At 71.8% G+C, this 57671-nt stretch carries 53 protein-coding genes, 3 tRNA genes and 2 pseudogenes (2 of these 58 only partly in view); 22 read left to right on the plus strand and 36 right to left on the minus strand.

The genetic code is table 11. The features are described from left to right. The 15 genes and pseudogenes from ACN265_RS25260 to ACN265_RS25330 all read right to left on the minus strand — a co-directional run. Positions 1-610: the 5' portion of a hypothetical protein gene (locus tag ACN265_RS25260; protein ID WP_421409992.1), read on the minus strand. It extends 23 nt beyond the left edge of the window; 610 of the gene's 633 nt are visible here — the first part of the coding sequence; the start codon lies at positions 608-610; the stop codon falls past the left edge of the window. An 83-nt stretch (positions 611-693) separates the two neighbouring features. Then, positions 694-1968, minus strand: coding sequence for a hypothetical protein (locus tag ACN265_RS25265; RefSeq protein ID WP_421409994.1), 1275 nt, complete (start codon positions 1966-1968; stop codon positions 694-696). Between the two features lie 408 nt (positions 1969-2376). After that, entirely contained in the window at positions 2377-3048 is a 672-nt protein-coding gene (locus tag ACN265_RS25270) for a M23 family metallopeptidase (protein ID WP_421409995.1), read from the minus strand. A gap of 2 nt (positions 3049-3050) precedes the next feature. Then, positions 3051-3860 (minus strand): replication-relaxation family protein, encoded by an 810-nt coding sequence (locus ACN265_RS25275; RefSeq protein ID WP_421409998.1) that lies wholly within the window; start codon positions 3858-3860, stop codon positions 3051-3053. Positions 3861-3922: 62 nt separating this feature from the next. Continuing rightward, positions 3923-5506 carry a type IV secretory system conjugative DNA transfer family protein gene (locus ACN265_RS25280; RefSeq protein ID WP_421410001.1) on the minus strand — a complete coding sequence of 528 codons (1584 nt, stop codon included), beginning with the start codon at positions 5504-5506 and terminating at the stop codon, positions 3923-3925. Next, complete coding sequence (locus ACN265_RS25285; protein WP_421410003.1) at positions 5503-6756, minus strand: hypothetical protein; 1254 nt, start codon at positions 6754-6756, stop codon at positions 5503-5505. The genes ACN265_RS25280 and ACN265_RS25285 overlap by 4 nt, the downstream gene beginning before the upstream one ends. Before the next feature lie 77 nt (positions 6757-6833). Then, a complete protein-coding gene (locus ACN265_RS25290) occupies positions 6834-8633 on the minus strand; it encodes a VirB4 family type IV secretion system protein (protein WP_421410004.1) in 1800 nt (599 codons plus the stop codon). Next, a complete protein-coding gene (locus ACN265_RS25295; RefSeq protein ID WP_421410006.1) occupies positions 8630-9556 on the minus strand; it encodes a PrgI family protein in 927 nt (308 codons plus the stop codon). The genes ACN265_RS25290 and ACN265_RS25295 overlap by 4 nt, the downstream gene beginning before the upstream one ends. Then, positions 9556-11250, minus strand: a complete 1695-nt coding sequence (locus ACN265_RS25300) for a hypothetical protein (protein ID WP_421411616.1) — start codon at positions 11248-11250, stop codon at positions 9556-9558. The genes ACN265_RS25295 and ACN265_RS25300 overlap by 1 nt, the downstream gene beginning before the upstream one ends. A gap of 308 nt (positions 11251-11558) precedes the next feature. After that, positions 11559-11993 carry a pilin gene (locus ACN265_RS25305; RefSeq protein WP_421410008.1) on the minus strand — a complete coding sequence of 145 codons (435 nt, stop codon included), beginning with the start codon at positions 11991-11993 and terminating at the stop codon, positions 11559-11561. Between the two features lie 285 nt (positions 11994-12278). Beyond that, positions 12279-13100, minus strand: a complete 822-nt coding sequence (locus tag ACN265_RS25310) for a hypothetical protein (protein WP_421410011.1) — start codon at positions 13098-13100, stop codon at positions 12279-12281. 382 nt (positions 13101-13482) lie between these two features. Continuing rightward, positions 13483-14145, minus strand: a pseudogene (locus ACN265_RS25315) (transposase family protein); the annotation flags it as partial. A gap of 129 nt (positions 14146-14274) precedes the next feature. Further along, positions 14275-16413 carry an FtsX-like permease family protein gene (locus ACN265_RS25320; RefSeq protein ID WP_421410014.1) on the minus strand — a complete coding sequence of 713 codons (2139 nt, stop codon included), beginning with the start codon at positions 16411-16413 and terminating at the stop codon, positions 14275-14277. An 83-nt stretch (positions 16414-16496) separates the two neighbouring features. Beyond that, a complete protein-coding gene (locus tag ACN265_RS25325) occupies positions 16497-17177 on the minus strand; it encodes an ABC transporter ATP-binding protein (RefSeq protein ID WP_421410016.1) in 681 nt (226 codons plus the stop codon). Positions 17178-17268: 91 nt separating this feature from the next. After that, on the minus strand, positions 17269-17601 hold the full coding sequence (locus tag ACN265_RS25330) for a hypothetical protein (protein WP_421410018.1): 333 nt from the start codon (positions 17599-17601) through the stop codon (positions 17269-17271). Between the two features lie 274 nt (positions 17602-17875). On the opposite strand from ACN265_RS25330, the pseudogene ACN265_RS25335 reads away from it, so the two are divergent. The 5 genes and pseudogenes from ACN265_RS25335 to ACN265_RS25355 all read left to right on the plus strand — a co-directional run. Continuing rightward, positions 17876-18994 (plus strand): annotated as a pseudogene (locus ACN265_RS25335) (IS701 family transposase); the annotation flags it as partial. A gap of 338 nt (positions 18995-19332) precedes the next feature. Then, positions 19333-20043 carry a hypothetical protein gene (locus tag ACN265_RS25340; RefSeq protein WP_421410019.1) on the plus strand — a complete coding sequence of 237 codons (711 nt, stop codon included), beginning with the start codon at positions 19333-19335 and terminating at the stop codon, positions 20041-20043. Then, on the plus strand, positions 20036-21280 hold the full coding sequence (locus ACN265_RS25345; RefSeq protein ID WP_421410021.1) for a TRM11 family SAM-dependent methyltransferase: 1245 nt from the start codon (positions 20036-20038) through the stop codon (positions 21278-21280). Before ACN265_RS25340 ends, ACN265_RS25345 begins: the two co-directional genes overlap by 8 nt. Next, entirely contained in the window at positions 21277-21483 is a 207-nt protein-coding gene (locus ACN265_RS25350; protein WP_377683146.1) for a helix-turn-helix transcriptional regulator, read from the plus strand. Before ACN265_RS25345 ends, ACN265_RS25350 begins: the two co-directional genes overlap by 4 nt. A 3-nt stretch (positions 21484-21486) precedes the next feature. Next, positions 21487-22704 carry a tyrosine-type recombinase/integrase gene (locus tag ACN265_RS25355; RefSeq protein WP_421410024.1) on the plus strand — a complete coding sequence of 406 codons (1218 nt, stop codon included), beginning with the start codon at positions 21487-21489 and terminating at the stop codon, positions 22702-22704. Between the two features lie 143 nt (positions 22705-22847). Here ACN265_RS25355 and ACN265_RS25360 read toward each other — a convergent pair. Beyond that, positions 22848-22923: transfer RNA gene (locus ACN265_RS25360), tRNA-Lys, on the minus strand. Positions 22924-23110: 187 nt separating this feature from the next. On the opposite strand from ACN265_RS25360, the gene ACN265_RS25365 reads away from it, so the two are divergent. Together ACN265_RS25365 and ACN265_RS25370 are read left to right on the plus strand one after the other, a co-directional pair. Beyond that, positions 23111-24385: an Ig-like domain-containing protein gene (locus tag ACN265_RS25365; RefSeq protein WP_421410026.1), complete on the plus strand. Its 1275-nt coding sequence runs from the start codon at positions 23111-23113 to the stop codon at positions 24383-24385. 172 nt (positions 24386-24557) lie between these two features. Then, a complete protein-coding gene (locus ACN265_RS25370) occupies positions 24558-25838 on the plus strand; it encodes an Ig-like domain-containing protein (protein ID WP_421410028.1) in 1281 nt (426 codons plus the stop codon). Positions 25839-26005: 167 nt separating this feature from the next. Here ACN265_RS25370 and ACN265_RS25375 read toward each other — a convergent pair. Further along, positions 26006-26078: transfer RNA gene (locus tag ACN265_RS25375), tRNA-His, on the minus strand. A 99-nt stretch (positions 26079-26177) separates the two neighbouring features. Then, a complete protein-coding gene (orn, locus tag ACN265_RS25380) occupies positions 26178-26768 on the minus strand; it encodes an oligoribonuclease (protein WP_204927189.1) in 591 nt (196 codons plus the stop codon). A 73-nt stretch (positions 26769-26841) separates the two neighbouring features. On the opposite strand from orn, the gene ACN265_RS25385 reads away from it, so the two are divergent. Next, positions 26842-28122 (plus strand): glycosyltransferase family 87 protein, encoded by a 1281-nt coding sequence (locus ACN265_RS25385; protein WP_421410030.1) that lies wholly within the window; start codon positions 26842-26844, stop codon positions 28120-28122. Between the two features lie 206 nt (positions 28123-28328). Here ACN265_RS25385 and ACN265_RS25390 read toward each other — a convergent pair whose 3' ends face one another. Next, positions 28329-29060, minus strand: a complete 732-nt coding sequence (locus ACN265_RS25390) for a YcnI family protein (protein ID WP_420118659.1) — start codon at positions 29058-29060, stop codon at positions 28329-28331. 17 nt (positions 29061-29077) lie between these two features. After that, positions 29078-30733: a copper resistance CopC/CopD family protein gene (locus ACN265_RS25395; RefSeq protein ID WP_204927192.1), complete on the minus strand. Its 1656-nt coding sequence runs from the start codon at positions 30731-30733 to the stop codon at positions 29078-29080. A gap of 352 nt (positions 30734-31085) precedes the next feature. Between ACN265_RS25395 and ACN265_RS25400 the strand changes: the two genes are divergently transcribed. The 3 genes from ACN265_RS25400 to ACN265_RS25410 are packed head-to-tail and all read left to right on the plus strand — an operon-like array spanning position 31086 to position 33410. Continuing rightward, complete coding sequence (locus tag ACN265_RS25400) at positions 31086-31610, plus strand: MauE/DoxX family redox-associated membrane protein (protein ID WP_420118657.1); 525 nt, start codon at positions 31086-31088, stop codon at positions 31608-31610. After that, positions 31603-32319, plus strand: coding sequence for a thioredoxin domain-containing protein (locus tag ACN265_RS25405; RefSeq protein WP_420118656.1), 717 nt, complete (start codon positions 31603-31605; stop codon positions 32317-32319). The genes ACN265_RS25400 and ACN265_RS25405 overlap by 8 nt, the downstream gene beginning before the upstream one ends. After that, the gene (locus ACN265_RS25410; RefSeq protein ID WP_421410033.1) at positions 32316-33410 is read left to right on the plus strand and encodes a hypothetical protein; all 1095 of its coding nucleotides are present in this window, start codon (positions 32316-32318) and stop codon (positions 33408-33410) included. The genes ACN265_RS25405 and ACN265_RS25410 overlap by 4 nt, the downstream gene beginning before the upstream one ends. Positions 33411-33449: 39 nt before the next feature. Here ACN265_RS25410 and ACN265_RS25415 read toward each other — a convergent pair whose 3' ends face one another. From ACN265_RS25415 to ACN265_RS25430, 4 genes are read right to left on the minus strand one after another with little or no spacing between them, the layout of a single operon-like run. After that, entirely contained in the window at positions 33450-34214 is a 765-nt protein-coding gene (locus tag ACN265_RS25415) for an energy-coupling factor ABC transporter ATP-binding protein (RefSeq protein WP_204927196.1), read from the minus strand. Beyond that, on the minus strand, positions 34211-34981 hold the full coding sequence (gene cbiQ, locus ACN265_RS25420; protein ID WP_420118653.1) for a cobalt ECF transporter T component CbiQ: 771 nt from the start codon (positions 34979-34981) through the stop codon (positions 34211-34213). The genes ACN265_RS25415 and cbiQ overlap by 4 nt, the downstream gene beginning before the upstream one ends. 14 nt (positions 34982-34995) lie before the next feature. Beyond that, the gene (locus tag ACN265_RS25425; RefSeq protein ID WP_421410037.1) at positions 34996-35412 is read right to left on the minus strand and encodes a PDGLE domain-containing protein; all 417 of its coding nucleotides are present in this window, start codon (positions 35410-35412) and stop codon (positions 34996-34998) included. Then, on the minus strand, positions 35409-36128 hold the full coding sequence (locus ACN265_RS25430) for an energy-coupling factor ABC transporter permease (protein WP_145918134.1): 720 nt from the start codon (positions 36126-36128) through the stop codon (positions 35409-35411). Before ACN265_RS25430 ends, ACN265_RS25425 begins: the two co-directional genes overlap by 4 nt. Before the next feature lie 251 nt (positions 36129-36379). Between ACN265_RS25430 and bcp the strand changes: the two genes are divergently transcribed. The 3 genes from bcp (at position 36380) to ACN265_RS25445 (ending at position 37758) form a co-directional block, all read left to right on the plus strand. Continuing rightward, on the plus strand, positions 36380-36856 hold the full coding sequence (gene bcp / locus ACN265_RS25435) for a thioredoxin-dependent thiol peroxidase (RefSeq protein ID WP_421410039.1): 477 nt from the start codon (positions 36380-36382) through the stop codon (positions 36854-36856). Between the two features lie 223 nt (positions 36857-37079). Beyond that, positions 37080-37165, plus strand: a tRNA-Leu gene (locus ACN265_RS25440). Positions 37166-37230: 65 nt separating this feature from the next. Beyond that, positions 37231-37758, plus strand: coding sequence for a GNAT family N-acetyltransferase (locus ACN265_RS25445; protein ID WP_421410041.1), 528 nt, complete (start codon positions 37231-37233; stop codon positions 37756-37758). 152 nt (positions 37759-37910) lie between these two features. Here the strand turns inward: ACN265_RS25445 and ACN265_RS25450 are convergent, their stop codons facing one another. The 3 genes from ACN265_RS25450 to ACN265_RS25460 form a co-directional block, all read right to left on the minus strand. Next, the gene (locus tag ACN265_RS25450) at positions 37911-38990 is read right to left on the minus strand and encodes an expansin EXLX1 family cellulose-binding protein (RefSeq protein ID WP_421410043.1); all 1080 of its coding nucleotides are present in this window, start codon (positions 38988-38990) and stop codon (positions 37911-37913) included. A gap of 63 nt (positions 38991-39053) precedes the next feature. Beyond that, positions 39054-39371: a hypothetical protein gene (locus ACN265_RS25455; RefSeq protein ID WP_421410045.1), complete on the minus strand. Its 318-nt coding sequence runs from the start codon at positions 39369-39371 to the stop codon at positions 39054-39056. Between the two features lie 164 nt (positions 39372-39535). Continuing rightward, positions 39536-40369, minus strand: coding sequence for an O-methyltransferase (locus tag ACN265_RS25460; RefSeq protein WP_420119541.1), 834 nt, complete (start codon positions 40367-40369; stop codon positions 39536-39538). A gap of 126 nt (positions 40370-40495) precedes the next feature. Between ACN265_RS25460 and ACN265_RS25465 the strand changes: the two genes are divergently transcribed. From ACN265_RS25465 to hutH, 7 genes are all read left to right on the plus strand, one after another. Continuing rightward, positions 40496-41536, plus strand: coding sequence for an LCP family protein (locus ACN265_RS25465; RefSeq protein ID WP_421410047.1), 1041 nt, complete (start codon positions 40496-40498; stop codon positions 41534-41536). A 91-nt stretch (positions 41537-41627) separates the two neighbouring features. Continuing rightward, on the plus strand, positions 41628-42476 hold the full coding sequence (locus ACN265_RS25470; protein ID WP_420119539.1) for a MurR/RpiR family transcriptional regulator: 849 nt from the start codon (positions 41628-41630) through the stop codon (positions 42474-42476). 12 nt (positions 42477-42488) lie between these two features. Then, positions 42489-44144 (plus strand): urocanate hydratase, encoded by a 1656-nt coding sequence (gene hutU / locus ACN265_RS25475; protein ID WP_421410050.1) that lies wholly within the window; start codon positions 42489-42491, stop codon positions 44142-44144. After that, entirely contained in the window at positions 44141-45376 is a 1236-nt protein-coding gene (locus tag ACN265_RS25480; protein WP_421410051.1) for an allantoate amidohydrolase, read from the plus strand. Before hutU ends, ACN265_RS25480 begins: the two co-directional genes overlap by 4 nt. After that, entirely contained in the window at positions 45373-46728 is a 1356-nt protein-coding gene (locus tag ACN265_RS25485) for a formimidoylglutamate deiminase (RefSeq protein WP_421411618.1), read from the plus strand. Before ACN265_RS25480 ends, ACN265_RS25485 begins: the two co-directional genes overlap by 4 nt. Before the next feature lie 54 nt (positions 46729-46782). Continuing rightward, positions 46783-47973 carry an imidazolonepropionase gene (hutI, locus tag ACN265_RS25490; protein ID WP_204927207.1) on the plus strand — a complete coding sequence of 397 codons (1191 nt, stop codon included), beginning with the start codon at positions 46783-46785 and terminating at the stop codon, positions 47971-47973. Further along, a complete protein-coding gene (hutH, locus tag ACN265_RS25495) occupies positions 47961-49499 on the plus strand; it encodes a histidine ammonia-lyase (RefSeq protein WP_421410053.1) in 1539 nt (512 codons plus the stop codon). The genes hutI and hutH overlap by 13 nt, the downstream gene beginning before the upstream one ends. Before the next feature lie 402 nt (positions 49500-49901). On the opposite strand, the gene rdgB is transcribed toward hutH, so the two are convergent. From rdgB to ACN265_RS25540, 9 genes are all read right to left on the minus strand, one after another. Beyond that, positions 49902-50516 (minus strand): RdgB/HAM1 family non-canonical purine NTP pyrophosphatase, encoded by a 615-nt coding sequence (gene rdgB, locus ACN265_RS25500; protein WP_204927209.1) that lies wholly within the window; start codon positions 50514-50516, stop codon positions 49902-49904. Then, a complete protein-coding gene (gene rph / locus ACN265_RS25505; RefSeq protein WP_204927210.1) occupies positions 50513-51241 on the minus strand; it encodes a ribonuclease PH in 729 nt (242 codons plus the stop codon). The genes rdgB and rph overlap by 4 nt, the downstream gene beginning before the upstream one ends. A 46-nt stretch (positions 51242-51287) precedes the next feature. After that, positions 51288-52034: an MBL fold metallo-hydrolase gene (locus ACN265_RS25510; RefSeq protein WP_204927211.1), complete on the minus strand. Its 747-nt coding sequence runs from the start codon at positions 52032-52034 to the stop codon at positions 51288-51290. 194 nt (positions 52035-52228) lie between these two features. After that, positions 52229-53194, minus strand: coding sequence for a PLP-dependent cysteine synthase family protein (locus ACN265_RS25515; RefSeq protein WP_204927212.1), 966 nt, complete (start codon positions 53192-53194; stop codon positions 52229-52231). A gap of 11 nt (positions 53195-53205) precedes the next feature. Then, complete coding sequence (locus ACN265_RS25520; protein WP_204927213.1) at positions 53206-53571, minus strand: MoaD/ThiS family protein; 366 nt, start codon at positions 53569-53571, stop codon at positions 53206-53208. Between the two features lie 62 nt (positions 53572-53633). Further along, positions 53634-54122: a Mov34/MPN/PAD-1 family protein gene (locus ACN265_RS25525; RefSeq protein ID WP_145918119.1), complete on the minus strand. Its 489-nt coding sequence runs from the start codon at positions 54120-54122 to the stop codon at positions 53634-53636. 55 nt (positions 54123-54177) lie between these two features. Continuing rightward, a complete protein-coding gene (locus tag ACN265_RS25530; RefSeq protein WP_372444630.1) occupies positions 54178-54678 on the minus strand; it encodes a DUF2017 domain-containing protein in 501 nt (166 codons plus the stop codon). A 55-nt stretch (positions 54679-54733) separates the two neighbouring features. Then, positions 54734-55024 carry an ATP-dependent Clp protease adapter ClpS gene (clpS, locus tag ACN265_RS25535; protein WP_088641781.1) on the minus strand — a complete coding sequence of 97 codons (291 nt, stop codon included), beginning with the start codon at positions 55022-55024 and terminating at the stop codon, positions 54734-54736. A 131-nt stretch (positions 55025-55155) separates the two neighbouring features. Continuing rightward, a complete protein-coding gene (locus ACN265_RS25540) occupies positions 55156-56721 on the minus strand; it encodes a hypothetical protein (protein ID WP_421410059.1) in 1566 nt (521 codons plus the stop codon). A 197-nt stretch (positions 56722-56918) separates the two neighbouring features. On the opposite strand from ACN265_RS25540, the gene ACN265_RS25545 reads away from it, so the two are divergent. Further along, positions 56919-57671, plus strand: the beginning of a protein-coding gene (locus ACN265_RS25545; protein WP_421410062.1) for a LuxR C-terminal-related transcriptional regulator. The gene runs 1926 nt beyond the window's last position; the window shows 753 of its 2679 coding nt (coding positions 1-753); it begins with the start codon at positions 56919-56921; its stop codon lies off the right edge, out of view.

The following is a 57671-nucleotide window of genomic DNA, read 5'->3' on the forward strand; positions in this document are numbered from 1 at the left end:
TGGGCCGGGCATCGGTCACGGTGACGTGCGGTAGCTGCGCCCGCAGTACGGCGTGTGCCTGTTCCCATTGCGCCTCGGTCAGACACCGGCTTACCGGTTCGAGGTGCGCGGCGGTCATCGTCACGGCCATGATGTCGGCCTCGTCGGCCGAGTCGAACACGGCCACCATGTCGCCCCCGGCCACCACGTAGACGCGAGGGTCATCGGCGGGTGGGGCCACCGGGGCGGCACGGCGGTGCTCGGCCAGCCACCGCTCGACCACCTCCGCCGGGTCGCCGGCCAGGCTGCCGGTGTCGTAGTCCTCGTCATCGAGCCACCCGAGGTGATCGGCGATGGTCCAGTCAGGGTGGATGAGCCACGATTGCCGTACGGCCTGCCACACGGTCAGCCGTGCCGGGACGCCGATCGGGTCCGCCGGTCGCGACCCGTTCGGGCCGGGCACCGGGCATAGCGGGGTGCCGTCGTGGTGGGACGTAGCCGGGCGTGAGGCGAACCCGTCGAGGGGCCAGTCACGCGGCGGCACGGTCCGGGCCGGTTCCCCGCATTCGGGGCAGCGCAGCGACCCCGGCGCGTGCATCAGGCCGTGGGGGTGGTCGTCGGGGGTGGTCATGGTCTGTTCCTTCCGTGGCGCTGGTGGGTGGGCGTGCGGGTGCCGGGGCCGGGCGTGGTGCCCGGCCCCGGCGGGGCGGTAGGTCAGGCCGCCACCGGCACGGCGGCGGCCTCGTCGGTGGCGGCCTCGTCGGCGCTGGTCTCGTCACCGGCGGGCGGGGTGGTGTCGCTCTGGGGCGCGGCCATGAATGCGCGAACCTCGGCGGTCGGGGCGGGCGGGTTGTCCGCGAGGGCGTAGGTTTCCGGGGCCTCACGCGTCAGGACCAGCACCCCGAACCCGGTCAGCTTGTCCATGCCGTTGCGGACCGCCCCGGGGCTCCGTCCGCCGATCTCCCGGGCGACGGTGCCGGGGGTGACATCGTGGCCGGGACCGAGGTCACGCATGAACGCCTCGACCCGGTTACGCAACTCGTTCTTGCCCAGCTTTGCCGACCCGTCGCTGTTGACCTCACCCGTTCCACGACCGGTGCCGGCCACCCGCCGCGCGGACGGGCGACGAATCTTGCGGGCGTGCCCGCACGTCGGGCACGTGGAGTGCGTCGGGGCGTTGGCCGGGTCCACCGTGGCGAGGTCACCCTCGCCGATCACCCACAGCTCATCACCGTCCTCGGTGACCGGCAGGCGACGGGCAGCCCCGGCAACCTCCATCGCAGCGAGGATCGTGTCACCCATCGCCACCGACAGGCCGCTCTCGTTGATCGCCGCGTCGGCCATAATGCCGTCCGGGTGCCCACCGAGCACCCCCGCCATGATCAGCACTTTGAGGTCGGGCTGCGCCCCGACCGGTGCCCCGGACACGGGCACGCCGGATACCGGGGCGGGCACCCCGGACACCGGAGCCTCCGGCAGCGTCGGGTCAGCCGTCGGGGCGTCGCTCGTGGGCGTCGGCGCATCGCCGTCGGTCGGGGCGTCGTCGGTGACAGCCGCATCGGGCGTGGTCACCGCGTCAGCCGCCGGGACGTCACCGGTGGGCGACGGCGCGTCGGTCGGGTCGGACGTCGCGTCATCGGCCGCCGCAGCGTCGTCGGTGAGGGCGGCGGGCTCGATGGCCGCATCCGGCGTCGTGTCCGGGGCCTCCTGCTCGGGTGCGGTGTCCGGCGACGCGTCCTCGGCCGCCGGGGCGTCGGGAACGAGGTGCCAGACGTCAGCGCTCTTACGGTTGCCCTTGGCCGGGTCGGAGGTACAGGCGGCGGTACCAGCGGCCTCCATGGCCGCGAGCGCCTCGGTCACCACCGACAGCGGCAGGTTCCCCTGTCCGGCCAACTTACGGGCGGTGACGCCCGGGTGGCGACGCAACTCCTCGGCGACGGCGGACCGGGCCTCGTTGGTGCCGGGGGTGAGACTGATGTTTGCGGTCATGGCAGAACACCTCCACAAAAAGGGGTCGACAATAGCGATTCCGCATGCGCGGCGCGCATCCTTTTCTGCGGTTTCGCTGGGGCGGTTTTTGTTGCCCACGTCCATGGACGCTCGACGCCCGATAGTTGTCAACCCCACCCACCAAGACTCTTTAAATGGTTCGCGTCGCGCTCCATTCGGGAATCCGTCACCACGCCCCGCAATGCCATTTGACGGCCCTCACATCGCCGCCACGCCCCCTGCCGCGCCACCCCCGACTGCTGCACAGGGGCGGCGGTGACACGTCGGCAGGGCGGGTCGGCAGCCTCCCCACTGTCGCCGACACTCCCCGTACCCGTGGCCGGAATGCGCGGCGGACGGCGGCCGTCGTGGACACTTTCGTATGGTGCGGAAAATCACTTCGCCGCTTTACAGGGGCACCCCTTTGCGTCGCATAAGCGGAATAGGGTCAACGGCATTGTCCTCGGTGGCGGGATAACCTTCGTGGGCCTCGTAATGCAGGTGCGGGCCGGAGGAGTTTCCGGAGCTGCCGACGTAGCCGATCGGCTGTCCCGCCGTCACCGGCTCGCCTACCGTCACGGCCGGCTGTCGGATCAGGTGGCAGTAACGCGTCACCACGTCGCCCGGATGGCGGATCTCCGCATACCAGCCGCACCCACCGAGGCCGGGGTATCCGTCGCTGTCGCACGGCATCGGTTCACCGGTGGGTTCCCACGAGTCACCGCCGACGTTGCAGCGCACCCGCACGACGACACCGCCCGACGCTGCCCGGACAACCGTCCCTCTCGCCGCCATGATGTCGACCCCGTCGTGGCCGGGCCGGTCACCAGTACGGAAACCGGAGCCCGCCTCCCCCACCACCGGACGAGTCCACCCGCCGACCGGCACCTCCGCGCAGACAGGCGACATCGCACCGGTCGTTGTCGCCCGCGTCTCGTGTGTGGCGTCCGGGTACGCCGCCCGTCGCGCCACCCCAACGCAACCGCCTCCACCCCCGCCGCCGAACACCGACGAGACGACTCCGGCGGTGGCGGCGGCGACCAGCAGCAATGCCCCGGCGAGTCCCACCGCGATCGCCACGGCTACCCGTCCCACGGCACACCGTCGGTGATCGGTGCGGGCAGCTCGGCCAGGCTCACCCGGTCACGGCGGCCCGCCACCCGCCAGACCGGCCCCGCCGGGCCCCGGGGGTCGGCGGTGGCGGTGGCGGTGGCGACGCTCACCCCGTCGGGTAGCCCGACCCGGCGCAGGTGGGCGTGCAGGTTGGCCTCACGGGCGGCGGTGGGCAGCCAGAACAGCACCGGATACGCACGGCGGGGCGGCAGCGCGGCGTAGCCGCCCAGCTTGCCCACAACCCGGCTCAGGGACTCGGTGCCGAGATCGACCTCGACCCAGAACGGCACCACCGCGCCGTGGTCCGCCCACACGCCGTGTCCGTCCGGGCGGACCAGGTTGCCGCACGCCTCCCGGCAACGCGCCTCGTTCCACCACCGCACCAACCGCGCGCCGGGGTGTGCGCGGGCATGGGCGGTGAGCGCGACGAAGAACCCGTTCACCGTGAGCAGGTGCGCCAGGGTCGGGGACATGGCGAGTCGGGCGGTGGCGTCGCGTACAGCGGCGGGGCGGGGCAACGGCCCGCCTCGTCCGGCGGCGAGCAGGGCCGCGCCCACCGGGCCGAGGGTCCACCTCCACGCTTGCGAGCCGGGCCGCTGGTAGTGGCGGAACCGATCGAGGATGTCTCGATCGTGGAGGGTGTTGAGGCGGTTGCGGGCTCTGCCGACCGAGCCGAACGCGAGGTCGACGAGCTGGTCGGTGGTGAAGGTCCGGTGCTGGTCGAGCAGGTCGAGCAGGAGCCGGTCTCGGGGGGTGAGCCGGCCGAGTTCGGCAGCCACGACGGACGCCGTGAGGCGGGAGCTGCCGGTGGCTGACGTGCGGGTGGGAGGGATATCTCTTATCAGTCGGTTCCGGTCCACCAGTCCTCCTCACCGCCGTTGACGTGCCCGTACGACGTGTTCATGGGGGCGTGTTCACCCGGCTGGTCACGGTCGTTGGAATGCTCGTTGGATCGCTCGTTGGAGGTCTCGTTAGACCGCTCGGGGTCGACGAACGTGTTGTGGCCGACCAGGTCGGTGACGGCAGGATCGGCGGGCCCGGGTGGCTCGACGCGGGCGCAGGAGGTGGCGGCTTCGCCGAGCAGTCGCCGCCGCTCGGCGACGGTGAGGCCGGTGTGGTCGCGGGCGGCACGGCGTAACGCGTGCGCGCGGCCGGGTTGCGCCGGTGGTGGTGGCTCGGTGTCGGCGGTGACCGGTGGAAGGACCCGGCCGCCGGCGACCGGTCGCAGGACGACCTCGTAGCCGCCGAGGCGGATCAGGTCGCCGTCGTCGAGGTACGGGCGCAGGTGGCGGGCCTGGTCGATGGCGTCGCGGGGTGCCAGGGCGAAGTACACCTTGTTGCGGGCGTTGGCGTCGATCGCGGCCACCATGTCCGCCGACAGCTGCCCGAGGTACTGGTGGGCCAGGACGAACGAGGTGTGCAGGCCGCGGGCCTCGGCGAGGGCGTCATCGATGCCGATGGGCAGGTGCAGGAAGTTGTGGCACTCGTCGAGCACGATCATCGCGTCCGGGCGGTCTTCTTCGGGGATGCGGGCGCGGGCGGTGGTGGCCTGCCACAGCCCGGCAAGGAGAAGGGAGCCGACCAGTCGGGTGCCGTCCTCACCGAGGATGCCCTTGGGTAGCCGGGCCAGCAGGACACCACCGTCGAGGATGTCGGCGAAGGAGAACGTGGTCGCCGGTACGCCGAACAGGCTGTTCGCCATCGGGTGCGCCATCACCAGCCGCAGCCGGGACAGCAGCGGGGCCACGAGACCGGAGCGTTGTGCGGCGGGCAGGTCGTTGAACCCTTCCCAGAACTCGCCGAGGGTGTTGCCCTCCCACGCGTTCAACCTGCTGACGACCGCGTTTACCCGGTCGGTCCGCCACGAGGCGTCCGACAGCAGCCTGGGTAGGTGGGCGAGGGTGGCGTCGTCGAAGTGGGCGAGGGTGAGCAGGCCGTGGTAGCAGATGTCGGCGGTGCGGTGCCCCCACCACCGCGACCACACCTTCGCCATCACCGCCGTCAGGTTCGCGGCCACGTCATGGGCGCTACCGCCGTGCACGCTCGGGTCGAGCAGGTTGATCGCCGGTGGCGCAGCCCGCTCATCGGGGTCGATGAGCACCAGGCGGTCACCACACGACGCGGGTAGCCGGGCGAGCAGGTCACGGATCAGGTCACCCTTGGCCGGGTCGAACGCGGCCACGCCGCGCCCGGCGTCGACATCGTCGAGGATCATCCGCATCAGCAGGGTCGTCTTGCCGGTGCCGGTCGGGCCGAGGGCGTGCACGTGGTAGCGGCAGTCGGTCAGGGAGATCCCGACCCGCATCGCGGGCCCGGCGTTGGCGACACCGATGACCTTGCCGCCCAGGCCGTGCCGCTGCTCGCGCGGCACCAGATGCAGCCGGCGGGAATCGGGCGGGGTGCCCTCCTTACGAGTCGTGGTCATGGGCTGCTCCAGACGGTGGGTGCGTCGGCGGCGGTCGTCTCCGACGGTGTGGTGTCGGGGCTGGCCGTGGCGTGGCCGGTGGGGCGGAAGACCTCGCGGGTGGCGGCCCTGCGGCGGGATGCCGCGCCGGGCAGGCCGTAGGCGGAGGGTTCCGCGGGCAGACCGGCGAGCGCGGCGGCGTCGCCGATGCCGGCCAGGCTCATCCGGGACGCCGGCACCCACCGGTCGACAACGGCACGGGTGCCGCGCCGGAGCCGACGGCGGGTGAAGTGGGGCGACAGCAGCCCGAAGCCGGAACTGACATCGGCGGCGGCAGCCGACGCGGCAGCCCGGGTCGGGCCGACCGCGACCGCCTGCACGGCCACCAGCAGATGCGGCGCGTCAGTGAACTTCACCCGCGCCTGCCGCGCCAGCTCCGCCGCATACGGGTCCAGCCGACCGGTGGGCTGCCGACGGATGCCGGGACCAGGAGTGATCAGGTCAAGCGTCGCCTGAAGGACGGCGCGGGCGAACCCTCGGGGATAGCGGGCATGGTGCGGATGGGTCATCGCCCGGCGGAGCTGCCGCAACCGGTGGGCCGGTGCCCGACCGAGGTGGACCTGCAGCAGCGCGCCGCCGGTGCGCCCGGCGGAAACCAACCCGCCGTAGACGGCGCGCAGCCGATCGTCCTCCGGGGCGGCGACGTCCATCCCCCGCCGGGACGCCGGGGTGGTGTCCTCGACCAGCGGCAGCCACTCCGGTCGGGTGGGCCGCACCGCGAGCGCGGCCACCGCCCCCACCGTCGGCACCGCCGGAGGTACGCATTGGGCGGCGCGGACGCCGGGCCAACCTCGTTGCAGCAACCGCACCACCGCAGTGGGGTTGACCCCCGGCGGGAGCCACAGCCCGCAGCGCAGCCCGTCCGGGTCAGCGGCGACCTCCCACACGATCCGGGCTGGCCGCCACGCCCACCGGTGCGGGGCGGGTAACACGGTGGCGAGCAGCCGCCACAGGCCGACCGTCGCGGCCGGAGTCGCGGTCACCGGCGGGGTGATCTCCAACCACCGCGCCCGCGCGGCATGCCGACGCCAGACCTGCCGCCGGCACACCGCCCACCCCAACCGCACGGCGGCGAGCGCGGTCAGGGCGGCGAGGAGCAGCGGCCACCGATCCCGCACCAGGTGCCATCCGGCGTCGGCGGCATCGGTGCCCCGGGAGGCACACCACAGCTCACCGACGAACGACCCGGGCACCCCCTCACGGCCGGGCACGCACACACCGGAAGGAGCCGGCACCGACACACGCAGAACGACGGCGGAAACCATGGACACCTCCGCGCGAGAAGGGCTCACATGTCGGTCGGCGACGGACGGGATCCGGCGGCCGGGCCGGTGAGGATCAGCTCGTGTTCGGTGGTCGAGGCGTGGCTGTGGAACGCCACCCGCGCCGACCCGGCCGACAGGAGCGCATCTCCCCGCTGGCAGGACAGCAGGAACGCCCGCTCGCCGTCGGTGAGCCCGAACGCCTCGGTCACGGAGTCGATGGCCTGCGGCGCCTGCCGCAGCAGGATCTGCGTGGCGGCGTTGGAGACGACAGCCCGGCCGGTGGTGGTGGCGAGCACGTCGGCGGCGTCCTGGGTGACGACGGTCAGGCCGGTGCCGTACTTGCGGGCGGACTTGGCCAGGGTCTGCAGGAAACGGCCGCCACGGCCGCCGGACAACAGCTTCCACGCCTCGTCGACCAGCACCATCCGCAGCACGTCCGGGCGACCGCCACGGGAGGTGGCTCCCCGTACGGTGCGCCAGATCGTGTCCAGGGTCAGCAGCGTGCCGACCGCATGTAGCTGCTCGGGCAGGTCCTTGAGGGCGAACACCACCAGGTGCCCCTCGGGGGCGGTGGTGGTCGGTCCGTCGAACAGGCCCTTCATGCTGCCCATCACGTACGGGTGCAGGCGGGCGGCGACCCGCCGGCCGGCCTCATCGGTGTCGTCCAGGGTTGCCATCACGTCCCGCAGCAGCGGTGCGGGACGTCTCCAGGTCTGCGGATCGGTGGTGATGCCCTTGGCCCGGTAGGCGGCCAGCACCGCCACGTCGAGGGAGCGGGCCTCGTCGCCGGGCAACGGCGCGTCGACAGCGGTGTCGCCGCTGGCCATGACCGCGACAAGGGTCTGCAGGAACCGTGCCCGATCGTGGAGGGCGTCGTCGTCACCGGCCGGCAGGTCGAGGGGGTTGATGGTCACGCCGGCCGCGCCGAGGCGGACGACTGTCCCGCCGACCGCATCGGCCAGCCGCAGGTACTCGTCCTCAGGGTCGATGACGAACGCCTCCACCCCGAGGCACAGGTTGCGCAGCAGGTCGAGCTTGGCCAGGTACGACTTGCCTTCCCCGGAGCGGGCAAGGATGACGGCGTTGTAGTTGGACTGCGCCCACCGGTCCCACACGACCACCCCGGCCGAGTGCAGGTTCAACCCGAACAGCACCCCCATGCCGGTGTCCCCGGCGGTGTCGGGCAGGTCGGGGCTGGTGAACGGAAACGCTGCGGCGAGGGCATCGGTGTCGAAGACCCGCTTCATCTCCAGCGCGTCGTACGCGAGGGGGAGGCCGCTGATCCAGCCCTGCAACTGCCGCCACGTGACCGGTGCGGTGTGCAGCAGCAGCGACGCGGCCAGGGACCGCACCTCCGACACCCGGTCGGCGAGATCGTCCGGGCTGCGGCCGTGGACGGTCAGGTACAGGCCGAGACGGAACAGGCGGGCCTCACCTCGGGCAACCCGGGTAGCCAACTCGGCGGCGTCAGCTGCGGCGGCATCGAGGTCGGGATCGTCGAGTCGCCCCTTGGCGGCATCCTGGCGGCGGGAGGACTCGAACCGGCCCCGCTGCTTACGCAGCCGCTCGGCGGCCACCACCGGCGGGACGGGCTCGATATGGAAGGTGACGTCGACCAGGCCCGGATAGGCCAGCAGCGGCTCAGCCCAGCCGGGGCCGACCTCGGCCGGGTAGCCGACCACGGCGAGGGTCGCCAGGTAGCCGTCCCCCACCCGCACATGGCGTCCGTCGACATCGACAGCGTCCGGCGAGCCGGGCAGGACCGTGGCCGACGCGGGCGTGGCACGCCGCCGCGTCGGCAGCAGCGCGGAGAACAGGCTCACCGGTCGTCACCTCCGTCAGATGGGGCATACGGGATGTGGGTCGGGGCGGTGGGGTCGAGGCTGGTCGCGAGCCGCGCCACGACGTCCCGACCATCGAGCACGCGGGCGGGGACCTCGCAGCCGCCCAACGCGCGGACCGTCTCGGCCGCCTGATGCGCGGCGTAGTGCGCGCCTCGCCGGCTGCGCACCGCCACGGTGATCTGCCGGTGCAGCAGCTCCCGCTGCCCGGCCAGGTCGGCGAGGAACGCCACGTGCACGCGGGCGGCCTCCTCCAACGCGGGATGCGGCAGCCCCGGGGCAGCGGTGAGGAACCGGTCAGCGAGGTAGGTCAGGTCGACCCGCTGCGCCCGGACACCGATCTGCACCGGGCAGTCGAGGCTGTGCAGCCACCGGGCGAACCCGGCCACCAGACCGTTCTGCTCGGCGGGGGTACGCAGCCCGAACGCCACCGTCGACGCGGCCACCAGACCAGTGGTGCCGTCCTCGCCGAGATCGATCAACCCGTCGCCGGTGACGCCTCTCGCGGGCAGACGCAGCGGCGCGGGCAGCGGTATCCGGTCCCCCGGGCCACGTGTGGTGGTCACCCACGCCGGGGCCGGGATGATCGGCCTGTCTGTCGGCACGAGGCGACGTGGGTCGTGGCGCTGCCGCAGCGCGGCGAGGACCCAGGCGTCGAGGCTGATGCCGTCACGGCGGCCCACCGCGAGGAGGAATGCCCCCGCCGCGACAGGCGTCGCCCCGGCAAGGAACACCAGCGGATGCACCACCGTGGCCACCGCCGTCCACACCGCGTAAAGCAGCAAGCCCGTGACCGCCAGGATCACCAACTGCCGTCCGGACAGGCCGAATGCGATCCGGTCTGGCCGGTCGATGTCTGCGGGCACCCGAGCCCGCATCGGCGCCTCCTCGTCGCGGCGACTCATCACTGATCACTCCTCGGGCTCGATGACCGGCGTCGCGCCGGGGCGGACGGACGGGCCGGCGGCGGGGACGACTCGCTGCGGACGGCACCCGTACCCGCCGCTGTCGCACCGCCCGCCGGGAACGGTCGTGACGGGGTGGGGACCGCTGCGCCGCCCCCGTCCGGGGACGGTGTTGCGGACGAGGCTGGTGGACGGGGTCGGCGCGGGCCGGCAGACGAGGCTCGCCGGGCGGTGGACGGGCCGGCCGGACTGGCGGCGGCCGAGCCGCTTGGGGTGACGCGTCGCGCCGCCGTGGGCCGTGTCCGAGGGGCCGAGGCTCGTGGGCCGCTGGGCGCCGGGGCGGCGGAGAACACCGGTGTGACGGGGCCAGGTGGCCGGCGCGGCGCAGCCTGCGGCGTGGGTGCTGACGAGAACGTCACCACCGGTGCCGGGCTGTTGGCTGCGGGCCGCGCGGTGGTGGTCGTGGCGTCGCTGAACGCGACTCGGGCCGGTGGGAGGGCCGGGGACGGCGGACTCGACTGGGGCGATGCCGGGTGGGAGAACCGCACCGGCGGGACAACGCCGGATGGCGCGGCCATCGGGGTGGACGGGTCCGCCGGGTGGCTGAAGGTGGGGGCGGCGTTCGTCCCGGCCGGTGCGGGCAGCGGCGTGTGCGTGACCGGGGCATGGCTGAAGGCGACCGGCCCTGCCGGGGACGGCGGACGGGGAGTCGGCCCCGGACGGGACGGGCGCGGCGGACGGGACGGACGAGGGCCACCGGGTGATGGACGGCTCCCGGGCGGACGGGGAGGCGTTCGTCTGGCGGCTGGGGACGATGGTGCCGTCCGTCCCAGGATGCCGGCCGCCGCACCCAATGTCTTGGTCATCACGAAGGCGCGGAGGATCTGTCCGAGCAGCCCTTGGCCGTTGCTCTGTCCGAGCGGACCGAGTACGAACTGCCGCATCCAGCCCGGCAGCTTGATCAGCAGCCACAACATGGTCAGGCAGACCACGACGCCGAGGAGCCCGTTGCCGGTGGAGGGGACGCCCAGCACGGTCGGGCCGGTGGGGGTGAGGAACACCTTGACGGTGGCCATCACGACGACGGCCTGAGCGAGCTGCAGACCCAGGCAGGCCAGGAATGCGCGCCACCACAGCTGGGCCAGGCCCTCGGTCAGCGGGCTGGTGTGGCAGATCAGCGCGGCCGGGGCGATACCGAGCAGGATGACCAGCGCGGCCAGTCTGAGCACGAACGTGAACTCCAGCAGGAGGCACATCACGACCACCGCGATGACCAGCAACACCATCAGGAACCCCTGGCCCCGTAGTGCGTCGTCGGTGATCTGCCGGATCGCGGTCGCGGCAGCTGGGCCGTCGACGCTGTTGCCCGCGAGGGCCACCGTCAGCGCGTTGGTCGCCTCGATGGCCTTCTGGCCGATGATCAAGCTGCTGTTGGCCAGCACCACGCCGACGGCGATGCGGGGTAGGACCTGCTTGAGGCCATGCCGGGCCTGCAGGGTTTCCCGGGTCGTGACCAGGAACCCGTTGGCCACGATGAACAGGACGAAGACGCCGTTGGCGGCGATAAGGCTGGTCGTCCAGAACGCCTTGACGTGTTCGTTGGCGGTCAGGTCTGGGGTGGACAGCCACGAGTTGCCCAGCGCTTCCATCACTGGCTGGAGGGCCTGCTCCGCCGCCCACACCACCAGGTCCACCACAGCGGTACGGACCTGGCCTCCGATGTCGTACCACGCCGGATCGTCGTCGTACGACGGCCGCCCGAGAGCCGGGCCGGGCGTAGGTGCCGGCGTTGCGGACGGAGCCGGTGCCACTCCCGGCGGGCGGACGCCGGGATCAGGCACGTCCGTCGTCGGTGGTGCGGCAGGCACGGCCGGAGGTGGGGTCGGCTCGGCGTGCGCCGGCCCGGCCCCGGCGACGGCCAGGCCGGCGAGGAGCACCACGCCGAGCAGCAGCACGACCGCCGGATGCCCCGTGCGGCGTAGGGGATCGGTGACGGTAGCCATCAGGCCACCCACCTACCGACGATGGTCACGAACAGCGGTGCCAACAACGCGAGGCCGTAACCGATCGCGGCGGACCGCATCGCGAGCTTCGCCTTCTCGATCTCGCCGGGATCACCGTTCGCGGCCAGGTAGCGCAGACCTCCGACGGTGAGGAACAGGGTGGCGACGGAAACCAGGATCCCGACGAGCCAGACACGAATGTTGTTGGCCACCTGCTGAATCGACTCGACGGCCAGCACCGGACCGGGCTGCGCCGCGTACGCCGCGTGGGGAGTGAAGATCAGTGCCACCGTCACCACGGCGGCCCCGCACAGCATCAGCGCACCCACCGTCAGAGGACGGGGACGGAGGCAGCAGACGATCGATCGGCCGTATGTGCCGGCCCCGAGGCGACGGGTCGCCGCCTCGGGGCACGGGAAACGGGCACTTTCCATGGTTAGGCACCTCCGGAGCGCACGCCTGAGCAGCCCGCATCGGGGCGTAGGCGCGAGTGGGCTTGGCGAAGACGCGGGACCGGGCGGCGCGCTCATCGGTGACCTGTAGTGCCGACCGGCGCGGCCGTCCTCCTCACCAGAAGCGACGGGTGGGCCAGGGACCGTACGGGTGTCAGCGCCGTCAGCGGTCCGGTCGGAAACAAGGTCACCTACGCGGAAGAGTCCCGCACCAGGGGATTACACATCCGAGCCCCGGATTGGAAACCCGCAGCTCAAGGCGGGTACTTACGGGCGCTTACGGGCCGTCGGCGCGTCGAGAGCCACCGCCGAGGTGGCCTCGGTGACCACCTCGGCGTATGCATCAGACAACGCGCCGGATTCGATCGCGGCCCTGAGCCGGGCGACGGCAGCAGACCGCCGCTTGTAGAGGTTCCAGCGGGGCTCACCGGTCCGTTCGGCGTAGGCGGTGAGGCTGGCGTCTTCCAGGTATGTCGCACCGATCAGCTCGGCATCGTCGGCGCTGATCACCTCGGCGGCAACCGCGCGAGCCAGAATGACATCCGGATGCCCGTACGCGGCCGGCGACGACACGGCCCCCGGGGCGCGGCTCGGCGTCCCGGACGAGGCCGGCTCCAGGCCTCGCAGCTCGGTGCGGGCCTTGGAGAACGCCGTGGACAGCAGGTTCCCGACCACGCCCGACCTGTCCAGGTCGACCGTGCCGAGCGCGCGGAGGAAGTGCTCGACGATGGCGGCCTGCACATCCCCGGTGAACAGCTTCGCCAGCAGGTATGCCTTGAACCGCAGGCCCGGCAAAGCGACGCCCACCGCACCGGCACGCCACGCCGGGTCTCCGGTGCGGGCGTGCTGCACCAGCAGCCGCCATACAGCGTCCCGGGCGGCATAGCCGCAGGACGGATGCATCAGGATCGCCGACAGCTCCGGCAGGGCGATGATCCGGCGGGGCAGGCCAAGGCCGAGACTGCGGCCATCGACCGACAGCGGGCTCGGCCCCTGCCCCATCAGCCGGAACCGGTACTCGATGTCGTTAAGCAGCGTCTCGCCACGTCGCCCGGCGGCCGAGCCGGTGGCAGGGATACGACGGTCCATGGTGGTGCTCCCTCGTGGTGACCATGTGCCGGTCGGCGGGAGTGCCGATCGGCGCTGTGCCACCACGCCACCAGGGCCTTTGCACAAATCATGAACACTGCTGATCTTGTTCTAGGCATCTCGACGCGTGTTCAACCCCGAACCTCGCCGTCACTCGTCAACGCACCGCGGCATGAACCGGAGGACGTCATGCTCCACGGTGTGCAATGCGTGGCCAGGCCGTTCACGGGCCACAGTGCCAGCCGTACCCGCGTAGAGGCTGCGCCCTTTGAACACGTGCCGACCATGACCCAGCCATGGCATCGCGGAGGACGGCGACCAGGACCTCCTACCGCGCCCATGGCGATTCTGTTCAAGGCCGAGACGATCAGCGAGGTCTTACGATCGCGCGTTCGCCGCGGGCGCGGATTGTCGCGTGGGCGCGGTTGACGGTCTTCTGTCGGCGTGACAGCTTCGGCCGGAAGCGGCGTCGCTTGAACGGGGTGCGCACGCTGCCGCGAGCACCCTGGTAGCCCTTATCGGCGAAGGTCATCACGTTCGCGCTGCTCAGCGCGTTGATTATGCCGTGGGTTCGGGCTGCGGTCAGGTCATGGACCGAACCGGGCAGCGCCGGTGAAGCCCAGACGAGGCGGCCAGCGGCATCGGTGATGACCTGCACGTTCACGCCATGGTGCTGGTGTTTCCCGGAGTAGTACGGCTTCTGGTCGGCGACCCGGTCGATCGGGATCAGGGTGCCGTCCAGGATCGCGTACGCCAGTCGGCGGATCCGGTGCATGGTGGTGGCCAGGTTATCGGCGGCCGTCGCGAGCAGGGCTATCGCTTCCTGGACATACCGCCATGCGGTGCTCACGCCGACGGTGAATCCGGCAGCGAGACGGGTATAGGTGTCGCCGTTGCGCAGGTGAGCCAGGGCGAGCAGTGGCTGCCGCCCCGCGTCGAGGCGCCGCCACCTGGATCGGCGCTGGTGGCGGTGGCTTCGGATGCGATCGGCCAGGTGGTTCAGGGTCCGGCTGGACAACGAGATCGTGGACGGGTAAGACAGCACAGGCGAGGCTCCCGGTCGGGGCATCGGGTCTTGGTCGATTTGCTGTCTTACCTGGAGCCTCGCCCTCATCGATCGGCGGCCCAGAGCTACCAGCCTGACCTGCAAGATCAGGCTGGAAAGGGCTCAGTATTAGTCGGCTGCTGGCCTCCAGGTGCGCACTGACCGCGCGGCACCGATGCCGCAAATAATGGTGAGAATCCCAGCCATCACCGCCACAGAGGTGACCCCCGCGCCGAGGACGGACAGAGAAATGCCTCCGACTCGACGGATATGGAGCGTCATCAGCCCCAAAAATGCTGCGACTCCCGAACCGATGGCACCAGCGAGAAGCAGAGGGACGCCAAGATTCCACATCGCAATCCCCAGGTAAAGGGAAGTCCGGTTGCTGTAGGTGCCGACCACGCCCACTGAGCGAGCGTTAGTCAAGAACATGCCGCTGGCGGCAAGGGCACCCGCTGCGGCAAGAATGATGAGACCAACTGCACCTAGAGCGAGAACCCAATCAAATACGGCAGCGCCGGCAAGTCCGCCAGTTATCCATTCCTGCCCTGGAGTGGATACATAGGGCTTGGTCAGATTTGCGTAGGCCGCCCTAGTGATCCTCTCTACACCGGCCTCCCCTTCGCTATTAAGTACGAAGTATCCACGGGTCGTGCCACCGATGCCGAGGTCAGTGGAAATACTTAGATCGGGGGCCGAGATGAGCGTACCACCGACGAGGAGACCACCTCGCCGATTGAGCTGCGAAAATACGCCGACGATATCCTGCGGCATGCTTCCGGGGCAGGTCTGAAGACTGCCGAATTCCTTCAGTGCTTCGCAGGTGCCGACGAGGACTGGAGTGTTGTTCTGCTCGACAACTCGCAAAACTTTGTCCTGGCCGATCGCAACACTGAAATGTTGACTCTCTTTTTCGCCGACGCTCGATCTGAGGATAACAAGGCTATTGCCGACGGAAAGCGCCTGAGGGGCAACGCCGTTAGCTAGTCCCCGTGTTTGTTGAACTATCCATTCCTGCTGCACTTGAACCTGGACCAGCAAGCCTAGGCCCACGACAAACGCCGCACACAAGCGGGCAACCATCATGGGCCTCTGATTCAACCAGCTCCCACCGATAATTAGGGCAGGGGAGCTTGTTTTTCTTCCTGTGCGTGCCAGGATACGGCCGAGCAGCGCAGCTCCACTCCCTAGGACCGAGGGGAGTGAGATGAGTGTGCCCAACAGGGCGATCACGAATACGATCAGACCCGGTGAATAGCGGGCTCCTCCGTCACGAGCGGTGGCAGCGCCCCATATCGACAGTGCAATGAAGACGGGAAAACTTGATTGCAGCCATCTTCTAAAGCGCGGATGCAATTGACTCGGTCTTGTTTCACCCTTGGCCGCGCGTCGCAGTTGCGCGATGACGACGAGCGCCATCGTGACGACGATAGAGCATGCGGTGACTACGAGAAGCCACCGCTGCGCCGAGATCATGTCACCAGATTGAAGAAAATACCCGGTGAGGGGGACGCGAATGTCGAAGCACGTCATAGCGAATGCTATTGCAGACCCGAGGACGGCACCGACGAATACGGGCACTACGGCCTCGCCAATGAGCACCGATGCTCGAGCCGAAGCGGGGGCGCCTAAGGCGTTGAGCATGGCCAGCCGGCGATCGCGGCGTTCGGAATTGCTACGAACCGCGAGGAAAATGAGCAGGGCTGATGGTAGCGCAACCACGACAAGTAGGAGAATATAGATATCTGAGACCCGCCACTTGTCGAAGCCGTCGACAGTATTAGGAAAATACTCCGATCCCAGAGCTGCTCGATCGACACCGAATTTGGATATCGCAACGTCGCCATCGCGTTGGTCGAATGCCCTGTCGGTCGGTGGACGGTAGTAGACGAGCCGCTCTGTCGCGGTAGCTAAACCCGAATATTCGATCGCGCCGCCAAATGTTCCGTACCTCTGAGTTAGTTCGTGGGCGCGTGATGTTCTGAGTAGTTCTGGAGAGAAGAATGCCTCGCCGGGCACGGGCCAGCGGGTCAATCCGGGTGGAGGTGTGGCATCGTCACGCAGCGGGGAGATATAAAGGACGAGGAACTGCCTGTTGTCCGCAGTGTCGGCATGGATCATCCATTGTGCTGCTGCAGAGCCTTCATTGCCCGGGGAGACAAAGACTGGTTCCCGAGCCGCAATTCGATCATTGCTGGCAGATGAAACGGTTGCCGCGATGACGAAAAGCCAGGCCGCGAGGATGATAACAGCTGTTGCGACAATCAACGAAAATCGGTGTATCGTCGCGCTTAGGCCTGCGCGCCGCCCTGCCCCGTGACCCACCATGAGCAGTGGCAGAAAGGCGGGAATCAACTGTTCACCGCCATTTCATCCTGCGTAGCGCCGATTTCGAGAATATGGTCTGCCTGTACTGCCACCTGATTGTTGTGTGTCACCACCACGAGTGCACAGCTATGGTTCTTCGGAAGCTCGAAGAGCAGATTCGCGACGAGTTCTGTGGCTGCGGAATCGAGTGACCCCGTCGGCTCGTCTGCCAGCACCAAGGACGGCTCGGTCACGAGCGCCCGCGCTACGGCAACCCGTTGACGTTCACCACCGGACAGCGCGGCAGTGGGCGTCTCTGCCAGTGCTTCCACCTTCAACTCGGCAAGCAAAAAGCGGGAGCGATCGTAGGCCTGCTTGCGGCGAATTCCCGCGAGTAGTGCCGGAAGTGCAATATTGTCGATCGGACTCAGTTCGGGAAGAAGTTCCCCGAATTGGTAAATGAGGCCAATCTCGCGAAGGCGTGCGGCGGCGCGAGCGGCTGGTCTCATGGCCGTAATTTCATGTTTACCGACGAAGATCGAGCCGGCTGCGACTTCAAGGATGCCAGCCAGGCACATGAGTAGGGTGGTCTTTCCCGTCCCACTCGGACCGACGATCGCTGTCGATGTGCCCTTGCTGACCGCCAGATTGACCTCATCTAGGATGACTCGACCCGCCACCTCATAGCGGAGACGTCTTGCCTCTACTGCCAACACCTCACTCACTGGTCCCCCCTTGATCCGCCGTGAGCGCGGACCGGCTGCCGGCCCGCGCTCACTGTAGCGGTTCTAGTTGCGGTCAACGAGGACCGAACCGCTAGCGGTAGACAGTTCCGCTGCAGGTGTTGGGGCCCGCATCGTCGGTGCAGGAGTTGAAGCGCGCCACCTTGTTGCTGGACGTGCCGCTGTCTTCGCTCGTGCCGTTCCCCCGAGAGTTCCGGAGCACCTGTGGTGTACCGCTGTCTCGCTTCCAGTCAGCGTAGACATCGTTGCTGTCCGCGCTGATGTCGGAGACGGTGATGCCTCCCCAGGTGTCGTACTCGGCGGTTCTCGAACCGTACGTGCTGACGTTGACGGCCATAGCGGCGGTTGGCGCAGCGAACGCGAAAGCGGCTAGTGCCGCCCCGATGGCCAGGTAGGACTTCTTCAAGACTCCCCTTCCTTTGCCGAAGCTGCCCTCACTGACGGTGATGGATCATGTGCACTCCGGCATCAAGAGTCCATCATCGATTCGTTCGCTCGTCAATGCTTAGAACTCCAGCCGTAGTTGCCCGATCTTAGTTTCAGCAGCTCATCGGCATGATCGATATTCGAGTCATGTCAGCAGGGCAGGTGCGGGCATCGATGCTATTCGGCGTACAGGTTGCATGGTCGCACCGTCTGTCTGTTGTGTTCGGTCGGAGAGCGGGCAGGCTTCCGTGCTTGTGTTGATCGATGAGATCGTCGGCTGGCGGGCGGGTCTGGATGATCTGCGGGCGCGGTTCGCGCACCGTCTCGGGCGGGCGGAGCCGCGTCGGCAGGCGTTGACCTACCTGGTCGGGTTGCTGTCGCCGTTGGCGGCCAAGAACGGCTGGACCTTGGCTGAGGCCGCCGGCGATGCGACGCCGGACCGGATGCAGCGGCTGCTGAACAGGTCCGCGTGGGACCCAGACGCTGTCCGTGATGACCTGTTCGCCTACGTGTCCGAGCACCTCGGTCACGACGACGCAGTGTTGATCGTCGACGAGACCGGGTTCCTGAAGAAGGGGATTAAGTCGGCCGGGGTGCAGCGTCAGTACTCGGGCACGGCCGGGCGGACGGAGAACTGCCAGCTCGGTGTGTTCCTGGCCTACGCCAGCCCGGCCGGACGCACGCTGATCGACCGGGAGTTGTATCTGCCCCGTGGCTGGTGTGACGACCCCGCCCGCCGCACCGAAGCCGGCATCGCCGCCAGCGTCGGCTTCGCCACGAAGCCCGCGCTGGGCCTGCGAATGGTCGAACGCGCCATCACCGCCGGCCTGCCGGCGCGGTGGGTCACCGCGGACGAGGCCTACGGACAGGACTCCAAGTTCCGGACGTGGCTGCAGCAGCAGCGCATCGGTTACGTCCTGGCCGTGCCCCGCAACCAACGGGTCCCGACCACGGCCGGCAACTCCCGCCCAGATGTTCTCGCCGCGAACGCGCCGGTTCTGGCGTGGAAGCGCCGCAGCTACGGCGACGGTGCCAAAGGGCCGCGACTCTACGACTAGGCCGTGGCATCCTTGCCGGGCACCGACGACGGTTACGGCCACTGGCTGCTGATCCGCCGCAGCATCACCGACCCCAAGGACCTGGCCTACTACTTGTGCTTCGGCCCCGCCGGCACGCAGGACGAGGATCTGATCCGGGTGGCAGGGACCCGTTGGGCTATCGAGGAGTGCTTCCAGACCGCCAAGACCGAGGTCGGCCTGGATCACTATCAGGTGCGTCGGTACGACGCCTGGTACCGGCACATAACTCTCGTTCTGTGCGCCCACGCCTACCTCGCCGTCACCGCCGCGCAGGCCAAAATGGGGGGCGCCGAATCCGATGACGGTCTCATCCCGCTCCCTCGGCGAGGTCCGCCGTCTCCTGGCACACCTGATCACCACCAACCGACCCTTCGACCATATACATCGATGGTCACGATGGCGATGCCGACACCAACACCGCGCCAGAACAGCCCACTACCAGCGAAGACACCGACTTCACCAGGCGCGGCTGGAGTATTAGGGCTCCAACAGGTACGGCCGGAGCGCTACTCCGGCCGTACCTGCTTTTGCATCTGGACCGGTATGCCGGCAGGAGGCCGGGTATCCAATCCGAGGTCCGGATTTGTAATCCCTTGGTGTCAGCGCTCGTCGGCGGACGTGGCCCACACGCCATGCCGAAGCCCAGCCCCACCGCTCCCGACGACCGGCAGCAGCCGGTACCGGTCGGGTTGCTCCTCCCCCACACCCGCACAGCGCGCACGCACCGCCCGGAAGTGCCGGACTGGCACGGACTATCCCCGAACCACCTCGCCTACCTCATCCGCCGCTACACCGACGCCGGGGATGTGGTTCTCGACCTCGACGCACACCCCGCCGTCCTCGCCGCGACCACCGACCTGCACCGAATACCAGCTCAGTTGCACACCGACCCTCACGGTCTGCATCGGTGGCTCCCGCCTTCCGCACGCCCGAACTTCGTTGTGCCTCACCAGCCCGATCAGGGTGTCGACCTGATCCTGGCGGCGCTACCACAGACGATCGAGCAGCACGACGATGTGAACACCGCAATGAGCACCTGGCGGCCACTGCTGCGCCCCGGCGGGTTCCTGATCGCCGGACTCACCACCGCGCCACCCCCACCCGGCGGGTTCAGCTACCGCGCGACGGTCATCGCTGCCGCCCGCGCCGCCGGCCTCTTCTACCACCAGCACATCCCCGCCGTCCTCGTCCCGCTACCCGAGCACGAACCGCACACCGCCCCGCAACGCCCCAACGAAGGCGACGACGGACGGCGCCTACTCGCCGGCCGGCACCTTCCGACCTTCCGGGACCTGGTCGTGTTCGGAACCACCGCCACCGGTGAGGAGAACACCCATGCCTGAGCCTCGTCCGTCGGCGCTGACCACTGGTCTGCACGACTCCACGCCGCCGTACCCTGACGGGCCCGATCTGGCGGCCCTGCTCGCCGAGGGCTACCTCGGCACAGTCTGGCTCACCGGTCAGCACCCGTCTCGCGACCTACGTCGCGGCCGATACACCCCCGAGTCGCTGGCTCATCCCGGCAAGATGCTGCCCACCATCGCCCGGTACGCCATCCGTACCTACACCAGCCCTGGCGACGTGGTCCTCGACCCCATGGCCGGCATCGGCACCACCGTCATCGAAGCCATGCACCTCGGCCGCCACGGCGTCGGCGTCGAGTACGAAGCCGAATGGGTCACCAGAGCAGCCGACAACATCCACCACGCCCTCCGAGCCGGCGCACCGGGTCGGGGCGAGATGTACCACGGAGATTCCACCGCCCTACCGGCCCTACTGCCGGCAAGCCTGCACGGACAGGTCTCCCTGGTGATCACCTCACCGCCCTACGGGCCATCCACCCACGGCCACGTCCGCACACCAGGCCCGAGACGCGGACAGCTCCGCAAGATCAACCACAGGTACGGCAGCAGCGACAACCTCGCCTACCGCACCCCCGGCCAACTCGCCGACGGGTTCACCGCGATCCTCACCGGCTGCCGCCAACTCCTGCGGCCCGGCGGACACGTCATCGTCACCGCCCGCCCCTACCGCCGCCACGGCGAACTCATCGACATCCCCGGCATGGTCGCCGCCGCCGGCACCAATGCCGGCCTCGAACTGGTCGAGGAGTGCATCGCCCTCATCTGCGGCGTCCGCGACGGCCGGATCATCCCCCGCGCCTCGTTCTTCCAGCAGAAGAACATCCGCGACGCCATCGCCACCGGCGACCCGCAATGGCTCCTGCAACACGAGGACGTCGCCGTTTTCCGCCGCCCGACGAACTCCAGCGCACACGACGCCGAGAGCCGGCCAGTCGGCACCACGGTGCACGCTGACCAGCTTGATGCCTTCGCCCCGCACCGCGTGGATCGACGTGCACAGGCGGTGCCCCCCGGAAACGCCAATCCCGGCGGCAGCGCCATCGATCCCCGGTCCCACCCGGACCGGGACGATGAAAGGACACCCGATCCGTGCCCGCCCCATCTGCACCCCACGCCAGGGAACGTACGACCCGCCCCTACCGACCACCAGTGGTCCGACGATCCCCCCAGGCCACACCCCCAGCCCGGCCCACCCACCGCGACGGGTCCGCAGTGAGCGCCCCGGCCGTCGAGTGGCGGCCTGACCCCCTCCTGACCATCGACGACGTCGCGGCCTGGCTGGGCAAGCCGAAGAACACCCTCTACGCCTGGCACAGCCGAGGCAAGGGACCGCGTGCCATCCGCGTCGGCAACACCCTGCGCTACCGGCGCAGCGAGGTCGAACGCTGGCTCGACGCCCACACCGACCCGGAGCGCTGAGCCATGGCCCGACCTCCGCTGCCCATCGGCACCTGGGGCAACATCCGCACCGAGAAGCTCGGCCCCAACCGGTACTGCGCCCGAACCCGCTACCGCGATCACGACGGCAAGACCCGCGACGTCGAGGCCACCGACACCACCGGCCCGGCCGCCATTCGCGCGCTGAAGATCAAGCTACGTGACCGGGTGGCCCCCAACGACGACGAGATCACCCGGGAGACGCACGTCAGCACGCTCGCTGCTCGGTGGCTGGAAGAGATCACCGCAGAGGAGCGCGTCTCGCCGCAGAGCATCAGCAGGTACGAGATCAGCGTGCGGGTCTCCATCGTGCCCGCCCTGGGCGACCTACGAATCCGGGAGGCCAGCGCGGGCCGCATCGACAAGTTCCTGCGCAAGATCGCCGAGGATCGCCCCTCGGCCGCCAAGAGCGCGAAAGTGGTCCTCGGCCAGATGCTGGCACTGGCCGTACGTCGCGGCGCGCTCACCACCAACCCCATCCGCGACACCAGCCGCCTACGCAAACCACGCAAGACCGTCGTCGCCCTCGAACGGGAACAACTCGACGACGTCCGCGTGGCGATCCGGAGATGGCAACAGCCGACCCCCGGCAAGTCAGGCCCTCGCCCGACCAGCGACCTGGCCGACATCGTTGACCTCATGCTCGCCACCGGCGCCCGCATCGGCGAGATCCTGGCGCTGCGGTGGGAAGACCTAGATCTCGCCGTCGAACACCCCGTCCTGACGATCTGCGGCACCATCATCTACGTCAAAGGCCAGGGCTTCTTCCGCCAGGAGTGGACGAAGACCGACGCGGGCTTCCGGTCAGTGGTCCTGCCCCGCTTCGCGGTCGGAATGCTGATGGCCCGCAAACTCGACGCCGCCGACAACCCCCACGACGCGATCTTCGCCTCCCGACGCGGCACCTGGCTCTCCCCACCGAACGTCCGCCGACAGTGGCGTGCAGCCCGCGCCGACACCGGCCTCGAATGGGTCACCCCGCACACCTTCCGCAAGACCGTCGCCACCCTGATCGACCGGGAGGCCAACACCGACAGCGCCGCCGCCCAGCTCGGGCACGGAAGCAACGAGATCACCAAAAAGCACTACATCGTCAAGGCCGCCCTCGCCCCGGACAGCTCCGCCATCCTCGAACAGCTCGGCGGAAGGCCAACGTCAGGCGACCCGGAGAACCCCGGCCCTGGCCCGCAGCCGACCGCATAGACGGGCAGCGTCCGGCAGCACCACCCGCCCCGTCGAATGTGATCGCCCCACGGCGTTACTGAGGGGTTTACGGGGGACGGTTCAAAACTACATAGATAAACATCAAGGCCCTGTCCAGCTATACGCTGGTCAGGGCCTTTTTGTGGTGCGCCGCCAGGGACTCGAACCCCGAACCCGCGGATTAAGAGTCCGCTGCTCTGCCAGTTGAGCTAGCGGCGCTCGTTGGCAACGGAGAGAACACTAGCACGGGCCATGAGCGGGGTTCCAATCCGATACCCGGCTCCACCCTTCGGGCGAGCTTATCGGGCAAAAGTGAACACATCCCCCCGACAACACACGTCCGGCATCGAGCTGGTGGCCGACATGGGGCACGATGTCCGCCAGGCACGCGAGAACAGAGGTGGGGATGGGCAGGTTCACGCGGGGCGGGGCGATGGCGGGCGCTCTTGTCCTGGCGGCGTCGCTGGCTCTGGCCGGTTGCGGCGGCGACCAGAAGAAGGAAGCCGAGTTCGTCGGCGGCACCGTGGCCACGCCGAGCGCCGGGGAGGCGACTCCGACGCAGCCCGGTGGCGCGTCGCCGTCCGCGCCGACGGCGGCCGACCTGACGGTCAGTCCGGCGAACGGGGCGAAGGGCAGGCCGGTCAGCACCGAGATCAGCGCCGACCTCCCGGACGGCGGAAAGATCTCCTCGGTCACCCTCACCACGGGTGACGGCAAGCAGGTCGGCGGGAAGATGCGTCTGGACGGCAGCTCCTGGGTGCCGTCGTCGGCCCTGAAATACAACACCAGGTACAAGGCCACGGTGACCGGCACCGGCGCTGACGGCCAGCCCCGGCAGGGGGTGAGCACGTTCACCACGATGGCCAAGCCGAACTCGATGATCGGCTCCGGCCTGTACCTCTTCGACGACCGGACGTACGGCGTGGCCATGCCGGTGGTGGCCGAGTTCAGCCCGGGTATCCCGCAGAAGGACCGGGCGGCCGTCCAGAAGCGGATGTTCGTCAAGACCGATCCACCGCAGCCGGGGGCCTGGCACTGGGTCTCCAACGGCACGCAGGCGTACTACCGGGCACCGGAGTACTGGCAGCCGGGGACGACGTTGAGCGTCCGGATCGCGCTGGCCGGGATTCCGTTGAGCAACGGCCGGTACGGCAACGTGGACCGGTCGGCCACCGCCAAGATCGGGCGGGCCTTCGAGATGAAGGTGGACAACGCCACCAAGCAGATGGAGGTCTTCCAGGGCGGCCAGCTGATCAAGACGCTGCCGGTCAGCCTGGGCAAGAAGAGCACCCCGTCGTCCAGCGGCACCATGGTGGTGATGGAGAAGAAGGAGAAGACCGTCTTCGACACCATGGACGAACCGGACCCGGCCAACCAGTACCGCACCGAGATCGACTTCGCTCAGCGGCTGACCTGGGGCGGCGAGTACATCCACGCGGCACCGTGGTCCGAGGGGGTGCAGGGTCGGCGGAACGTCTCGCACGGCTGCGTCAACGTGTCGATGGCGATGGGCAAGTGGCTCTTCTCCCAGACGAAGGTGGGTGACCCGATCACGGTCAAGGGCACCCCGCGCAAGCTCGAACAGGGCAACGGGTGGACGGCCTGGAGCCTGACCTGGGCGGAATTCGTCAAGGGCAGCGCGGTGCCGGTGCCGCAGGGCGGTTCGGGTCCGCTGGTCTGACCGCCGTTCCGGGTCGGCGCAGGTCGCCGACCCGGAACGGTACGGGCCGGTGACCGATCGTCATCGCACCCCGCCCGGCGGCGTGTTTCAGTTCACCCTTCGCAACCGACGGGCGCGCCGCCGCGTCTGTGAGGGACGATGGGACATCGGGGACCACGACTGTGAGGGAATCATGCGAGTTGTCCAGGACCACCTGACCGGGCGCACCGGTCGTCGCCGGGTGCTCGCGGCGGGGGTCCTCGCCGCGGCGCTGGCCCTCACCTCTGCCTGCACCGGTTCGGGCGGCGACAAGCCGTCGAGCTGGCAGGGCGGCGGCGAGGAGGCCGCGCCGAAGGCCAGCGCGACGATCACCGAGCCGAAGGCCGACGCCACCGACGTCCCGGCCTCCACCGGCATCGTCTTCACCGCCAAGGACGCGAAGGACACCACCGTCGCGCTCACCGACGCCGCCGGCAAGGCCGTCGAGGGCAAGCTCGCCGCGGACGGCGCGAGCTGGCTGCCCGACGGCACGCTGGAGTACGGGGAGAAGTACACCGCCACCGTCACGGCGACCGGTGAGGACGGCAAGCCGGCCACGGCCACCAGTGCCTTCACGGTGATGGCCAAGCCGGACAAGCAGGTACGGGTGACCAGCTTCCTCGGCGACAACCAGGTGGTCGGCGTGGGCATGCCGCTGATCGTGAAGTTCGGTCGGGCCGTCCCGGAGGACTACCGCGACGACGTACAGCGCCGGATGACGGTCACCAGCACCCCCGCGCAGGAGGGCGTCTGGCACTGGGTCAGCCCCACCGAGGTCCGCTACCGGCCCAAGGAGTTCTGGCAGTCGGGCACCACGATCTCGTACCGGGTGCGGGCCGGTGGGCTGCCGATGGGCGGCGGCTGGTACGGCCGCTCCGACCTGACCGTGGACGTCAAGGTCGGCCCGTCGGTGGTGATGCAGGTCGACAACAAGACCAAGCGGATGACCGTGACCAGGGACGGCAAGGTCGTCAAGACCATCCCGGTCAGCCTGGGCAAGAAGAGCACCCCCTCGTCCAGCGGCACGATGGTGGTGATCGAGAAGCTGCGCAAGACGGTCTTCGACACCATGGAGGAGCTGGGCCCCGAGGAGGGCTACCGCACCAAGATCGACTATGCCCAGCGGCTCACCTGGGGTGGCGAGTTCATCCACGCCGCCCCCTGGTCGGAGGGACAGCAGGGCACCACGAACGTCTCGCACGGCTGCGTCAACGTGTCGATGAAGGACGGTGCCTGGCTGTTCGCCAACACCAAGATCGGTGACCCGATCACCGTCAAGGGCACCGAGCGCAAGCTCCAGAACGGCAACGGCTGGACCGACTGGAACATGAGCTGGGACCAGTACGTCAAGGGCAGCGCCCTGCCGTACGAGCCGGACGCCGGGCAGCCGGACGCCGGGAACACGCCGACGCCGAGCGCTGAGCCGACGCCCTGACCCCTGCGGCACACCGTACGAGCCGGCCCCCGCCTGAAGGTGGGGGCCGGCCCGTCTTCGACGGCACCCCGACCCCTGGGCGGCGCGGGCCCGGAACGACTCGGGCCCGGAAACGACTCAGGCCCCCTCGGATGAGGGGGCCTGCGGTGGAGAACATCCACTAACCGGGTGACTGATGGGAATTGAACCCACGACAACCGGGACCACAACCCGGTGCTCTGCCAACTGAGCTACAGCCACCATGCCGTCCGCGCCGGTTTCCCGGGCGGGTGCGGACTAATAATAGCCACACCCGGGCGGGGCCCGTCCAGCGGGTTGCGCCCTTCGGCGGGCACCGGCCTAGAGCTGCGCCGCGATCGACTTCGCCGTCTCGACGTCCGGGCCGGGCAGCGGCACGAACAGGGTGCGCCGGTAGTACTCCAGCTCGCGGATGCTCTCCCGGATGTCGGCCAGGGCCCGGTGCGCCAGCCCCTTGCGCGGCTGACCGAAGTACACCCGGGGGTACCAGCGCCGGCACAGCTCCTTGATCGACGACACGTCGATCATGCGGTAGTGCAGGTGGGCGTCGAGCCGGGTCATGTCCCGGGCGATGAAGCCCCGGTCGGTGGCGATCGAGTTGCCGCACAGCGGCGCGGTACGCGGGTCCTTCACGTGGCTGGTGACGTACTCCAGGACCATGTCCTCGGCCTCGGCGAGGGTGACCGTGGAGCGGCGCACCTCCTCGGTGAGCCCGGATTTGGCGTGCATGGTGCGGACGATCTCCGGCATCGCCTCCAGGGCCGCCTCGTCGGCGTGGATGACCACGTCCACGCCCTCCCCCAGCACGTTGAGGTCGGGGTCGGTGACCAGTGCGGCCACCTCGATCAGCTTGTCGCTGCCGAGGTCGAGCCCGGTCATCTCACAGTCGATCCAGACGAGAAGGTCAGCCACCGCAACAGACTACGCGCAGCCCAGGTACCCGCGCCTCGGCACTGTCGCGGGGTGGGACCGCTAGGGTTTCCCCGTGCCCGCCGAATCCGTCGCGTCCCCCGTCACCACCCCGGAGGACCAGCGAAGTCGTACGGCCCGCCGGGTCGTCACGGTGCTGGCGCTGGCGGCCGTGCTGCCGGCGCTGTACCTGCCGGGCCTGGTACACGACTTCTTCGACCTGAAGATCTACATGCGGGCGATGGACTGGTGGGCGTCCGGGCACCCGCTCTACGACTACGTGCAGCCCGACCGGGTGCAGGGTGAGTTGTATTTCACGTACCCGCCGTTCAGCGCCCTGTTGCTGCGGCCGTTCGGGGTGCTGCCGCTGGGCCTGACCATCGTCATCTTCACCGCACTGACCTGCGTCGCCGTCGTGGTCACCACCCGCTGGCTGGTGCTGCCGGTGATCGAGCGGCACGGCCTGCACCGGACGTACGCGCTCACCGTGGCGGTGCTGCTGGTCTTCGCGGTGGAGAGCACCCGGGAGACGATCACCTTCGGTCAGATCAACATGCTGCTGGTGGTGCTGATCCTGGCCGACCTGCTCTTCGCCGTACCGCAGGCGCGGCGCTGGGCCGGGGTGGGCGTCGGGCTGGCCACGGCGCTCAAGCTCTTCCCGGGCATCTTCATCGTCTACCTGCTGGTGACCCGGCGGTGGCGGGCGGCGGTGGTGGCGAGTGTCACGGCGGCGGCGGCGACGCTGCTGGCCGCCGCGGTGGCCCCCCGCGACTCGTGGCGGTTCTGGACCCACGAGCTGTGGGCCACCGACCGGGTGGGGCGCACCGACTACACCGGCAACCAGTCGCTGTTCGGTCTGCTCAGTCGGATCGACGCGCCGCAGGAGCCGAACCGGCTGCTCTGGCTGGTGCTGGTCGTGGCGATCCTGGGGTACGGGTTGTGGCGGGCGGCCCGCGCCGCCGGGGCCGGTGACTGGCTGACCGGCCTCACCCTCACCGGGCTGGTCGGCGGTCTGGTCAGCCCGATCACCTGGACCCACCACATCTACTGGTTCATCCCGGCGGTGGTGGTGCTGGTGGACGCCGCGCTCGACGCCGACCCGCAGACCCCGGCGGGGGCGCGCCGTCGGCGGCGGCTGCTCGCCCTCGCCACCGGCACCGGCCTGGTGATCGTCTACGGGGTGGTCTCGTTCTACGACTGGGGGGTGGCCCCGGCCCGTACGGACAACCCGTGGGAGTTCCTGCTGCGCAACGAGTACGTGCTGCTGGCGCTGCTGCTGCTCGTGCTGCTGCCGGTCCGCCGGGAGCGCAGGCGGGAGCGGGAGCCCGTGCCGACCGCCGGCCGGCAGCACCAATAGGACAGATATTCCCTTATTCGACCTTTGGCGCTAATCTGGGGTCAGTCGGTCACGACCCACAGCCCACCGATCCCCCGGTGAGACGGCCCTCCGCGTCGGCAGCGCGGAGGGCCGTCACCGCGTCCGGGCCCGTCCGGCACCGCGTCGGGGCGGCGACGCGACCGGCCCGCCGGACGGGTCCGACGGGCCGGTGCGGGTGGTACGGGTCACGACCTCGGCGTCGGCTCCCGCCGGGTCCGGGCGAAGGCCAACCCGCCGAGGGCCAGCCCACCGAGCCCGGCCAGCAGGCCGGCGACACCCAGCACGACCGCCGTCGAACCGGCGTCGTCGTCATCGTCGTCGTCCTTCGCGGCCGGCGCACCCGCCGCCGGGGCCGCCGAGGGGGACGCTGCAGCCGCCGTCAGGGTCAGCACCGGCGCCGGGTTCTCCGGCTCCTCCGCACCCGGCGTGGGCTCCTCGATCCAGCGCGACACGTTGCCGTCGGAGTAGGTCTGGAGCGTCTTGAAGACCATCTTGTCCACCTGCGGCAGCGGACCGAGCGAGATCGGGAACTCCTGGAACTCGCCCGGCTTGACGCCCCCACCGGCGGCGGCCGTCCAGGTGAGCTTCGACACCGCCTCGGTGAGCTGGCTGCCGTGCACCTCGATCGGCGGGTCCACCTTGCGCTTCTCCACCGCGACCGTCCACCCCGGCACCGGCATCGTGGAGACCGAGCCGACCGGGGCGTTCTCCGGCAGGTTCACCTCGATCTTGACGGTGGAGGCGGTGTCGCTCTCGTTGGGCACCCGGACGGCGAACCGGCCGTAGCTGCCCTGGGTCGCCTCCTTCGGGTTGACCGTGACGTGCGCCGCGGCCGGCCCGGCGAGGCCGAGCACCGTGGCGGTGACGGCGGCGAGGGTGAGCGCGGCGGCGGATGCGGAGCGCCGGAGACGGATCATCGGGGACGGGCCCTTCTTTACTTGATCGGCACGGTGGCGGTCACCGTGGCCTGGTCGATGTCGGACGTACGGACTGTGAAACGCAGTTGCCACTCACCCGCCGACGGGAAGCTGAACTCCCCGGTCGCGTGGTTGTCGGTGAGCTTGAGCAGCGGGATGTCGATCGCCTCGATCCCGGCCGAGGGCAGCGCGGCGGTGGCCTTCCACTCCACCACCGGCTGCGGCCGGTTGTCCGGCGTGTAGGCGTACAGGTGCATCGAGTTGTTGCCCCGTTCGGCCGGGTCCAGCTCCACCTGCAGCGAGTAGATCGGACTGGTCAACGTGGTCGAGTAGTAGCCGGCGTCGGCACCGGAACCGCCGTCGACGGCGGTCCGGGCCGGCGGGGTCTGCACCAGGGTCGCCGTCACCCCCAGGATCACCGCGGTGATCGCCAACTCCACCCAGACCGCGCGTCGCACCGGCACCGGCCGGGCCGCCGCGGTCCGCCGCCGCACCAACTGCCGGGAGTACGCGGCCACGGCCACCACCAGCGCGAACAGCCCGATCTTGGCGAGCAGCAGCCGGCCGTACGTGGTGCCGGTGAGCGCCTCGACGCTGGCCACCTCGATCAGCCCCTGCACGACGCCGGCCAGCAGCAGCGCCGCCACCGCCAGCGCCGCCCAGCGGGACCAGATCGGCAGGATCGCCCCCAGCTCCCGCTCGTCGGCCCGGCGCAGCAGGAACCCGGCCAGCATCACCAGGCCGCCCAACCAGACCGCCATGCTGCCCAGGTGCACCGCGTCGACGAGCACCGACACCGCCGGGGCCGGGGAGGCCGCCGGGTGCCCGGCCAGCGGCCAGGTGAACAGCCCGGCCACCCCGAGCCCGGTCAGGATGATCCCGTCGGTACGCCCCACCGGCCCCCGGGTCAGCGGCCGGAGCAGGAACACCGCCGCCACGAGCAGGCCCAGCCGGATCAGGTGGGCGGTGCCGTACCCGCTGCCCAACACCTCGGACAGGCCCTCCCCGGTGACGTCGAACAACCCCCCGCCGGCGGTGTACGGCACCTGCAACCACACCTCGGCCACCGTCGCGACGGCCAGCAGCCCCACGCCGGACCAGAGCAGCCGGGCCGGGCCCCGCCGGGACAGCCGCAGCGGCCAGAGCGCGGCCAGCACCAGCGCCGGACCCACCACCAGCAGCAGGCCCGCGTACCCCAGGTACTTGGTCACCTTCACGCCCGCGCCGACCACCGGGTCGGCCCGGCTGTCCGAGCCGGAGTCGGTCGGCGGCGTCGACGGCGCCCCCACCGAGTAGGTGAACGCCCCGGACACCGGGTGGCTGTCGGCGGAGATCACCCGGTAGCTGACCAGGTAGGTGCCCTGCGGCCCGGCCGGGTCCACCCCGATCGTCACCACCGACCCCTCGAAGCGGGGCTCACCCCGGTCGGCGCGGGAGCCGTCCGGGGCGATGACGCGTACCTTGTCGGGCACCTTGCGGACCGACTCGCTGAACGTCAGCACCACCTCTGACGGGGCGCTCGGCACCACGGACGAAGCCACCGGGCTGCTGCTGGAGAGCACGGCGTGGGCGCTCGCCGGCCCGGCCGGAGCGAGCAGCAGGGCGACGAGGGTGACCAGCAGGCCGGCGGCGGCCCCCAGCCGGGCCAGCCGGCGACGATCGACTGCGTTCATCCCGCCATGCTCGCTGACCGCAGGCCGGTATGCCCACCCGGCCACCCCGTGACGGCAGGGGGTAGCCACGGCGGCCGGGGCGCCTGCCGCAGGTGGTGGGGCGTCATGAGCAGGTAGTCGTACGGCGGCGGGGAAAAGTTCCCGGCGTGAGCGGGACCATGGAAAGGGCCGAACGACCCTGCCCGCCCGCGCCACGCCGCGTAGCCTGGCTTGTCGTGATCCCCGCTCACCGCGACCCCTCCGCCACCGGCCGTAGCGGCCCGCCGCCCGGCCCCGACCGGCCCCCGGTGCCCCGGCCGGCGACCCGGCGACCGGTCACCCCGGGGAACCCACGGGCCGGGCGGGACGACCAATGAGGGTGACCACCGCGCGTACCCCGGCCGGCCGCTGGCCGCTCGTCCGCCCCTGGCTCGGCGTCGCCGCCCGGCTCGGCCTGGCCGCCGTCTGGCTGTACGCCGGCGGGACGAAGGTCGGTGACCTCGCCGCCTCCGGCCGGGCCGTCAACGCGTACCAGGTGATGCCCTACGAGGTGGCGACGGCGATCGGGGCCGCGCTGCCGTTCGTCGAACTGGCGTTGGGCCTGCTGCTGCTCGCCGGGCTGGCGACCCGGCTGAGCGCCGGGATCTCCGCCGCGCTGCTGGTGGTCTTCATCGCCGGCATCGCCTCGGCCTGGGCCCGTGGCCTGGCCATCGACTGCGGGTGCTTCGGCAGCGGCGGGCAGCTCGCCGCCGGCCAGTCCCCGAGCTACCTCCCGGAGATCCTCCGGGACCTGGGATTCCTGGCCCTGGCCGGATTCCTGCTGATCTGGCCCCGCACCCCGTTCTCGGTGGACGGCTGGCTCGCGGGCGACCCATCCGTGGAGGACGACGATGAGTAGTCGTAAGGGACGCAACGAGGCCGCGCGGGTCGTCCGCGAACAGCTCGCCCGGGAGAAGCGCCGCAAGCGGACCCTCTGGACCTCCGTCGGGGCGGTGGTGGTGCTGGTGATCGCCGGCCTGATCGGGTGGAGTGTCTACTCCAGCCAGAAGTCGGACACCTTCACCGCACCGCCCGGGGCGAACGACGCCGGCACCGGTGTCGTGCTCGGCACCGGGCCCGTCACCATCGACCTCTACGAGGACTACCTCTGCCCGGCCTGCAAGCAGTTCCAGCAGACCAGCGGGGAGACCATCAACCAGCTGGTCAGCTCCGGCAAGGCCAGGGTGGTCTTCCATCCGGTCGCCTACCTCAACCGGTTCTCCACCACCGAATACTCCACCCGGTCCTCGGCCGCGTCCGGCTGCGCCGCGAAGGGCGGCAAGTTCAAGGAGTTCACCGACGCGCTGTTCGCCCAGCAGCCGCCGGAGGGCAGCGCCGGGCTGAGCAACGACCAGTTGATCGACATCGGCGCGGGCGTCGGGCTGAACAAGGACGACTTCGGCTCCTGCGTCAAGGACGGCACGTACACGGCGTGGACCGAACACGTCACCGACGACGCCAGCAAGGCCGGGGTCACCGGCACCCCGACCATCAAGGTGAACGGCACCGCCGTGTCCGACCGCAGCCCGGCCGGCATCACCGCGGCCGTGGAGGCGGCCGGCAAGTGACCCCGGCACCCCTGCGGCGGGCCGTCCTGCTGGTCACCGCCGTACTGCTCGGCCTGCTCGGCTGCGCCGCACCGGCGTACGCGCACGGGGCGGACGCCCCCGACGGCACCGACTACCGCACCACGGTGACCGGGATCACGCCCGCCCGGCCGGGGCTGACCGTCCGGGCCGTCGAGGCCGGCGCCCGGCTGGAACTGGTCAACCACACCGGCCGGGACGTCGAGGTGATCGGCTACTCCGGGGAGCCGTACCTGCGGGTCGGGCCGGGCGGGGTGTACGAGAACGTCCGCTCCCCCGCCACGTACCTCAACCGCACCCTCGCCGGGGACACCGCGCTGCCCGCCACCGCCGACCCGGCCGCCGCCCCGCAGTGGCGTCGGATCGGCGACGACAGGCGGGTCCGCTGGCACGATCAGCGGGCCCTGTGGCGGGAATCCGGGGTGCCCGCCCCGGTGGCCGCCGACCCGGGCCGGGAACACCGGGTCCGGGAGTGGACCGTCGCGCTGCGCATCGGCGACGAGCCGGCGGAGCTGCGCGGCGCCCTCGACTGGGTGCCGCCGCCGGACCCGTACCCCTGGTGGGTGGCCGTCACCCTCGGCGCGCTGCTGGTCGGCGCGGCGGGACTGCTGCCGGCCGGCACCGACGCGGGCAGCCGGGCGCTGCGCGGCGTCGGCGGGGTGCTCGCCCTCGGCGGGGCCGCCGCCGTCGCCCTCGTGCTCGGCCGCGAACTGGACGCCGGGGCGCAGGGCGTCGGCGGGGTGCTGCTCGGGCTGGCCGCCGGGCAGCTCTGGCCGCTGCTGACCGGGCTGGGTGCGGTGGCCGCCGGGGGGTGGGCGTTGGCCCGCCGGCCCGCCGCCGACTTCGTGCTCGCGCTGGCCGGGGCGTGCCTGGCCCTCTTCGTCGGCGTCGCCAACCTGACCGTGCTGTCCCGCGCCGTCGCCCCGGTGCCCTGGTCGGGCGGCGTCGCACGGGTGCTGCTGACCGGGGTGCTGGTCGCCGGGGTGGGGGCGGTCGCCGCCGGCCTGCTCCGGCTGCACGCCGCCGCCCGCGCCGCCGCGCCCCGGCCCGCCGCCGCGCCGGCCCGGACCTGACCCGTCTGCGGTCACGGCCCGGCGCAGGGTGCCCGGTCGTCAGCCGATCGGCCGGGGGTGGAAGCCGTAGGGCAGTTCGAGGCGGTGGCGGGAGAGCAGGTCGGCGTCGGCGAGCAGGTCGACGGTGGGGGCGTCGGCGACGATCCGGCCGGCGTCCAGGATGACCGCCCGCTCGCACAGCTCCGCCGCGTAGGGCAGGTCGTGGGTGACCATCAGCAGGGTCACCGGCAGGGCGCGCAGGATCCCGGCCAGCTCCCGGCGGGCCGCCGGGTCCAGGTTGGACGACGGCTCGTCGAGCACCAGGATCTCCGGGCGCATCGCCAGCACGGTGGCCACCGCCACCCGACGCCGCTGCCCGAACGACAGGTGGTGCGGGGCGCGGTCCCGGTGCTCGGCCATCCCCACCGCGGTCAGCGCCTCGTCCACCCGGGCGGCCAGCTCGGCACCCCGCAACCCCAGGTTGGCCGGGCCGAACGCCACGTCCTCGGCGACCGTGGGCAGGAAGAGCTGGTCGTCCGGGTCCTGGAAGACGACACCCACCCGACGGCGGATCTCGGCCAGGGTGTCCCGGTCCCGGGACACCGTCAGCCCGCCCACGCTCACCGACCCCCCGGTCGGGGTGAGGATGCCGTTGAGGTGCAGCACCAGCGTGGTCTTGCCCGCGCCGTTCGGGCCGAGCAGGGCCACCCGCCCGCCGCGCGGCACGGCCAGGTCCACCCCGGCCAGGGCGACGTGACCGTCCGGGTACGCGTAGCGGAGGCCACGGACGTCCAGGGAGACAGCGTTGGGCACGTCCCCGATCATGTCAGGACGACGGCGGTGGCGGCGATCGCCACCGCCGCCAGCGGCACGGTCGCCGCCGCCACCCACTGCCCGGCGGTCGCCGCGCCGGCCCCCTGCCAGACCGCCGGCATCCGCCCGGTGTAGCCCCGGGAGAGCATCGCGAGGTAGACCCGCTCACCGCGTTCGAAGGCCCGCAGGAACAGCGCGCCCACCCCGGCGGCGAAGCCCCGCAACTGCCACAGGAAACGCGGGTCGTCACCCCGGGAGATCCGGGCCACCCGCATCCGGCGGGCCTCACCGACCAGCACGTCGAGGTAGCGCAGCATGAACGTGGCGATCTGGGTGATGATCTGCGGACAGCGCAGCCGGTCCAGGCCGACGATCAGGTCCCGGGTGGTGGTCGTGGCGGCCAGCAGCAGCGACGCGAGCACCCCCAGGGTGCCCTTGGCGACGATGTTCCATGCCCCGTGCAGGCCGTCCACCGACAGGCTCAGCCCGACGAACTCGGTGCGCGGGCCCGCACCGAGGAACGGCAGGGCGACGGCGAACAGCACGAACGGCACCTCGATCGTGGCGCGCAGCAGCAGCCAGCGCGGGCCGACCCGGGCCAGCGCGGCGACGGCGGCGACCAGCAGGGCGTACCCGCCGAAGGCCCAGAACGCCTCGCGCGGGGTGGCCACCACGGCCACGGTGAACAGCACCATCGCGGCGATCTTCACCTCGGGTGCCAGCCGGTGCACCCGGGAGGGGGTGTCCCGGTAGAGCACGTGCGCGTGTCCGGCACCCACGTCGTACCGCCGGGTCAGCCGGCGGTGCCGGCGGACTGCCGGTCGCCGGCGTGCCGCCCGTCGGCCGGGGACCGCCCGGTGCCGGGGGCGTCAGCCGGGCCACGACGGCGCAGCAGCCAGAACACGCCGCCGCCGACGGCGAAGGTGAGCAGCACGCCGACCACCCCGGACAGGCCGGTGGAGAGGAAGCCGTTGTCCACGCCACGGATTCCGTAGTCGGCCAGCGGGCTGTCGGCCAGCTCGTGGTCCCTGGCCTGCTGGGCCGGGCAGGAACCGCCGGTGATCTCGTCGTCGGCGTTCACCGTGCAGCCCCTGAGCAGCGACGAGTCCAGACCGTCGGGGTGCGACGAGGCGTAGTTGCTGACCACCCCGGCCAGCACCAGGGCGACCAGCAGGCCGACCGCCACGAAACCCCAGGACCGCTTCCTCACCGGGCACCTCCGACAGCCGGGACGGGGGCCGGCGCGGTCGCCGGCTTCAGCGCGCGCAACGCGTACACCAGGTCGGGTCGGACCTTGGCGACGGTCGCGACCGTGGTCGCGGTGATCAGCCCCTCACCGATGCCGATCAGCAGGTGGACGCCGGCCATCGTGCCGGCCAGGCCGGTCAGGTTGCCGCCCAGGTCGGTGGTGCCGCCCAGCCAGTACTGCACGACGAACCCCTGGGAGGCGACGACCACGCTGACCAGCGCCGAGACGAAGGCGGTCACCGCCAGGCCGGTGGGGGTACGGGGCAGCACCCGCAGCAGGCCGGCGATCAGCAGGTACGCCGCCGCGGTGCCGAGCAGCGCCATGTTGGTGATGTTCAGGCCGAGCATCGCGACGCCGCCGTCGCCGAAGACCAGGGCCTGCACGATCAGCACCACCGACACGCAGAGCGCGCCGACCCACGGGCCGACCAGCAGGGCGGCGAGCGCGCCACCGAGTAGGTGCCCGGAGACCCCGGCCGTGAAGATCGGGAAGTTGAGCATCTGCACGGCGAAGATGAACGCGGCGACCAGGCCGGCCATCGGCGCGAGCCGGTCGTCCAGGTCACGTCGGCCGCGCAGCACGCAGAAGGTCAGGGCGGCCAGCGCGACGGCGGCGAAGATCCCCGCGACCGGACCGTTGATGATGCCGTTCGAGATGTGCATCGCCAGGGTTTCCACGGGACCTCCAGTCGGCTGGCGGGACCAGACTATTTCCCGATGCGGGTTGTTGCCAAGACGCGGCAACAAGGCATGGCGTTGTTCACCGCCGGGACACCGCCGGTCCCCCCAACGGGCCGCCGTACCGCACGCTGCGGGAACGCCGGGACGGGCGCGCGCCGCACCGGGCAGGACCGCGCGGCGGGGCAACGTCCCGGGTGTCCCGGCGGGGATCGGCCGGGACGGCGCAGCCCGACGGTAGGGTCGTCGCCATGACCGCGCCCGACCGGCTCACCCCCGGCGACCCCGCACCTGACTTCACCCTCCCCACCGACACCGGGGAGACGCTCTCCCTCGCCGCACTGCGCGGTCGCCGGGTCATCCTGTACGCCTACCCGGCCGCGATGACCCCCGGCTGCACCAAGCAGGCCTGCGACTTCCGTGACTCGCTCACCTCGCTCCAGGCCACCGGTTACGAGGTGGTCGGCATCTCCCCCGACCAGCCCGCCAAGCTGGCGAAGTTCCGCGAGCGCGACGCCATCACCTTCCCGCTGGTCGCCGACGTCGACAAGGCGGTGCTCACCGCGTACGGCGCCTTCGGCGAGAAGCAGTCCTACGGCCGTACGGTGACCGGGGTGATCCGGTCCACCTTCGTCATCGACCCGGACGGGAAGATCGAGCACGCGTTCTACAACGTCAAGGCCACCGGCCACGTCGCCAAGCTGCGCCGCGACCTCGGCCTCGACTGAACGCGTCCGGCCGGCGGCCGAGGGTGTCGGACCTCGCCGCCACTTTCTGCGCATGACTCGTTACAAGTACACGCCGGAGATGCTCGCCCAGGCGGCAGCGGAGTCCCGCAGTGTCGCCGACGTCCGGCGACGCCTGCGTCGTCAGTCACGGGACGGTATCGAACATCCTGCGCCGGGCCGGGCTCTCCACCGTTTCCGCGCGACGCTCTAAACTCTGACCCGAGCGGGAGTGGCGGAATGGCAGACGCGGTAGGTTTAGGTCCTATTGTCCGAAAGGACGTGGGGGTTCAAGTCCCCCCTCCCGCACCACACGGCCCTGTCGGGAGGGTCACGATCGCGGGCGCACGACGCGTCGGCGCAGCAGGATCGGCAGGGTGAGCCTGCGTTTCGTTCTCGACCCCGACCTCACCCCCGCACTGCGCGAGCAGATCGTCGACCTCTGGGTCGAGGTCACCAACGCCGGCGGCGCGGTCGGCTTTGTCGCCCCGGTCACCACCGCCGACGTACGTCCCGTCGCCGAGGCCACCTTCGCCGCCGTCACCGACGGTCCGGACCGGATGCTGGTCGGCTACGAGGCTGGCCGACCGGTCGCGGTGCTGTTCCTCGCCGACAACCGGTTCGGCTTGAAGGCGCACTGGGGCATCCTTAAGCGGGTGATGGTGCACCCGGCCACCCAGGGGCGCGGCCACGGGCAGGCCCTGATGCGGGAGGCCGCCCGGCGCGCGCCCGAGCTGGGCTGGCGGGCGCTGCACGTGACGGTGCGCGGCGGGCTGGGCCTCGAGAGGTTCTACGACCGGCTCGGTTACCGCGAGGTGGGTCGACTGCCGGGCGCGCTGCGGGTGGCAGCCGACGACGACCGCGACGAGATCCTCATGTGGCGGGACCTGGACACCCCGGACTGACCATCCGACGGACCGCACTCGACCGCCGCCGGGTCGACCCGGCGGCGTTTGGCCGGTCCGCGCCCGACGGACGGGCCGCTCCGACGATCGGGCGACGCGCGGCTGGCCCCGTCGAGCCGAGGCGGGCAGCGGCGGTGGAGGGCCGGCGGGAGTCAGCCCCGGGACGTGCAGTCGACCGGCCGGCCCGCGCCCGGCTCCGCCTTCGACGCGGCGAGCGCGGGTGGGTCGCTGACCTGCGGTGCGCCTGGCGAACCGGCGGAGGCGACCGCCGACGGGCTGGCGGTGGCCCGGGTCGGGCTGGCACTGGGGCTCGGGGAGGACGGCCGGCTGGTCGGGTTCTTCCGCGCGGCGGGGGCGCTGCCGCCGTACATCTTCACGGTGCTGCGCTGGACCCGGCCGGGGGACATGGTGACGCCGCTGGCGGTGACGCGGTGGCCGTACACGTCGGTGACCCGGACGGCGTACGGGCCGGGCCCGGCTCCGGAGTCGATCTGCCAGTAGTTGTAGTCCTGTCGGGCGGCGGTGCGCCAGGCGCCGGAGCCCTGGCGTACCTCGACGGCGCGCAGCGGGTTGCCGTGCTCGGCGACCAGCACGGCGAACCAGTACTGCGACGCGCCCTCCTTGATCCGGAAGGTGAGTGGGCCGGACAGCGGCGGGTCGACCGCCGCGCGGTAGCTGACGTTGACGATGCCCTGTACGGGGTCGGCGATCCGGGCGAACGCCTCGCGGGAGAGGTCGACGTGCCCGGGGGCGCACTCCGGGCACTGGTCCATGATCAGGACCCGGACGGTGCCCCGGGGGCCGGTGACGTCGAGGTGCCCGCCGCAGGCCGCGCCGGCGCTGTACTCGGTGGGGCCGAGGGCCACGTACATCCGGTCGGCCGGCGCGGAGGGGTAGGAGCAGTTCCCGCCGGCCCCCTTCGAGTCGTAGAAGGTGGCTTTTCCCTTGTGGACCGTGCTCCCGGTGGGTGGGGCCGCCAGCGGCAGCCGCCCGGCGGCCACCGGCCCGGCACCGGCCAGGCCGACCGGCGGGGCGGCGCAGGCGGGGGCGGCACCGGAGCGCAGCGCGAGGCTCAGCCCGAGCACGGTGGCGAGCGCGGCGACGCCACCGGCGGCCAGCCAGCGGCGACGCCCGCCACCCCGGGCGCGGCGACGCCCCGGCCCGGGACGCCCGGCGGGGGCGCGGCCGTCCGGCCCGTGGTCGGGTTCCTGGGACAGGCTGCCGTCGGTCACGCCGACCGATGCTGCCGCAGCCGACGACCCGGGGACAAGCGGGCTAAGCGAAAGCTAAGCCGGTCAGCCGATCCGGTTGCGGTGGAGCCCCGACGCGATCACGGAGAGCGACCGTAGCGGCTCGGCGATCTCCGGTCGGGTACGCAGCAGGTCCTCCAGGCGGACCCGCCAGCGGCCGGCTTCGACGGCGGCGGCGTCGGGTGTGGTCCGGGCCCAGGGCTGGAGCCGCTGCCGGGTGTCCTGGAGGGAGCCGGCGTGGTCGGGGCCGAGCAGCGCACCGAGCTCGGTGCGCAGCCAGTCGAACAGTTCGTCGTCGGGGACGCTCGCGACGATCAGGCGGGCCATGTCCCAGGCCACGCGGGGGTGGTGGAGAACCTGCATGCCGACTCCTCCGTCGATGGTGGCGATTCGGCCATCATCGATCCGGCACCGTCCCGGGGGCAACACCCGGGCGGCGGACTACGGCTCGGCCGTCCGGCACCGGTCGGGCATGGCGGCCCGCCCCGAGCCCCCTCCGGTCGCCCCGGCTCCGCGGGGCGGGCAGCTCACCAGGCGACACCGATGCCGTCGCCGGGGTACCAGTGGTCGAGCGGGGTCTCCCGGTAGGCGAGGAACCGGCGGCCGGTGCGTTCGGCGTGTTCGGCGAGCACCCCGGTGGTGGTGACGTTGTCGGTGAGCAGGATCGCGCCGGGGGCCAGCTTCGGCTCGACGGCGTCGAACTCGCGGCGTTCGTGGTCGTGGCTGTGGTCGCTGTCGTGCAGGAACAGGTCGACCGGCCGGTCCAGGGCGGCGATCGCGGTGACCGAGTCGCCGACCACCAGGTCGGTCACGTCGGCCCAGGGGGCGCTGCGGGCCAGGTAGCCGGCCTCCGGGTTGACGTCCAGCGAGGTGAGCCGGCCGGGGTGGCCCTCGGCGGCGTTGCGCAGCAGGGCGGCGGCGAGGACGCAGCTACCCAGCCCCTTGTCGGTGCCGGTCTCGACGACGTGGGTGGGCCGGGTGGCCCGGACGATCGCGTACCAGCCGACCCGGCGCGCGTAGCGGACCCGGCGGTCGGCCAGGCCGCGTCGGGCGGACCGGGCGGTGGCCTGTTCGATGTGCCGGCGCAGCGCCGCGTCGCCGGTGATCTCGGCGAGGTGGCCCCGGACCCGGGCCACCGGGACGTCGCAGACCACGCTGACGAACCAGGTCAGGTGCTCCCGGCTGAGCCGGGTCAGTTCGTAGGTGTAGTTGTGGTGCTCCCGGGAGGTGGCCAGCCAGCGGGCCGAGGTGCGCAGCACCTTCGCGTCGTACCGGGCGACCCGGGCGAGCCGCCCGGGGAAGGCGGCCACCGGTGCCAGCGGGGTACGGGCGATGGCCCGGCGCAGTCTCGTCGCATCCACGGCGCGGTTTCTACCAGCCGCAGGTGACGGGCGGCTGAACGTCCAGCGTACGGCGGCTTTTCGGGCCTCGGGCCGTCGGGCGAACGCGGGCTGCCGTACTGGGTGACGGATCAGTAACATGCGGCCGTGCCAGCAGCTGAGAACGTTTCGGAGCCCGCTCCCACCCCGTCGGTCGACACCCCGGGGCCGGCACCGAAGCGTCGGCGGGGCTGGCGGATCGCGCTGGTGGCGCTGCTGGCGCTGGCCCTGCTGGGGGCCGGTGGCGTCGGCGCGGGCGCGCTCTATCTGCGCTCGGTCGAGAAGGACGTCGAGCGGGTGGACGCCTTCACCGGCGTGCCGACGCAGGACCGGCCGCCGGTGGTGGCCCGGGACGCCATGAACATCATGATCCTGGGCAGCGACTCCCGGGACCCGGAGCGGACCGAGGGGTCCCGCACCGACACGATCATCCTGGCCCACCTGCCGAAGGACCGGAAGAGCGCCCAGCTCGTCTCGATCCCCCGGGACACCTGGGTCCGCGTACCCCGGTCGGCGGACGGCCGGCACGGCGGCCGGACCGCGAAGATCAACGCGGCGTACGCCTGGGGTGGGATTCCGCTGATGGTGCAGACCGTCGAGCAGTTCACCCGGGTCCACGTCGACCACGTGGCGGTGGTCGACTTCGCCGGCTTCCAGGAGATCATCGATGCCCTGGGCGGGGTGGACATCACCGTCGACCACCGGTTCACCTCGATCCACCCGCCGCTGCGCACCTTCCCCGCCGGCCGGCAGACGATGGACGGGGCGACGGCACTGGACTACTCCCGCCAGCGCAAGCAGTTCCCGGACGGCGACTTCGCCCGCATCCGGCACCAGCAGCAGGTGATCCGGGCGATCCTCGACAAGGCCGCCACCGGCGGCATCCTCACCAGCCCGGGCAAGCTCAACGACTTCGTCCGGGCCGCCTCGTCGTCGGTCTCCGTCGACCGGGAGATGTCGCTGCTGGATCTGGCGACCGAGCTGCGCGGCCTGCGGGGCGGCAACCTCACCTTCGTCACCAGCCCGTCGCGGGGCACCGGCCGGGTGGGCACCGAGAGCGTGGTCTTCGCCGACGAGCAGAAGTCCGAGGCGTTCTACGACGCGGTCCGCCGGGACGCCACCGCCGAGATCGTCCGCGCCGCCCGCTGAGCCCGGCGTCGTCGCCGGGCGGGAAGCCGTGCTTGCCCCCGGGCGGGAAGCCGTGCTTGCCTCTGAAATTTTTCATGCATAGAGTCGCGGCATGAATGACGGAGCCGTCGCCGCGCCGCCGGACCGGCTGCTCGACCTGTTCCACGGTGTCCGGCTCACCCCCACCCAGCGGCGCATCGCACACTGCCTGGTGCAGCACGCGGCCACCGTGGCCTACCTGTCGGCGGCCGAGGTGGCGGAGCTTGCCGGGGTCAGCCAGCCGTCGGTGACCCGGTTCGCCGTGGCGCTCGGTCACGACGGCTACCCGGCGCTGCGTCGCCGCCTTCGCGAGCTGACCACCGGCCCCGACGGCCGCGCCGACGACGGCAACGAACTACAACTCGCGGTACGCGCCGAGATGGCGAACCTGGACCGGCTGGCCGGCGAACTGGCCGACCGCACCAGGATCGCCACCGCCGGTCGGCTGCTCGCGGCGAGCCGCCCGCTGCCGGTGCTCGGCCTGCGGGCCGCCGCGCCACTGGCCGCCTACTTCGCCTACTTCGCCGCCAAGGTCCTGCCCGACGTCCGGGTCCTCGACGACGGTGGCAGCCTGCTCACCGACCGGCTCGAACAGGCCGCCTCGGCCGGGGCGGACGCGCTGCTCGCCTTCGTGCTCCCCCGCTACCCCCGGGAGACCCTCGACGCGCTGCGCGCGGCCCGCGACGCCGGCCTCACCGTCGTCGCGATCACCGACTCCCCGGTCAGCCCCGCCACCGAGTACGCCGAGTTGGTGCTCCCCGCCGCCGTCGGCACCGACCTCGTCTTCGACCTGCACACCGCCCCGATGACCCTGGCCATGGTGGTGCTCCAGGCGATCTGTGACGCCGCCCCGATCCAGACCCAGCGTCGCCTGGAGGCGTTCGAGTCGTCCGCCGCCCGTCGTCAGTTGTTCCTCGGCTGAGAGGAGTACGCCATGCACCAGCCCGTCCGTGCCGCCCGTGGCACCACCCGTACCGCGCAGGGGTGGCCGCAGGAGGCCGCCCTGCGGATGCTGATGAACAACCTCGACCCGGAGGTGGCCGAACGCCCCGACGACCTGGTGGTCTACGGCGGCACCGGGAAGGCGGCCCGGGACTGGCCGTCGTACCACGCGCTGGTGCGTACCCTCACCGGGCTGCGCGACGACGAGACGATGCTGGTGCAGTCGGGTCGCCCGGTCGGGGTCATGCGCACCCACGAGTGGGCCCCCCGGGTGCTGCTGGCCAACTCCAACCTGGTCGGCGACTGGGCCACCTGGCCCGAGTTCCGCCGCCTGGAATCCCTCGGCCTGACCATGTACGGGCAGATGACCGCCGGCTCGTGGATCTACATCGGCACCCAGGGCATCCTCCAGGGCACCTACGAGACGTTCGCCGCCGTCGCCGCGAAGTGTTTCGGCGGCAGCCTCGCCGGGACGCTGACCCTCACCGCCGGCTGCGGCGGGATGGGCGGGGCGCAACCCCTCGCGGTCACCATGAACGACGGCGTCTGCCTGATCGTGGACGTCGACCGGACCCGGCTCGACCGGCGGGTGCACGACCGCTACCTCGACGAGGTGGCCGACTCGCTCGACGACGCCGTCGCCCGGGTGCTGGCCGCCAAACGGGACCGGAGGGCGTTGAGCGTCGGTGTGGTCGGCAACGCCGCCACCGTCTTCCCCGAGTTGCTGCGCCGGGGGGTCGCCGTCGACGTGGTCACCGACCAGACCAGCGCGCACGACCCGCTGTCGTACCTGCCGGAGGGGGTGGAGCTGGCCGACGCCCGGGACTACGCGGCGGCCAAGCCGGCCGAGTTCACCGACCGGGCGCGGGCGTCGATGGCGAAACACGTCGAGGCGATGGTCGGTTTCCTCGACGCGGGCGCGGAGGTGTTCGACTACGGCAACTCGATCCGGGGCGAGGCGCAGTTGGGCGGGTACGCGCGGGCGTTCGACTTCCCCGGTTTCGTGCCGGCGTACATCAGGCCACTGTTCTGCGAGGGTAGGGGGCCGTTCCGCTGGGCGGCGCTCTCCGGCGACCCGGCCGACATCGCCGCCACCGACCGGGCCATCCTCGACCTGTTCCCCGAGAACGAGTCGCTGGCCCGGTGGATGCGGCTGGCCGGCGAACGGGTCGCCTTCCAGGGGCTGCCGGCCCGGATCTGCTGGCTGGGCTACGGCGAGCGGGACGTCGCCGGGGTGCGGTTCAACGACATGGTCGCCGCAGGGGAGCTGTCCGCGCCGGTGGTGATCGGCCGGGACCACCTGGACTGCGGCAGCGTCGCCAGCCCGTACCGGGAGACCGAGGCGATGGCCGACGGCTCCGACGCGATCGCCGACTGGCCGCTGCTCAACGCGCTCGTCAACACCGCCAGCGGGGCGTCCTGGGTGTCCATCCACCACGGCGGCGGGGTGGGCATCGGCCGGTCCATCCACGCCGGCCAGGTCTGCGTCGCCGACGGCACCGCGCTGGCCGGGCAGAAGATCGAACGGGTACTCAGCAACGACCCGGCGATGGGTGTCATCAGGCACGTCGACGCCGGCTACGACACCGCCCGCGACGTCGCCGAGCGCACCGACGTCCGCATCCCCATGGCGGAGAGTGGGGCGTGACCGGGCGGTTCCGGGAGTTGTGGGACGAGATCGCGCCGGTCGGCCGGGACGCCGACAGCGGCGGCTACCTGCGGTACGCGCTGACCGCGCCGGAGCTGCGGCTGCGGGAGTGGTTCCGGGCGCAGGCCGAGCTGCGGGGCATGCCGGTCAGCGAGGACGGCAACGGCAACCTGTTCGCCTGGTGGGGCGACCCGGACAGCGGCGGGCCGGCCACCGCAGGGCCGGCCACCGGCGATCGGGCGGGCACCGGGGCGGTGCTGACCGGCAGCCACTTCGACTCGGTGCCGCACGGCGGGGCGTACGACGGGCCGCTCGGCATCGTCAGCGCGTTCCTCGCCGTGGACGAGCTGCGGGCCGCAGGCGTCACCCCGGTCCGGCCGGTGGTGGTGGCCGCGTTCGTCGAGGAGGAGGGCGCGCGGTTCGGCGTACCGTGCCTGGGGTCGAGGCTGCTCACCGGCGAGATCGACGCCGACCGCGCGGCCGGGCTGCGCGACGCGGCCGGGGTGAGCTTCGCCGAGGCGCTGGGCCACCGCCCGGCGGGGGCCGACCCGGCGCTGCTCGGCCGGTTCGCCACCTTCGTGGAGCTGCACGTCGAGCAGGGGCGGGCGCTGGTCGACGCCGATGCGCCGGTCGCGGTGGGCAGCGCCATCTGGCCGCACGGCCGGTGGCGCTTCGAGCTACGCGGCGAGGGCAACCACGCCGGTACGACCCGGATGGCCGACCGCCGCGACCCGATGCTCACCTTCGCGTTCACCGTGCTGGCGGCGAACAAGGAGGCCCGGCTACGCGACGCGCACGCCACCGTCGGCCGGGTGTCGGTGGAACCCAACGCCACCAACGCGATCCCGTCGCGGGTGACCGGCTGGCTGGACGCCCGGGCCGCCGCGACGGAGACCCTGGACGGCCTGGTCGAGGCGGTCCGGGCCAAGGCCGCCGAGCGGGCCCGCCGCGACGGCACCGAGCTGACCGTGACCCGGGAGTCGGCCACGCCCCTGGTCACCTTCGACGGCGGGCTGGCCGACCGGTTGGCGGGGCTGCTGGCCGCCCCGCTGCTGCCCACCGGGGCCGGCCACGACGCCGGGGTGCTCGCCGCGCACCTGCCCACCGCGATGCTGTTCGTGCGTAACCCGACCGGGGTGTCGCACTCCCCCGCCGAGTCGGCCACCGACGACGACTGTGCGGCCGGGGTGGTCGCGCTGGCCCGGGTGCTGGAGGAGCTGGCATGCCACTGACCCGTTGGCTGGCCGAGCAGGCGTGGCTGCCCGATCATGCCGCGCCGACCCCGGACGTGCTGATCGAGGCCCAGGACGGCCGGTTCACCGCCGTCACCCCGCTCGCCCGGGGCACGTCGCCGCAGACCGGGGTCGAAGTGCTCGCCGAGGCGGTACGGCTGCCCGGGCTCACCCTGCCCGGCCTGGCCAACGCCCACTCGCACGCCTTCCACCGGGCGCTGCGCGGGCGTACCCACGGGGGTCGGGGTGACTTCTGGAGTTGGCGGGACGTGATGTACGACGTCGCCGGCCGGCTCGATCCCGACTCCTACCTGGCCCTGGCCCGGGCCGCGTACGCCGAGATGGCGCTGGCCGGGGTCACCTGCGTCGGCGAGTTCCACTACCTGCACCACGGCCCCGACGGCCACCCGTACGACGACCCGAACGCGATGGGCGCGGCGCTGGTCGAGGCGGCGGCGCAGGCCGGGATCCGGATCACCCTGCTGGACGCCTGCTACCTGACCGCCTCGGTGGCCGGCGAGCCGCTGGCCGGGGTGCAGCGGCGCTTCGGCGACGGGGACTCGCTGCGCTGGGCGCAACGGGTCGACGGGTTCCGGCCGACCGGGCCGCACGCGCTGCGCGGGGCGGCGATCCACTCGGTACGCGCGGTGCCCGCGGAGCAGCTCGCCACCGTCGCCGGCTGGGCGTACCGGCAGGGCGCCCCGCTGCACGTGCACCTGTCGGAGCAGCCGGCCGAGAACGACGCCTGCCGGGCGGCGCACGGGCGTACCCCGACGGGGCTGCTCGCCGACCGTGGCGTGCTCGGCCCGGACGTCACCGCCGTACACGCCACCCACCCGACCAGCGCCGACCTGGCCCTGCTGGCCGAGCACCGGACCGGGGTGTGCCTGTGCCCCACCACGGAACGGGACCTGGCCGACGGGATCGGGCCGGCCCGGCTGATGGCCGACGCCGGCATCCCGCTGAGCCTGGGCAGCGACAGTCACGCCGTGGTCGACCTGTTCGAGGAGGCCCGCGCGGTGGAGCTGGACGAGCGGCTGCGTACCCGGCGGCGCGGGCACTTCACCGCCGCCGCGCTGCGCGACGCGGCCACCGTCTCCGGGCACGCCGCGCTGGGCTGGTCCGACGCCGGCCGGATCGCCGTCGGGGAACGCGCCGACCTGGTGACCGTACGGCTGGACAGCCCGCGTACCGCCGGGGTGCCGCCGGTGGGGGTGTTCTTCGCGGCCACCGCCGCCGACGTCGACCAGGTGGTGGTCGACGGCCGGCAGGTGGTGCGCGACGGCCGGCACCTCACCGTGGACGTACCGGCGGAGCTGCGGGCGGCGGTCGCGGCGGTGACCGGTGACTAGCCGTGCCGGGCCGGCGGCGGTCGGGACGCGGCGGTCGGCGGCGGGAGGTGTGTCGTGAGCAGTCTGCTGGTCGACGACATCGGCGAGCTGGTCACCAACGTGCCGACCCCCGGCGGCGGGCCGTTGGGCCTGCGGCGCGATGTCGCCCTGCTGGTGGAGGCGGGTCGGGTCGTCTGGATCGGGCCGGCCCGCTACGCGCCGGCCGCCGACCGGCGGATCGACGCCGGGGGCGGTGCGGTGCTGCCCGGGTTCGTGGACAGCCACGCGCACCTGGTGTTCGCGGGGGACCGGGCGGCCGAGTTCGCGGCCCGGATGGCCGGTGAGCCGTACACCGGGGGTGGCATCCGGACCACGGTCGGCGCGACCCGCGCGGCCTCCGACGACGACCTGCGGGACACCGTGCGCCGGCTGCGCGACGAGGCGATGCGGCAGGGCACCACGACCATGGAGATCAAGAGCGGGTACGGCCTGACCGTCGCCGACGAGGCCCGCTCGTTGCGGATCGCCGCCGAGGTGACCGCCGAGACCACCTTCCTCGGCGCGCACGTCGTCCCCGCCGAGTACGCGGGACGGCCCGACGACTACGTGGGCCTGGTCTGCGGACCGATGCTCACCGCCGCCACGCCGTACGCCCGCTGGGTGGACGTGTTCTGCGAGCGGGGCGCGTTCGACGCCGACCACGCGCGGGCCATCCTCACCGTCGGGCAGGCCGCCGGACTGGGGCTGCGGTTGCACGCCAACCAGCTCGGCCCGGGGCCGGGGGTGCGGCTGGGGGTGGAGTTGGGCGCGGCCAGCGTCGACCACTGCACCCACCTGTCCGACGCCGACGTCGACGCGCTGGCCGGTTCGGCCACCACCGACGATCCCACCGTGGCGACCCTGCTGCCGGGGGCGGAGTTCTCCACCCGGTCGCCGTACCCGGACGCCCGGCGGCTGCTCGACGCGGGGGTGACCGTGGCGCTGGCCACGGACTGCAACCCCGGGTCGTCGTACACCTCGTCGATGCCGTTCTGCGTCGCGCTGGCCGTCCGTGAGATGCGGATGACCCCGGCGGAGGCGGTGTGGGCCGCGACGGCGGGCGGCGCACGGGCGTTGCGCCGCACCGACGTCGGGGTGCTGCGCCCCGGGACGCGGGCCGACCTGATGATCCTCGACGCCCCGTCCCACCTGCACCTGGCCTACCGGCCGGGTGTTCCCCTGATCCGCCAGGTTCTGCACAACGGAGTGCCGCAATGTCGACTGTGACCGTCCAGCCCACCGGAATCACCCCCGCCGACGTGCTCGCCGTGGCGCGCGGCGACGCCCGGGTCGTCCTCGCCCCGGCGGCCGTCGACGCGATGGCCGCCAGCCGCCGCATCGTGGACGGCATCGAGGCCGCCGGCCGCCCGGTGTACGGCGTGTCCACCGGCTTCGGGGCGCTGGCGAACACGTTCGTCGCCCCGCAGCGACGGGCCGAGTTGCAGCACGCGCTGATCCGCTCGCACGCCGCCGGGATCGGCGCGCCGATGCCCCGCGAGGTGGTCCGGGCGATGATGCTGCTGCGGGTCCGTTCGCTGGCGCTGGGCCGCTCCGGGGTCCGGCCGCTGGTCGCGCAGGCGCTCGTCGACCTGCTCAACGCCGACGTCACCCCGTGGGTGCCGGAGCACGGGTCGCTCGGCGCGTCCGGTGACCTGGCGCCGCTGGCGCACTGCGCGCTGGTGCTGCTCGGCGAGGGGTGGGTGGCCGGTCCGGCCGGCGAACAGGTCGACGCCGCCGAGGCGCTGCGGGCGGCCGGGTTGACTCCGATCGCGTTGGCCGCCAAGGAGGGGCTGGCGCTGATCAACGGCACGGACGGCATGCTCGGCATGCTGCTGCTGGCCATCGCGGACGCCCGGCACCTGTTCGCCATGGCCGACGTGACCGCCGCGCTGGCCATCGAGGCGATGCTCGGCTCGGAACGGCCGTTCCTGCCGGAGCTGCACGCCATCCGGCCGCACCCGGGGCAGGCCGCGTCGGCGGCGAACATCCACCGGCTGCTGCAGGACTCCCGGGTGATGGACTCGCACCGCGACGACCTTGCGCACGCCGTGCAGGACGCGTACTCGATGCGGTGTGCCCCGCAGGTGGCCGGGGCGGCCCGGGACACCCTCGACTTCGTCGCGACGGTGGCCGGCCGGGAGCTGGTCTCGGTGGTGGACAACCCGGTGGTGCTGCCGGACGGGCGGGTCGAGTCGACGGGCAACTTCCACGGCGCTCCGCTCGGCTTCGCCGCCGACTACCTGGCCATCGCCGCCGCCGAGGTGGGGGCGATCGCCGAGCGGCGGGTGGACCGGCTGCTCGACGTGACCCGCAACCGGGACCTGCCGGCGTTCCTGTCCCCGGACGCCGGGGTGAACTCCGGGCTGATGATCGCCCAGTACACGGCCGCCGGGATCGTCGCGGAGAACCGTCGGCTGGCCGCGCCCGCCTCGGTCGACTCGCTGCCCACCAGCGGCATGCAGGAGGACCACGTCTCGATGGGCTGGGCGGGGGCCAAGAAGCTGCGTACCGTGCTGGACAATCTGACCAGCCTGCTCGCGGTGGAGCTGCTGGCGGCCGTACGGGGGCTGCAACTGCGCGCGCCGCTGGAGCCGTCACCGGCCGGGCGGGCCGCGCTGGACGCCCTCGGTCCGGCGGCCGGTGCGCCCGGCCCGGACGTCTTCCTCGCCCCGGTGCTGGCGGCGGCCCGGTCGGTGCTGGCCGGCCCGGACCTGCGCGCCGCCATCGAACGGCAGATCGGGCCGCTGAGCTGACGGTGACGGTGACGTCGCCGTAGCGTTCAGTAGTCAAGGCCGACCCGTCGCGACAGGTTACCGAGCGTAGGCAAATCCCCGAGAGCCACCACCCCGGTGCAGACCCATTGCTCTGCTGCCACGAACGCGACAGTCGCTTGAACAGCGAAAACCTATATGCAAGTGCCAAGCACAGCAATCCTGGCGAACACTCGGTGTGTCTGTCGCCTGGAAAGCAGCAGAGCAAAGGATGTCGGGTGGGAGGGTGGGGGCCTAACCGAGACTACTTTCGGTGACAAGCTACGGCGCCGCTCCTTACTCGACGGCCGGAAGTCGGCGAATAAGGAGCGGCGACGACGAGTCGGTCGACGGCCGGGCGTCGTCGCACCCGCCTGCAGGGCGACGGGTCGGTCGACGGTTGGCTCAGCTGGCCGGGAGCACCTTGGCGGCGAGCTTCGCCAGCTCGCGCAACGCCTTGCCCCGGTGGCTGATCGCGTCCTTCTCCTGCGGGGTCAACTCCGCATTGGTCCGCTCCTGGCCGTCACCCACGAAGATCGGGTCGTACCCGAAGCCGCCCTCGCCGCGCGGGGCACGCAGCAGCCGGCCGGGCTGGCGGCCGTCGACCAGGTGCTCCTTGCCGCCGGGCAGCACCAGCGCCACGGTGCAGACGAACGACGCCCCCCGGTGCTCGTCGGGCAGGTCGGCGATCTGGTCCAGCACCAGTTGCAGGTTGGCCCGGTCGTCGCCGTGCCGGCCGGCCCAGCGGGCGCTGAACACCCCGGGCATGCCGTTGAGCGCGTCGACGGCGATGCCGGAGTCGTCGGCGATGGTGGGCAGGCCGGTACGCCGGCAACCCTCCCGCGCCTTGATCAGGGCGTTCTCGCCGAAGGTGAGGCCGGTCTCGGGCAGCTCCGGGTACTCCTCGACGTCGTCGAGGCCGAGCAGGGCGATCCGGTGCGCGCCGAGCGCGCCGTCGAGGATGCGCTGCAACTCCACCAGCTTCTTACGGTTGCGGGTGGCGAGCAGGACCTTGTTCATGATGCGAGAGCCTTCCGCTGCGCCTCGGCCAGTTCCAGACAACCCAACGACGCGACGTCCAGCAACGCGTCGAGCTGTGCCCGGGAGAAGACGCCGTCCTCGCCCGTGCCCTGCACCTCGACGAAGTCGCCCTCGCCGGTGCAGACGACGTTCATGTCGACCTCGGCCGCCACGTCCTCGACGTAGCAGAGGTCGAGCAGCGGCTCGCCCGCGACGATCCCGACGCTGACCGCGGCCACCGACCGGTGCATCACCTTCTCCGGCTTACCGGCCAACGACTTGCGGCCGGCAAGCCAGCTCACCGCGTCGTAGAGGGCCACGTACGCGCCGGTGATGGAGGCGGTACGGGTGCCGCCGTCGGCCTGGAGCACGTCGCAGTCGAGCACGATCGAGTTCTCGCCGAGCGCCTTGAGGTCGACGCAGGCGCGCAGGCTGCGGCCGATCAGCCGGGAGATCTCGTGGGTCCGCCCACCGATCTTGCCGCGCACGCTCTCCCGGTCGGAGCGGGTGTTGGTGGCCCGGGGCAGCATCGCGTACTCGGCGGTCACCCAGCCGAGCCCGGAGCCCTTGCGCCAGCGGGGCACGCCCTCGGTGACGCTCGCCGTGCAGAGCACCCGGGTGCCGCCGAACTCGACGAGCACCGAGCCTTCCGGGTGGGTGCTCCAGCCCCGGGTCAACGTCACCGGTCGGAGTTGGTCGGGCCGCCGCCCGTCAGGTCGTGCCATCCCTGCACCCTATGCGGTCGCATGATCGGCGCATGCCCGGGTGGGCTCAGACGTCGTAGCTGGCGCCGGCCCGCACCACTTCCAGCGGCCCGGTGAACGCCCCGGCCGCCGAGGCGATGGTGTGCGACTCGCTGCCCCAGGCCACCACCAGATGGGTCAGCAGCAGCCGGCCCACCCCCGCCTTGGTGGCCGTCTCGCCCGCCTCCCGGCCGGTGAGGTGCAGATCCGGCGGGTTGTCCACCCCGTCGAGGTAGCTGGCCTCGCAGAGGAAGACGTCGGCGTCCTGGGCGAGCCGCAGCAGCGCGTCACAGGGTGCGGTGTCCGAGGAGTAGCAGAGCACCCGGCCCTCGTGCTCCAGCCGCACCCCGTACGTCTCGATGGGATGGTTGACCCGGTCGACGGTGACGGTGAACGGGCCGATCGGGAAGGTGCCCGGCTGGAGGCCGTAGAACTGGTAGACGTCCTCCACGGTGCTGTCGTCCTGGCCGTAGGCGGTGGCGAGCCGGTCCGGGGCGCCCGGCGGCGCGTAGACCGGCAGCGGCGGGTAGGGGCCGTCCGGGGCGTACCGGCGGACCACGACGTACGACGCGGCGTCGAGGATGTGGTCGCAGTGCAGGTGGGTCAGGAGGATGGCGTCCGGGGCGTGCAGGCCGGCGTACCGCTGGAGGGTGGACAGCGAGCCCGGCCCGAAGTCGACGAGCAGCCGGAAACCCTGCGCCTCGACGAGGTAGGCGGAGCAGGGGGATTCGGGGCCGGGGAAGCTTCCCGCACAGCCCAGCACGGTCAGCCGCATCCGGTCGCCCCACAATTACGGTACGTAGTCGACACGCCGGAGTCAGCACCGATTATGATCTCTACCGACGCGTACGCCACGGTGGGCAGCCTACGCGCAGCGACCGCAGGGCAAGAATCATCTTCTGGAAGTTGTCATCAACGTGACACCCGCGGGGGCCGGCCGACGCCTCCGCCGACCGGCCCCATGACGGGTCAGGCCCAGAGCTGCCCCTCCAGGGCGCTCTCGGCGTCGGCGAGGGTGCCGCCGTACGCCCCGGTGGAGAGGTACTTCCAGCCGCCGTCACAGACCACGAAGGCGACGTCGGCCCGCCGGCCGTCCCGGACCGCCTCGTGCGCCACCGACAGGGCGGCGTGCAGGATCGCTCCGGTGGAGAAACCGGCGAAGATCCCCTCCACCTCCACCAGCTGCCGGGTACGCAGCACCGCGTCCCGGGTGCCGACGGAGAAGCGCCGGGTGAGCACCGACGCGTCGTACAACTCGGGGACGTAACCCTCGTCGATGTTGCGCAGGCCGTAGACGAGTTCGCCGTAGCGCGGCTCGGCGGCCACCACCTGGATGCCCTCGACCTTCTCCCGCAGGAACCGCCCGGTGCCCATCAGGGTGCCGGTGGTGCCCAGGCCCGCCACGAAGTGCGTGATGGTGGGCAGGTCGTGCAGCAGTTCCGGGCCGGTGGTCTCGTAGTGGGCGCGGGCGTTGGCCTCGTTGCCGTACTGGTAGAGCATCACCCAGTCCGGGTGGTCGACCGCGATCTGCTTGGCGGTGGCGACCGCCTGGTTGGAGCCGCCCGCCGCCGGCGAGAAGATGATCTCCGCGCCGTACATCCGGAGCAGTTGGACCCGCTCGGTGGAGACGTTCTCCGGCATCACGCAGACCAGCCGGTAGCCGCGCAACTTGGCCACCATGGCCAGCGAGATACCGGTGTTGCCGCTGGTCGGCTCCAGGATGGTGTCCCCGGGCCGGAGCCGGCCGGACTGCTCCGCCGCACGGACCATGAACAGGGCCGCGCGGTCCTTGATGCTACCGGTCGGGTTCCGGTCCTCCAGCTTGGCCCACAGCCGCACCGGCGGCGCCCCGTCGGGCACCGTCGGCGAGAGCCGGGGCAACCCCACCAGGGGGGTGCCGCCGCAGGCGTCGAGCAGGCTGTCGTACCGCGCCATGACGCCCGCCCTCAGCGGGGGGCGACGGCCGCGCGCCGTGCCGCCACCGCCGCGGTGGCCGCACGGTGCTGGCTGATCGCCGCCGCGGCGGCGAAGCCGAACGCCCCACCGGCGACGGCCGGCAGGACGGTGACGCTGTCGCCGTCGTTGAGCTTGGCGTCCAGCGCGCCCAGGAAACGGACGTCCTCGTCGTTGACGTAGACGTTGACGAAGCGGTGCAGCGCACCGGCGTCGGTGACCAGCCGGGCCTTCAGGCCGGCGTGCCGGGTGTCCAGGTCGGTGAGCAGGTCGCCCAGGGTGTCCCCGGCGCCCTCGACGACCTTCTCGCCGCCGGTGTAGCTGCGCAGGATGGTGGGGATGCGAACCTCGATGGCCATGACGTACTCCTTGGTCGGGTGTGCCTCGGTGCCGGACGGAACAGGGTGAGCGGAGCTGGGAGTCAGCTGCCGGAACACTCGTAGTCGACCGTCGCCGGGCTCTGCCCGAACATGTAGGACTGGACCGCGTGCGGATCCACCCCGGCGTCCACGATCCGCACCGGCTCCTCGGTCACCACGCCGTCGACGATCCGGAAGGAACGAATCTCCTCGGTGTCCGGTTCGCGGGTCGAGACCAGCAGGTAGTGCGCGCCCGGCTCACCCGCGAAGGCGACGTCCGTGCGGGACGGGTACGCCTCGGTGGCGGTGTGCGAGTGGTAGATGACGACGGGTTCCTCGTCGCGGTCGTCCATCTCCCGCCACACCCGCAGCTGCTCCATCGAGTCGAACTCGTAGAAGGTCATCGAGCGGGCCGCGTTGTCCATCGGGATGTGCCGGGTCGGGGTGTCACCGCCGACGGGTCCGGCGACCACCCCACACGCCTCGTCGGGGTGGTCCCGGCGCGCGTGGGCGACGATCGCGTCGACGATCGACCGGTCGATGCTCAGCACGTCGCCCAGCCTAGCGCCCACCCGCCGCGCCCGGCGAGGCGGTGACCGTCACAGTTCAGTCGATCATGGCGTTGAGCAGGGATTCCTGCAGATAACCCAGATAGGCGTAGACCGACAGTTGGAACACCCTTGACGACGTGGGATCGTCGGCGACCGCGTCGTCGAGCTCCTCGCCCAGGTCGGTGCCGTCCTTGATCTCCAGCCGGACGCCCATCGCCAGCCGGGCGTCGTTGAGCGCCCGCAGCCACGCCTCGGCCGCCTCGGCGTCCAGCCGCACCTCGCCACCGGCCGACTCGGGCAGCGCGGCCAGCACCGCGCCCGCCTGGTCGATCTTGGCGGTCTTCAGGTCGCCCTCGGTGTACCGGCGGAACTCCGCCGTGCCGGCCGGATCGTCCGGGTAGGCGTCGGGGAAGAGCCGCCCGACGACCGGGTCGGTGTGGTCGAACCCGTCGGTGAGCAGGCCGACCACCTCGGTGGCGACCTTGCGCAGCACCCGGACCTCGTCGACGGCGAAGGTCGCCACGTAACAGCCGCCCTGGCGGCGGAACATGCTCACCCCGTCAACCTCCATCGCCACCGCCGGAACCGCGGACCCGGCTCGCTCCGCGCACTCATGAACGGTCCACCGTCGCCCAGAGACCGTAGGCGTGCAACTGCGACGCGTCGTGCTCCATCCGCTCCCGGGCGCCGCTGGAGACCACCGCCCGGCCCTTGTGGTGCACGTCCAGCATCAGCTTCTCGGCCTTCTCCCGGCTGTACCCGAACAACTTCTGGAAGACCCAGGTCACGTACGTCATGAGGTTGACCGGGTCGTCCCAGACGATCGTCACCCACTGCCGGTCCTCGACCGGCACCTCGTCGGTGTCCGGCGTCTCGACCGGGGCAACCTGTGGAGCGGCCATGCCCCCCATCGTGCCACCGGAAGTGGCGATCCGATGAACCGGAACGCCGGGGCAGCCCCGATCACCCTCCCGAGCTGCACAAACCGGGCGGACTGCGGACACGGCGGGGACAGGCACCGGGAGGCTCGGTTTCAGGCGAGCAGGATGCCGTGGTCGAGGGCGTCGGTGAGGACCGCGTCGAGCGCGAGCCGGAACGCCTCGAACCGCCGGGACACCTCGCGGGACAACTCCAGCTCGACCTCGCGCAACGCCCGTTGCGCCCAGGAGCGGGCCGCGTTCGGATCGTCGTTGCCGGGGCTGCGCCAGTGCTGCCAGCACCCGCCGGACAGGGCGACCCCGATCCGGGGCAGCACCTCGGTGCGGGGCGCGCCGGGATGACCGAGCAGGGCGTCCAGGGCGCCGGCCCCGGGCAGCGTCGCCACCCCGGCGGTGCCGGTGACCAGGAGCACCCGGTCCAGTTCCTGACCGGACGGATGGTCGGCCAGCCCCCACCGGACGGCCGCGGCGATGCGCTGGCGTACCCCCTCGGCCAGCGGTGCGCCGAAGATCCGGACGGTGGCCCCGTCGAGGATCTCCCGCACCGCCCGGTCCTGCTGCTCGGTCGCGAGCAGGGAGAGCGCCTCCAGCTCCCGGTCGAGCAGTTGCGGCAGGCCCGCGCAGCCCACCCCGAAGACGATCTCCTGGACGGTCCGCAGGTGGATGTTGGCCAGTTCGAGCGCGAGCTGCTGACGGATGCCGCGGGCGCAGAGCCGGCTCTGCCGCTCCAACCCGTCGGCCCAGTCGTCGCCCGGCGCGTCGGGGGCCACCGGCACCCGCCCGTACGCCCCGGGCGGCACGGGTGGCCGGGAACTCGCCCGGCGCAGCCCCTCGATGGCCGACCAGCCGACCAGCGCCCGGCGCAGGGCCGGGTGCTCGGCCCGGTGCACGGGATACCAGTCGGCCTCGGCCAGCCCCGGCACCGCGGCCAGCAGGGTGGCCCGGTGCGCCGCGACGGTCACCGCCACCGGGTCGACCGGGTCGCCGGCCGGTGGCCCGTCGGGCGGGGACGGGAGCGCCACCCCGGTGTCGTCGGTCGCGGCCGGCTCCGCCGCCGCCCAACCGCCCGCGCCGGGGGTCACCACGAAGAAGACCCGTACCCGGGTACGCGCGACCTCGGTGAGCAGGTGCAGGTCGGCGGCGGTGAAGGTCTGGTCGGCGCCGATCACGAACAGCAGCGCGCCGGACCGGACGACCGCGTCGAGCAGAACCCGGCCGCCGGCCACGCCGAGGGTGTCGGTGTCCGGGGTGTCGAGCACGGCGAAGTGCCGCAGCAGCTGTTCCGGCAGGCTCAGCTCGACCCGGCGTGGCGCGCGGGCCAGCGCCGGGCCGGCGGCGGCCTGGTCCGCGCCGTAGGAGTGCGGCTGCCGGTAGCCGGGCACGTACGCCGCCCGGGTCGCCACCCGGGCGTGCCGGACCAGCAGGTGGCTGCCCGCCGGGGTGACGAGCATCCCGGCGGGGACCCCGAGCAGCGCGGCGAGCACCTCGCGGCGGGCCGCCCCGGCGGGGCCGGCGGCCACCACGGCGAGCGGCTCGTCGGGATCCACCTCGGCGGCCGGCGGGTCGGCCGGGAGCGGGCCCCGGGTCGGCAGCCCGACGGCGTCGGGATGGTCGGACGGGTCGTCGGTCATGTCGACCCCGGGGAGTGGACCGGGCTGCATTCGGCCTCCGCTCGACGCGGGCGGCTGGCTGCGCCCGCGGTAGGACGTCCGATAGGTGACGATGGGCTGCGGGAAGGTTACGGGCAGCACCCGGCTTCACCGGAACATCTCGGGTACTCAGCAGTAACTGCGACATTACTCAACTTCACAGCGTCACCGGGTGTCTCCGGACCGATTTACATCGATATGCTGCTCGGATGAGTCGGTGGAGTTTCGTCGGCCGAACGGATGAACTCAACCGTCTGTTGGCAGCGGTGCACGAGGGTCGGGGGCACGGGCTCTTCTTCAGCGGCAGCGCGGGCGTCGGTAAGAGCCGGTTGCTCCGCGAGGCCGTGGCCGCGCTGCCTCCCGAGCGGTACGCCCTGTCGTTCGTCGCGGCCAGCGCGGCCACCGCGGCGCTGCCGTTCGGCGGGCTCGCCCCGGTGCTGCCGGCCGAGCAGCCACCCGGGCTCTCCCCCGCCGGGGTGCTGCGCTGGGGCGTCGACGTGCTCCAGGAGCAGGCGGCGGGGCGACGCATCGTGCTCGCCATCGACGACGCCCATCTGCTCGACCCGCCCTCGGCGGCGCTGGTCCACCTGCTCGCCCGCGCCGAGAACACCACCGTGCTGGGCACCCTGCGCAGCGGCGAGCAGATCCCGCTGCCGATCCGTGCACTGTGGACCGACGACCTGGTCGCGCACGCCGAGCTGGCCCCGCTCGGCCCGGGTGAGACCACCGGCCTGCTCGCCGCCCTGCTGGACGGCCCGGTCGACGCCAGCTCCGCCGAGCGGCTGTCCCGGCTCTCCGCCGGCAACCCGCTGCTGCTGCGGGAGCTGGTGCTGGCCGCCACCACCGGAGGTGAGTTGGTCCGCCCCTACGGGGTGTGGCGGTGGACCGGCCGGCTGGAGCTGGCCCCCAGCCTCACCGACCTGATCGACACCCGGATCGGCCGGTTGGACCCGGAGGTCCGG

The sequence above is a fragment of the Micromonospora sp. WMMD730 genome (genome assembly GCF_049178955.1).
In the GTDB taxonomy this organism is placed as follows: Bacteria; Actinomycetota; Actinomycetes; order Mycobacteriales; family Micromonosporaceae; genus Micromonospora; species Micromonospora wenchangensis.

What these genes read in the sequence shown, in the direction of transcription:
- ACN265_RS25265 (WP_421409994.1), bottom strand. Translation starts at nt 1,968, where the DNA reads ATGACCGCAAACATCAGTCTCACCCCCGGCACCAACGAGGCCCGGTCC.
- ACN265_RS25280 (WP_421410001.1), bottom strand. Translation starts at nt 5,506, where the DNA reads ATGACCACGACTCGTAAGGAGGGCACCCCGCCCGATTCCCGCCGGCTG.
- ACN265_RS25295 (WP_421410006.1), bottom strand. Translation starts at nt 9,556, where the DNA reads ATGAGTCGCCGCGACGAGGAGGCGCCGATGCGGGCTCGGGTGCCCGCA.
- ACN265_RS25305 (WP_421410008.1), bottom strand. Translation starts at nt 11,993, where the DNA reads ATGGAAAGTGCCCGTTTCCCGTGCCCCGAGGCGGCGACCCGTCGCCTC.
- ACN265_RS25310 (WP_421410011.1), bottom strand. Translation starts at nt 13,100, where the DNA reads ATGGACCGTCGTATCCCTGCCACCGGCTCGGCCGCCGGGCGACGTGGC.
- ACN265_RS25340 (WP_421410019.1), top strand. Translation starts at nt 19,333, where the DNA reads ATGCCGAAGCCCAGCCCCACCGCTCCCGACGACCGGCAGCAGCCGGTA.
- ACN265_RS25345 (WP_421410021.1), top strand. Translation starts at nt 20,036, where the DNA reads ATGCCTGAGCCTCGTCCGTCGGCGCTGACCACTGGTCTGCACGACTCC.
- ACN265_RS25355 (WP_421410024.1), top strand. Translation starts at nt 21,487, where the DNA reads ATGGCCCGACCTCCGCTGCCCATCGGCACCTGGGGCAACATCCGCACC.
- ACN265_RS25365 (WP_421410026.1), top strand. Translation starts at nt 23,111, where the DNA reads ATGGGCAGGTTCACGCGGGGCGGGGCGATGGCGGGCGCTCTTGTCCTG.
- ACN265_RS25370 (WP_421410028.1), top strand. Translation starts at nt 24,558, where the DNA reads ATGCGAGTTGTCCAGGACCACCTGACCGGGCGCACCGGTCGTCGCCGG.
- ACN265_RS25390 (WP_420118659.1), bottom strand. Translation starts at nt 29,060, where the DNA reads ATGATCCGTCTCCGGCGCTCCGCATCCGCCGCCGCGCTCACCCTCGCC.
- ACN265_RS25395 (WP_204927192.1), bottom strand. Translation starts at nt 30,733, where the DNA reads ATGAACGCAGTCGATCGTCGCCGGCTGGCCCGGCTGGGGGCCGCCGCC.
- ACN265_RS25400 (WP_420118657.1), top strand. Translation starts at nt 31,086, where the DNA reads ATGAGGGTGACCACCGCGCGTACCCCGGCCGGCCGCTGGCCGCTCGTC.
- ACN265_RS25405 (WP_420118656.1), top strand. Translation starts at nt 31,603, where the DNA reads ATGAGTAGTCGTAAGGGACGCAACGAGGCCGCGCGGGTCGTCCGCGAA.
- ACN265_RS25415 (WP_204927196.1), bottom strand. Translation starts at nt 34,214, where the DNA reads ATGATCGGGGACGTGCCCAACGCTGTCTCCCTGGACGTCCGTGGCCTC.
- bcp (WP_421410039.1), top strand. Translation starts at nt 36,380, where the DNA reads ATGACCGCGCCCGACCGGCTCACCCCCGGCGACCCCGCACCTGACTTC.
- ACN265_RS25455 (WP_421410045.1), bottom strand. Translation starts at nt 39,371, where the DNA reads ATGCAGGTTCTCCACCACCCCCGCGTGGCCTGGGACATGGCCCGCCTG.
- ACN265_RS25470 (WP_420119539.1), top strand. Translation starts at nt 41,628, where the DNA reads ATGAATGACGGAGCCGTCGCCGCGCCGCCGGACCGGCTGCTCGACCTG.
- hutU (WP_421410050.1), top strand. Translation starts at nt 42,489, where the DNA reads ATGCACCAGCCCGTCCGTGCCGCCCGTGGCACCACCCGTACCGCGCAG.
- hutH (WP_421410053.1), top strand. Translation starts at nt 47,961, where the DNA reads ATGTCGACTGTGACCGTCCAGCCCACCGGAATCACCCCCGCCGACGTG.
- rdgB (WP_204927209.1), bottom strand. Translation starts at nt 50,516, where the DNA reads ATGAACAAGGTCCTGCTCGCCACCCGCAACCGTAAGAAGCTGGTGGAG.
- rph (WP_204927210.1), bottom strand. Translation starts at nt 51,241, where the DNA reads ATGGCACGACCTGACGGGCGGCGGCCCGACCAACTCCGACCGGTGACG.
- ACN265_RS25510 (WP_204927211.1), bottom strand. Translation starts at nt 52,034, where the DNA reads ATGCGGCTGACCGTGCTGGGCTGTGCGGGAAGCTTCCCCGGCCCCGAA.
- ACN265_RS25515 (WP_204927212.1), bottom strand. Translation starts at nt 53,194, where the DNA reads ATGGCGCGGTACGACAGCCTGCTCGACGCCTGCGGCGGCACCCCCCTG.
- ACN265_RS25520 (WP_204927213.1), bottom strand. Translation starts at nt 53,571, where the DNA reads ATGGCCATCGAGGTTCGCATCCCCACCATCCTGCGCAGCTACACCGGC.
- clpS (WP_088641781.1), bottom strand. Translation starts at nt 55,024, where the DNA reads ATGGCCGCTCCACAGGTTGCCCCGGTCGAGACGCCGGACACCGACGAG.
- ACN265_RS25540 (WP_421410059.1), bottom strand. Translation starts at nt 56,721, where the DNA reads ATGCAGCCCGGTCCACTCCCCGGGGTCGACATGACCGACGACCCGTCC.